The sequence below is a fragment of the Ruegeria sp. CJ6 genome, assembly GCF_056536665.1.
The window spans coordinates 957,663-1,015,333 of the sequence record NZ_JBQFQB010000001.1; the positions used below are offsets into that span (position 1 = coordinate 957,663).

Annotated in this window: 53 protein-coding genes and 2 tRNA genes (2 of these 55 cut by a window edge); 24 read left to right on the plus strand and 31 right to left on the minus strand. The window is 56.4% G+C overall.

Features of this window, described 5'->3' with window-relative positions; translation table 11 throughout:
* The 3 genes in view from nusB to ribB are tightly spaced (at most 2 nt apart) and all read right to left on the minus strand, a layout consistent with a single transcriptional unit that may run on beyond the window.
* Window positions 1–179: the 5' end (the start) of a transcription antitermination factor NusB gene (nusB, locus tag ACR0BT_RS04850; protein WP_170396315.1), read on the minus strand. The gene continues 304 nt to the left of window position 1, outside the view; the window shows 179 of its 483 coding nt (coding positions 1–179); it begins with the start codon at window positions 177–179; its stop codon lies beyond the left edge, outside the window.
* Window positions 176–727 (minus strand): 6,7-dimethyl-8-ribityllumazine synthase, encoded by a 552-nt coding sequence (locus ACR0BT_RS04855; RefSeq protein WP_170396313.1) that lies wholly within the window; start codon window positions 725–727, stop codon window positions 176–178. Before ACR0BT_RS04855 ends, nusB begins: the two co-directional genes overlap by 4 nt.
* A 2-nt stretch (window positions 728–729) precedes the next feature.
* Window positions 730–1,851, minus strand: coding sequence for a 3,4-dihydroxy-2-butanone-4-phosphate synthase (gene ribB / locus ACR0BT_RS04860; protein WP_480762618.1), 1,122 nt, complete (start codon window positions 1,849–1,851; stop codon window positions 730–732).
* Between the two features lie 319 nt (window positions 1,852–2,170).
* Between ribB and ACR0BT_RS04865 the strand changes: the two genes are divergently transcribed.
* The gene (locus ACR0BT_RS04865; RefSeq protein WP_480762619.1) at window positions 2,171–3,226 is read left to right on the plus strand and encodes a phosphatase PAP2 family protein; all 1,056 of its coding nucleotides are present in this window, start codon (window positions 2,171–2,173) and stop codon (window positions 3,224–3,226) included.
* A 3-nt stretch (window positions 3,227–3,229) separates the two neighbouring features.
* Here ACR0BT_RS04865 and ACR0BT_RS04870 read toward each other — a convergent pair whose 3' ends face one another.
* On the minus strand, window positions 3,230–3,817 hold the full coding sequence (locus tag ACR0BT_RS04870) for a riboflavin synthase (protein WP_170396310.1): 588 nt from the start codon (window positions 3,815–3,817) through the stop codon (window positions 3,230–3,232).
* 141 nt (window positions 3,818–3,958) lie between these two features.
* Between ACR0BT_RS04870 and ACR0BT_RS04875 the strand changes: the two genes are divergently transcribed.
* From ACR0BT_RS04875 to ACR0BT_RS04885, 3 genes are all read left to right on the plus strand, one after another.
* Window positions 3,959–5,257 (plus strand): capsule biosynthesis protein, encoded by a 1,299-nt coding sequence (locus ACR0BT_RS04875; RefSeq protein ID WP_480762620.1) that lies wholly within the window; start codon window positions 3,959–3,961, stop codon window positions 5,255–5,257.
* An 80-nt stretch (window positions 5,258–5,337) separates the two neighbouring features.
* Entirely contained in the window at window positions 5,338–6,471 is a 1,134-nt protein-coding gene (locus ACR0BT_RS04880; RefSeq protein ID WP_170396306.1) for a polysaccharide biosynthesis/export family protein, read from the plus strand.
* Window positions 6,472–6,474: 3 nt separating this feature from the next.
* On the plus strand, window positions 6,475–8,472 hold the full coding sequence (locus ACR0BT_RS04885) for a capsular polysaccharide biosynthesis protein (RefSeq protein ID WP_480762621.1): 1,998 nt from the start codon (window positions 6,475–6,477) through the stop codon (window positions 8,470–8,472).
* 3 nt (window positions 8,473–8,475) lie between these two features.
* Here ACR0BT_RS04885 and ribD read toward each other — a convergent pair whose 3' ends face one another.
* The 6 genes from ribD to ACR0BT_RS04915 all read right to left on the minus strand — a co-directional run bounded on the left by ribD (window position 8,476) and on the right by ACR0BT_RS04915 (window position 12,028).
* Complete coding sequence (gene ribD, locus ACR0BT_RS04890) at window positions 8,476–9,576, minus strand: bifunctional diaminohydroxyphosphoribosylaminopyrimidine deaminase/5-amino-6-(5-phosphoribosylamino)uracil reductase RibD (RefSeq protein WP_480759046.1); 1,101 nt, start codon at window positions 9,574–9,576, stop codon at window positions 8,476–8,478.
* Window positions 9,573–10,043, minus strand: a complete 471-nt coding sequence (gene nrdR, locus ACR0BT_RS04895; protein ID WP_039534475.1) for a transcriptional regulator NrdR — start codon at window positions 10,041–10,043, stop codon at window positions 9,573–9,575. Before nrdR ends, ribD begins: the two co-directional genes overlap by 4 nt.
* Before the next feature lie 119 nt (window positions 10,044–10,162).
* Entirely contained in the window at window positions 10,163–10,573 is a 411-nt protein-coding gene (locus tag ACR0BT_RS04900) for a secondary thiamine-phosphate synthase enzyme YjbQ (RefSeq protein ID WP_170403327.1), read from the minus strand.
* A gap of 6 nt (window positions 10,574–10,579) precedes the next feature.
* Window positions 10,580–10,981 (minus strand): hypothetical protein, encoded by a 402-nt coding sequence (locus tag ACR0BT_RS04905; RefSeq protein WP_255612048.1) that lies wholly within the window; start codon window positions 10,979–10,981, stop codon window positions 10,580–10,582.
* A gap of 77 nt (window positions 10,982–11,058) precedes the next feature.
* Window positions 11,059–11,613: a DUF4166 domain-containing protein gene (locus ACR0BT_RS04910; protein WP_480762622.1), complete on the minus strand. Its 555-nt coding sequence runs from the start codon at window positions 11,611–11,613 to the stop codon at window positions 11,059–11,061.
* Window positions 11,603–12,028 carry a thiol-disulfide oxidoreductase DCC family protein gene (locus tag ACR0BT_RS04915; protein ID WP_480762623.1) on the minus strand — a complete coding sequence of 142 codons (426 nt, stop codon included), beginning with the start codon at window positions 12,026–12,028 and terminating at the stop codon, window positions 11,603–11,605. Before ACR0BT_RS04915 ends, ACR0BT_RS04910 begins: the two co-directional genes overlap by 11 nt.
* 339 nt (window positions 12,029–12,367) lie before the next feature.
* Here ACR0BT_RS04915 and ACR0BT_RS04920 point away from each other — a divergent pair, with 339 nt between their 5' ends.
* Window positions 12,368–13,381 carry a helix-turn-helix domain-containing protein gene (locus ACR0BT_RS04920; protein ID WP_480762624.1) on the plus strand — a complete coding sequence of 338 codons (1,014 nt, stop codon included), beginning with the start codon at window positions 12,368–12,370 and terminating at the stop codon, window positions 13,379–13,381.
* A gap of 183 nt (window positions 13,382–13,564) precedes the next feature.
* Here the strand turns inward: ACR0BT_RS04920 and rpoD are convergent, their stop codons facing one another.
* From rpoD to ACR0BT_RS04965, 9 genes are all read right to left on the minus strand, one after another.
* Complete coding sequence (gene rpoD, locus ACR0BT_RS04925; protein ID WP_170396291.1) at window positions 13,565–15,553, minus strand: RNA polymerase sigma factor RpoD; 1,989 nt, start codon at window positions 15,551–15,553, stop codon at window positions 13,565–13,567.
* Window positions 15,554–15,667: 114 nt separating this feature from the next.
* Complete coding sequence (dnaG, locus tag ACR0BT_RS04930) at window positions 15,668–17,620, minus strand: DNA primase (RefSeq protein WP_480589934.1); 1,953 nt, start codon at window positions 17,618–17,620, stop codon at window positions 15,668–15,670.
* An 80-nt stretch (window positions 17,621–17,700) separates the two neighbouring features.
* Window positions 17,701–17,997: a hypothetical protein gene (locus ACR0BT_RS04935; RefSeq protein WP_170396287.1), complete on the minus strand. Its 297-nt coding sequence runs from the start codon at window positions 17,995–17,997 to the stop codon at window positions 17,701–17,703.
* A gap of 35 nt (window positions 17,998–18,032) precedes the next feature.
* Complete coding sequence (locus ACR0BT_RS04940) at window positions 18,033–18,578, minus strand: sarcosine oxidase subunit gamma (protein WP_480762625.1); 546 nt, start codon at window positions 18,576–18,578, stop codon at window positions 18,033–18,035.
* Window positions 18,571–21,504 carry a sarcosine oxidase subunit alpha family protein gene (locus tag ACR0BT_RS04945; RefSeq protein WP_480762626.1) on the minus strand — a complete coding sequence of 978 codons (2,934 nt, stop codon included), beginning with the start codon at window positions 21,502–21,504 and terminating at the stop codon, window positions 18,571–18,573. The genes ACR0BT_RS04940 and ACR0BT_RS04945 overlap by 8 nt, the downstream gene beginning before the upstream one ends.
* Window positions 21,501–21,764 (minus strand): sarcosine oxidase subunit delta, encoded by a 264-nt coding sequence (locus ACR0BT_RS04950; protein WP_170626614.1) that lies wholly within the window; start codon window positions 21,762–21,764, stop codon window positions 21,501–21,503. The genes ACR0BT_RS04945 and ACR0BT_RS04950 overlap by 4 nt, the downstream gene beginning before the upstream one ends.
* 55 nt (window positions 21,765–21,819) lie before the next feature.
* Window positions 21,820–23,073 carry a sarcosine oxidase subunit beta family protein gene (locus ACR0BT_RS04955; protein ID WP_170396279.1) on the minus strand — a complete coding sequence of 418 codons (1,254 nt, stop codon included), beginning with the start codon at window positions 23,071–23,073 and terminating at the stop codon, window positions 21,820–21,822.
* Window positions 23,074–23,269: 196 nt separating this feature from the next.
* Window positions 23,270–24,700 carry a Glu/Leu/Phe/Val family dehydrogenase gene (locus tag ACR0BT_RS04960; RefSeq protein ID WP_170396277.1) on the minus strand — a complete coding sequence of 477 codons (1,431 nt, stop codon included), beginning with the start codon at window positions 24,698–24,700 and terminating at the stop codon, window positions 23,270–23,272.
* Window positions 24,687–24,995 (minus strand): hypothetical protein, encoded by a 309-nt coding sequence (locus ACR0BT_RS04965; protein ID WP_170512807.1) that lies wholly within the window; start codon window positions 24,993–24,995, stop codon window positions 24,687–24,689. Before ACR0BT_RS04965 ends, ACR0BT_RS04960 begins: the two co-directional genes overlap by 14 nt.
* A gap of 129 nt (window positions 24,996–25,124) precedes the next feature.
* On the opposite strand from ACR0BT_RS04965, the gene ACR0BT_RS04970 reads away from it, so the two are divergent.
* Genes ACR0BT_RS04970 through ACR0BT_RS04980 form a run of 3 tightly spaced genes read left to right on the plus strand, consistent with a single transcriptional unit; the run spans window position 25,125 to window position 28,049 of the window.
* The gene (locus ACR0BT_RS04970) at window positions 25,125–26,852 is read left to right on the plus strand and encodes a pilus assembly protein TadG-related protein (RefSeq protein ID WP_255612046.1); all 1,728 of its coding nucleotides are present in this window, start codon (window positions 25,125–25,127) and stop codon (window positions 26,850–26,852) included.
* Window positions 26,849–27,466 carry a TadE/TadG family type IV pilus assembly protein gene (locus tag ACR0BT_RS04975; RefSeq protein WP_170396272.1) on the plus strand — a complete coding sequence of 206 codons (618 nt, stop codon included), beginning with the start codon at window positions 26,849–26,851 and terminating at the stop codon, window positions 27,464–27,466. Before ACR0BT_RS04970 ends, ACR0BT_RS04975 begins: the two co-directional genes overlap by 4 nt.
* On the plus strand, window positions 27,453–28,049 hold the full coding sequence (locus ACR0BT_RS04980; protein WP_170396270.1) for a hypothetical protein: 597 nt from the start codon (window positions 27,453–27,455) through the stop codon (window positions 28,047–28,049). Before ACR0BT_RS04975 ends, ACR0BT_RS04980 begins: the two co-directional genes overlap by 14 nt.
* Here the strand turns inward: ACR0BT_RS04980 and ACR0BT_RS04985 are convergent.
* Window positions 28,046–28,516, minus strand: coding sequence for a hypothetical protein (locus ACR0BT_RS04985; protein ID WP_170396268.1), 471 nt, complete (start codon window positions 28,514–28,516; stop codon window positions 28,046–28,048). The genes ACR0BT_RS04980 and ACR0BT_RS04985 overlap by 4 nt on opposite strands.
* Before the next feature lie 159 nt (window positions 28,517–28,675).
* Here ACR0BT_RS04985 and ACR0BT_RS04990 point away from each other — a divergent pair, with 159 nt between their 5' ends.
* On the plus strand, window positions 28,676–29,587 hold the full coding sequence (locus ACR0BT_RS04990; RefSeq protein ID WP_170396266.1) for a pirin family protein: 912 nt from the start codon (window positions 28,676–28,678) through the stop codon (window positions 29,585–29,587).
* A gap of 7 nt (window positions 29,588–29,594) precedes the next feature.
* On the opposite strand, the gene ACR0BT_RS04995 is transcribed toward ACR0BT_RS04990, so the two are convergent.
* The gene (locus tag ACR0BT_RS04995) at window positions 29,595–30,182 is read right to left on the minus strand and encodes a TetR/AcrR family transcriptional regulator (RefSeq protein ID WP_170565777.1); all 588 of its coding nucleotides are present in this window, start codon (window positions 30,180–30,182) and stop codon (window positions 29,595–29,597) included.
* Window positions 30,183–30,282: 100 nt separating this feature from the next.
* On the opposite strand from ACR0BT_RS04995, the gene ACR0BT_RS05000 reads away from it, so the two are divergent.
* From ACR0BT_RS05000 to ACR0BT_RS05030, 7 genes are all read left to right on the plus strand, one after another.
* Window positions 30,283–30,531, plus strand: coding sequence for a hypothetical protein (locus tag ACR0BT_RS05000; RefSeq protein ID WP_170396262.1), 249 nt, complete (start codon window positions 30,283–30,285; stop codon window positions 30,529–30,531).
* Between the two features lie 128 nt (window positions 30,532–30,659).
* On the plus strand, window positions 30,660–31,946 hold the full coding sequence (locus tag ACR0BT_RS05005; protein ID WP_170403375.1) for a homoserine dehydrogenase: 1,287 nt from the start codon (window positions 30,660–30,662) through the stop codon (window positions 31,944–31,946).
* 71 nt (window positions 31,947–32,017) lie between these two features.
* A complete protein-coding gene (gene glpX, locus ACR0BT_RS05010) occupies window positions 32,018–33,001 on the plus strand; it encodes a class II fructose-bisphosphatase (RefSeq protein ID WP_170422349.1) in 984 nt (327 codons plus the stop codon).
* Window positions 33,002–33,091: 90 nt separating this feature from the next.
* On the plus strand, window positions 33,092–34,834 hold the full coding sequence (gene recJ / locus ACR0BT_RS05015; RefSeq protein WP_223117848.1) for a single-stranded-DNA-specific exonuclease RecJ: 1,743 nt from the start codon (window positions 33,092–33,094) through the stop codon (window positions 34,832–34,834).
* Between the two features lie 109 nt (window positions 34,835–34,943).
* A tRNA-Glu gene (locus ACR0BT_RS05020) sits at window positions 34,944–35,018 on the plus strand.
* 22 nt (window positions 35,019–35,040) lie between these two features.
* A tRNA-Glu gene (locus ACR0BT_RS05025) sits at window positions 35,041–35,115 on the plus strand.
* A 214-nt stretch (window positions 35,116–35,329) separates the two neighbouring features.
* Window positions 35,330–36,121, plus strand: a complete 792-nt coding sequence (locus ACR0BT_RS05030) for an inositol monophosphatase family protein (protein ID WP_480561316.1) — start codon at window positions 35,330–35,332, stop codon at window positions 36,119–36,121.
* A 4-nt stretch (window positions 36,122–36,125) separates the two neighbouring features.
* Here ACR0BT_RS05030 and ACR0BT_RS05035 read toward each other — a convergent pair whose 3' ends face one another.
* The 5 genes from ACR0BT_RS05035 to ACR0BT_RS05055 are packed head-to-tail and all read right to left on the minus strand — an operon-like array spanning window position 36,126 to window position 41,529.
* Window positions 36,126–36,692, minus strand: a complete 567-nt coding sequence (locus ACR0BT_RS05035) for a histidine phosphatase family protein (RefSeq protein WP_170663743.1) — start codon at window positions 36,690–36,692, stop codon at window positions 36,126–36,128.
* Window positions 36,693–37,754: an ABC transporter ATP-binding protein gene (locus tag ACR0BT_RS05040; RefSeq protein WP_480762627.1), complete on the minus strand. Its 1,062-nt coding sequence runs from the start codon at window positions 37,752–37,754 to the stop codon at window positions 36,693–36,695.
* A gap of 11 nt (window positions 37,755–37,765) precedes the next feature.
* Entirely contained in the window at window positions 37,766–39,979 is a 2,214-nt protein-coding gene (locus ACR0BT_RS05045; protein WP_480561314.1) for an ABC transporter permease, read from the minus strand.
* Window positions 39,980–41,005: an ABC transporter substrate-binding protein gene (locus tag ACR0BT_RS05050; RefSeq protein ID WP_170422361.1), complete on the minus strand. Its 1,026-nt coding sequence runs from the start codon at window positions 41,003–41,005 to the stop codon at window positions 39,980–39,982.
* Window positions 41,006–41,064: 59 nt separating this feature from the next.
* Window positions 41,065–41,529, minus strand: coding sequence for an NUDIX hydrolase (locus ACR0BT_RS05055; protein ID WP_170396245.1), 465 nt, complete (start codon window positions 41,527–41,529; stop codon window positions 41,065–41,067).
* Window positions 41,530–41,753: 224 nt separating this feature from the next.
* Between ACR0BT_RS05055 and ACR0BT_RS05060 the strand changes: the two genes are divergently transcribed.
* The 6 genes from ACR0BT_RS05060 to ACR0BT_RS05085 are packed head-to-tail and all read left to right on the plus strand — an operon-like array spanning window position 41,754 to window position 46,978.
* A complete protein-coding gene (locus tag ACR0BT_RS05060) occupies window positions 41,754–42,608 on the plus strand; it encodes a DeoR/GlpR family DNA-binding transcription regulator (protein WP_170403399.1) in 855 nt (284 codons plus the stop codon).
* A gap of 13 nt (window positions 42,609–42,621) precedes the next feature.
* Window positions 42,622–43,596, plus strand: coding sequence for a phosphate/phosphite/phosphonate ABC transporter substrate-binding protein (phnD, locus tag ACR0BT_RS05065; protein WP_170396240.1), 975 nt, complete (start codon window positions 42,622–42,624; stop codon window positions 43,594–43,596).
* A 58-nt stretch (window positions 43,597–43,654) separates the two neighbouring features.
* On the plus strand, window positions 43,655–44,449 hold the full coding sequence (phnC, locus tag ACR0BT_RS05070) for a phosphonate ABC transporter ATP-binding protein (RefSeq protein WP_170396238.1): 795 nt from the start codon (window positions 43,655–43,657) through the stop codon (window positions 44,447–44,449).
* The gene (phnE, locus tag ACR0BT_RS05075; RefSeq protein WP_170403405.1) at window positions 44,446–45,261 is read left to right on the plus strand and encodes a phosphonate ABC transporter, permease protein PhnE; all 816 of its coding nucleotides are present in this window, start codon (window positions 44,446–44,448) and stop codon (window positions 45,259–45,261) included. Before phnC ends, phnE (ACR0BT_RS05075) begins: the two co-directional genes overlap by 4 nt.
* Complete coding sequence (phnE, locus tag ACR0BT_RS05080) at window positions 45,261–46,076, plus strand: phosphonate ABC transporter, permease protein PhnE (RefSeq protein WP_170396234.1); 816 nt, start codon at window positions 45,261–45,263, stop codon at window positions 46,074–46,076. Before phnE (ACR0BT_RS05075) ends, phnE (ACR0BT_RS05080) begins: the two co-directional genes overlap by 1 nt.
* Window positions 46,040–46,978: an HAD family hydrolase gene (locus ACR0BT_RS05085; protein WP_170817967.1), complete on the plus strand. Its 939-nt coding sequence runs from the start codon at window positions 46,040–46,042 to the stop codon at window positions 46,976–46,978. The genes phnE (ACR0BT_RS05080) and ACR0BT_RS05085 overlap by 37 nt, the downstream gene beginning before the upstream one ends.
* A gap of 71 nt (window positions 46,979–47,049) precedes the next feature.
* On the opposite strand, the gene ACR0BT_RS05090 is transcribed toward ACR0BT_RS05085, so the two are convergent.
* The 5 genes from ACR0BT_RS05090 to ACR0BT_RS05110 form a co-directional block, all read right to left on the minus strand.
* Window positions 47,050–51,468: a WD40 repeat domain-containing serine/threonine protein kinase gene (locus ACR0BT_RS05090; RefSeq protein ID WP_480762628.1), complete on the minus strand. Its 4,419-nt coding sequence runs from the start codon at window positions 51,466–51,468 to the stop codon at window positions 47,050–47,052.
* A 15-nt stretch (window positions 51,469–51,483) separates the two neighbouring features.
* The gene (locus ACR0BT_RS05095; protein ID WP_170396227.1) at window positions 51,484–51,948 is read right to left on the minus strand and encodes a hypothetical protein; all 465 of its coding nucleotides are present in this window, start codon (window positions 51,946–51,948) and stop codon (window positions 51,484–51,486) included.
* A 113-nt stretch (window positions 51,949–52,061) separates the two neighbouring features.
* Window positions 52,062–52,952, minus strand: coding sequence for an adenylate/guanylate cyclase domain-containing protein (locus ACR0BT_RS05100; protein ID WP_480762629.1), 891 nt, complete (start codon window positions 52,950–52,952; stop codon window positions 52,062–52,064).
* Window positions 52,953–52,990: 38 nt separating this feature from the next.
* Window positions 52,991–53,704: a response regulator gene (locus ACR0BT_RS05105; RefSeq protein ID WP_170511845.1), complete on the minus strand. Its 714-nt coding sequence runs from the start codon at window positions 53,702–53,704 to the stop codon at window positions 52,991–52,993.
* Window positions 53,697–55,928, minus strand: a complete 2,232-nt coding sequence (locus ACR0BT_RS05110; protein WP_480762630.1) for an ATP-binding protein — start codon at window positions 55,926–55,928, stop codon at window positions 53,697–53,699. The genes ACR0BT_RS05105 and ACR0BT_RS05110 overlap by 8 nt, the downstream gene beginning before the upstream one ends.
* 260 nt (window positions 55,929–56,188) lie before the next feature.
* Between ACR0BT_RS05110 and ACR0BT_RS05115 the strand changes: the two genes are divergently transcribed.
* Together ACR0BT_RS05115 and ACR0BT_RS05120 are read left to right on the plus strand one after the other, a co-directional pair.
* Window positions 56,189–57,028, plus strand: coding sequence for an alpha/beta fold hydrolase (locus tag ACR0BT_RS05115; protein ID WP_480762631.1), 840 nt, complete (start codon window positions 56,189–56,191; stop codon window positions 57,026–57,028).
* 64 nt (window positions 57,029–57,092) lie between these two features.
* A protein-coding gene (locus ACR0BT_RS05120) for a class I SAM-dependent methyltransferase (RefSeq protein WP_170597879.1) crosses the window boundary here: on the plus strand, window positions 57,093–57,671 show its 5' portion. It continues 252 nt past the right edge of the window; only the first 579 of its 831 coding nucleotides appear in the window; its start codon is at window positions 57,093–57,095; its stop codon lies beyond the right edge, outside the window.

Genomic DNA, 57,671 nt, shown 5'->3' on the forward strand with positions numbered 1-57,671 from the left:
AGCATCTCATCCCCCTCGTAGACCGCGCCAAACCGATGATCCAGAAACTCATTCACAACCTGTTCAGTCGTCTGGCCCGACTGCTCCATCTGGAACAGCGCCTGCACGGCATAAAGCCGGGCGGCGGATTTCATCAGGCGTTTCTGGTTGGCCGGTTTCGGCGCGTCTGTCTGGGTCATGCTGTCGTGGGTCCGTTGCTGTCGCCCGCCACAAGGATGGACTCGGACGGTGGCTTGAAGCCCACGCCCTTTTTGGAAGAGCCCCACTTACGGCTGAGCGCGATCAGATGCAAGGCCGCAGCCGCCGCTCCACCGCCTTTATTCATCTTTTCGGGGTTTGCACGTACCTCGGCCTGTTCGTCGTTTTCGACAGTCAGGATGCCATTGCCGATCAGCAGGCCCTGCAGGCCCATCAACTGGATTGCACGGCTAGAGTCGTTGCAGACGGTTTCATAATGCGTCGTCTCGCCCCGAATGACACAGCCCAACGCGACATAGCCGTCGTAGTTGCACTGACGGTCGGCCATGGCGATTGTGGTCGGGATTTCCAGCGCACCGGGCACTTCGACCACGTCGCAGGTTCCGCCTGCGGCCTCGATCTCAGCCTTGGCACCAGCGACCATGTTGTCGGCGATGGCACGGTAGAACGGAGCCACCACCAGCAGCAGTTTCACCGGCTTGTCGAAGCTGGGAGTCGGCAGAATGCCATGTTTGTCTTTTTCAGCCATTATCAGTCTTCCTTGAGGATCGAGCGGGTGCCGACGATTGACAGTCCAAACGCGTCGAGCCCCAGATACACGGTTTCAGGCGAGTCTGTCAGCAACACCAGTTCCTGAATACCCATCTTGGACAGGATCTGCGCACCCAGACCGGTTTGCTTGATCGTGCGCGGGCCTTCGTCGTCTGCGGCATACAGCGAATTTCGCGGCTGACGGAAAAGGCAAACGACGCCGCGCCCCTCTTCGGCGATCTTTTCCATCGCGCGGGGCAGCTCTCGTGAAGATTTCGGGCCAAGACCCAGAATATCGGGCGCTTCATGCAGGGCGTGGGTCCGGGTCAGGACCGGCTCGGGCGTTGTGATGTCGCCCTTGATCATGACAACGTGTTCGATACCGTGGGTCTGGTCGGTGAAAATCCGCATCTCCCATTCGCCACCGTATTCGGAATTCACTGTCTCGCGCGAAGTTTCAACCACCAGATTGTCGTTACGCGAGCGATAGGCGATCAGATTACTGATCGTGCCGATCTTCATGTCATGCTCTTTGGCGAAGGCGACCAGATCAGGCAGGCGCGCCATTGTGCCATCGGGCTTCATGATCTCGCAGATCACGCCCGAGGGGTTCAGCCCGGCCAGACGCGAGATATCAACGGCGGCCTCGGTGTGCCCCGCCCGCACCAGTACCCCGCCCCTTTTTGCGCGCAGCGGGAAGATATGGCCAGGTGTCGCGATATGCGCCATTGTGTTCTGCTCATTGATTGCCGTCGCCACAGTCAGCGCGCGATCAGCGGCCGATATTCCCGTCGAAACTCCCTCGCGGGCTTCTATCGACACGGTGAAGGCTGTCTCATGACGCGACGAGTTGTTCACCGCCATCATCGGCAGGCCCAGACTGTCGATCCGTTCCGCTGTCATCGGCAGGCAGATCAACCCGCGCCCATGGGTCGCCATGAAATTGATCGCCTCTGCGTCAGCGAACTCGGCCGCGATCACCAAATCACCCTCATTCTCGCGGTCCTCATGATCCACAAGAATGTACATCCGGCCTTTACGGGCCTCTTCGATGATCTCTTCAATCGGACTGATCGCCTCGCGCAATTGGGCCTCTACCGGTCCGGGGGTTTCAAAACTCATAGGGCAGCCTTTCGCACAACGGGTTTGAATGGCGGGATAGACCAGAGTGGACGCAAAGACCAGCCTGTAAGCACTGCGAGATAGATTGATATGCCCAGCGCTATAGGGCCAGCGATGAAATCTGGTGCCAACTCAGTTTACCAATCCTATGCGCCAGTTTTGACTTAGGCCTTTTCTGAGCATTGTTGCCAATAGTTGAACCTTTAGGCCGGTTGCGTGAACTTTGTCCACAAATTGCCCCAATTGGGCCCTTGGATCGCCTGATATCCTGGGCACCAGTCATTGTATAATGTCCTAGCTAGACGAGAATTTGAGCCCAGTGTCTAAGACCGCTGATCTGCCCGCTGCAAATTTCGTGCGTGTAAGCGCCCTTCGGCGAAACAGGCTGCTGCTATCACTCATTGCACTGCAGATGGTCTATGCCATTGCCGTTAGCATCTATGTAGGACGGTCATATTGGGATTTTTCGACCTCTTCCCTGATTGTCATCTCAGTTCGTCTGCTTGGTTTCATGTTCGCAAATTTCGTACTTTGGCGACTTGGCGTTGCCATGTTCGTCGTGCGACCCAAAAAGCCAATTCAATGGATGTTGCAAGATCTGCGATCCAAGATGGCAGATGTTGAAAAAGCGACCGATGCGGTTATCTGCTTTCTCAGCATCGTCGCACTTATCCTGACCTATACCTTCCTGAAGAACGAAATACATGCTGTGAACCCGACGCTCTGGGATGAGCAATTTGTGCAATGGGACCGGTTTCTGCACGGCGGCGTCGATCCGTGGACCTTGCTATGGCCCATTTTGGGATCCCCGATCGTAACCACAGCGGTGAATGGCGCCTATCACATCTGGTTTCCCATGATTTACATCGCGGTTTGCGTCGCCTGTCTGGACCGCAGTGACCCGAACCGCAGCACCGTTTTTCTGGTAGCGTTTGCACTGTGCTGGTTTGTAGGCGGCAATGTGATTGCAACCATCTTTGCCTCGGTTGGTCCCGTTTACTACGAACCCTTCAATCTTGGCTCTGACTTCGTTCCGCAGATGGAGCTGTTACGCAAATCACACGAAATCAGCCCGGTCTGGGCGCTGAATGTGCATGAAATGCTGTTGGATGGTTATCGGAATAATGGGCTAGCAGGCGGAATCTCGGCGATGCCCAGCATGCATGTTGCCTCTACCGTGCTTCTGGCGTTCTACGGCTTCACCTATTCGCGCTGGCTCGGCTGGGCGCTGTCGGTGTTTGCCTTCATCATCTTATTAGGCTCGGTTCACCTCGCCTGGCACTACGCCATCGACGGGTATGTCTCAATCCTGCTGGCTTCATGCTTCTGGTGGCTGTCCAAGAGGCTGACGGCCAAATTTGGACCTTCCACCTGAAGGTCAGGACATCTCGGCCAGTCGCGCGACGTATCGGGCCAGAGTATCGATCTCAAGGTTCACGCGATCACCAACCGAGACGTCACCCCATGTGGTGACCTCTTTGGTGTGGGGAATGAAGTTGATACCAAAGTCACACCCGTCCACATCATTAACCGTCAGCGATGTGCCGTTCAGCGCGACGGACCCTTTCGGAGCGATAAACCGGGCCAGATTGGCCGGCGCCCGCAATGTCACCCGCGTGCTGTCACCCTCGTCTATCACAGAGACCACCTCTGCCACGCCATCCACGTGGCCCGAGACGATGTGCCCTCCCAATTCATCCCCGACTTTCAAGGCACGTTCTAGATTGACGCGCTTGCCCACCTGCCAACTGTCCAGATTGGTTTTCGAAACCGTCTCAGCGCTGATCTGCACATCATACCAATCATCGCCCAACGCGATGACGGTTAGGCAGACGCCATCACTTGCGATGGAAGCGCCAATATCAATGCCCGCCGTTTCATAGCTTGTCTTGATCCGTGCCCGCAGGTCTCCCTGCTGGTCCAGTTCGGTAACGGTGCCAATATCGGTGACGATCCCTGTGAACATATCATTAACCCTCTGAACCTAGCTTCAACAGCCGAGGTAAAGGCACACAGCCCCACCGGCAAGCCCTGCCTTGCCGTGAAAACGACAAAGAGGCATAATTTTATACAAACGCACCACAAGGCCACTAGACGAGCAGATAGCATGGCACCCTTGACCGCTTGCCCCGACCGGCGTGTGTTCCTGTTTCTACAGGGACCGCATGGCCCGTTCTTTAACGCGCTTGGTCGGATGCTGCGTGCTGCGGGTGCCCAGGTCTGGCGGGTTGGCTTCAACGCGGGTGATCAGGCCTTCTGGGGCGAAAAATCCAGCTATATTCCGTATCGCGGTGCGCCCGACGACTGGCCAGAAACCTTCAGCGATTTGCTCGCCCACCATGGTGTGACCGATATCGTGCTCTATGGCGACACCCGGCCCGTGCATGCACGCGCAGTTGAGATTGCCAAAGCACGCGGGACCACTGTTCATGTGTTTGAAGAAGGCTACCTGCGCCCTTGGTGGGTGACCTATGAACGAAACGGGTCGAACGGAAACTCACGCCTGATGGAACTGGATGTGGCGCAGATGCAGACGGCGCTGGAACAGTCCGAAGGGCATGCGCCCCCACCGCCTTCCCATTGGGGGGATATGCGCCAGCACATCTTTTACGGTGCGCTCTATCACTGGTTTGTGCTGTTTCTGAACCGCAGATATCAGAAATTCCGACCACATCGAGAGCTGCCGGTTTCGAAAGAGTTTCGTTTGTACTTCAAACGTCTGAGTCTGATGCCCATTCACAGGCTACAGCGGGGTTGGGCCACAGCACAGGTCAGGTGGAGCGGTTTTCCATACCATCTTGTGTTGCTTCAATTGGGGCATGACAGCTCGGTCCAATACCACTCGGATTTTTCCTGTATGTCCGATTTTCTCGAACAAGTGATCGCCGGATTCGCCAAAGGCGCCCCTGCGCATCACCACCTTGTCATCAAGGAACACCCGCTTGAGAACCACCGTGAACCGCTGCGGCTGCGGGCGCGCCAGCTTGCAGCACAGCACGGCATCACAAACCGAATTCACTATGTGCCCGGTGGTAAGCTGGCCAGGTTGCTAGACGATGCAAAATCCGCCGTGACGGTGAATTCCACGGCAGGCCAGCAGGTTCTATGGCGTGGCATACCTTTGCGAATTTTTGGGCAGTCGGTTTATGACAAGCCCGAATTCGTATCTCGGCAATCGATTGAGGCATTCTTTGCCCAGCCAGATGCCCCGGGCGGCAAGGCCTATCGGGCCTATCGCCAATTTCTTCTGGAAACCTGCCAAGTCCCCGGGGGGTTCTATTCTCGCCAAGGGCGTCGTCAATTGCTGCGGCGGGCGGCTGACATGATGCTATCGGCTCAGGACCCCTATCAAGGGTTGCTCTCCGATAAAGAGGCCACAACGCCACAGTTGCGCGTTGTTGAATGATCGCGGGCAACCTGCTGCTGGATGTTTCGAAGCGATGCGGGTAACCTTCACAAAACAAAGACGATTGAGGTAAATCGGCAGTGCAGCGCTTTCCTACCCGATGGATCCGGGGGGTTTCCCTTGTGGCGACCCTTGGCCTGCTGGCAGCATGCCAGCTTCCCAAATCCGGGCCGAACAAAAACGAAATTCTAGCCGGGTCGGTCGAAAACGGGGGTAACGCCTTTGTGGTTGAGGTCGACGACCGTGTTGCGCGGGCCACATCGGTGATTCCGCAATACGGGTTTTCGAAATCCTTCCGCAGCGCGCAAAGCGTCGCATCCGATACCGTACGCCCCGGCGATATTCTGAGTCTCAGCATCTGGGAAAATGTCGAGGATGGGTTGCTAAGTTCCGCAGCCGGTGGCGCAACCGTTCTGGATCAGGTGCAGGTCGACAGCGAAGGTTACATATTTGTTCCTTATGCAGGGCGGCTGCGTGCAGCGGGCAATACGCCCGAACAGCTCCGCACGTTAATTTCCTCGAAGCTGGAGGAACAGACTCCGGATCCGCAGGTCCAAGTGTCGCGTACCCCGGGCGATGGGTCGACCGTTTCTCTGACCGGAACTATCGGCGCGCCGGGAATCTATCCGATTGAGCGACCAACTGGCTCGTTGTCGACCATGCTCGCGCAAGCAGGCGGGGTGGCAGTTGCATCCGATATCGCATTGGTCACTGTGATCAGGGGCAAGCAAAGAGGAACCATCTGGTACGACGATCTGTTCCGCAACCCGGAAACCGATATCGCCCTGCGCGGCGGCGATCGCATTCTGGTCGAACAGGACAGCCGCTCATACATCGCGCTGGGCTCGACCGGTGGACAGTCCCGCGTGGCCTTTGAAAGTCAGGACTTATCTGCCCTTGAGGCGCTGGCTCAGGTCGGAGGCCTACAGCCGCTATCTTCAGACCCGACCGGTATTTTTGTTCTGCGTGAGGAACGGCAGGATGTGGCGCGCAATGTCATGGGACGTCCCGAGCTACAGGGTGATCAGCGCATGATCTATTTGCTGAACCTGACCGCGCCCAATGGCCTGTTCATCGCCCGCGATTTCGTGATCCGAGACGATGACACGATATACGTCACCGAGGCCCCATATGCACAGTGGAGCAAATCTGTCTCGCTGATTGCTGGAGGTCTGACGCCATTTGCGAATGTGGCGACGCTTACGGGTAACTGATGAATGCTCTCTGAACCGGAGAACACGGCCGGGGGCGAACGCTCCCGGCTTTTTGTTTACAACGGTGGGTTCCTGACACAGTCGCGGCTGCGTCGTATAGTGTCTCTGGCCGGGTATGACATCCGGCTTGGACTGCCACAGCCAGACGATCTGGTCGGGGTTTGGGGCAACAGCCCGACAGCCCATCGGGGCATGGGTATCGCGCAGAAACGCGATGTGCCCGTCCTGAGGGTCGAAGACGCGTTCCTCAGGTCTCTACACCCTGGACGAAGCGGTGAGGCACCCATGGGTCTGTTGTTGGATCGATCGGGTCTGCATTTTGATCCGAGTGTGCCTTCGGATCTGGAAACTCTGTTAGCCACGCATCCGCTGGATAACACCGCCCTGCTGGATCGCGCGCGAGGCGCAATCGCGCGCATCCGAGAGCTGCATCTGAGCAAATACTCGGCCTTTGACCTTGATCTGACGCCTCCCGATCCTGGCTACGTTCTAGTGATCGACCAGTCGCAGGGAGATGCTGCCGTCACCGCAAGCAACGGCGACTATGCACGGTTCCGCGAGATGCTGGTAATCGCGCAAGAGGAAAACCCCGGCGCGCGCATCCTCATCAAAAGCCACCCCGAAACCACGGCAGGCCACCGCAAGGGATACTTTTCCGATCAGGATCTGAGTGACAGAATATCGATCCTCGACAGCCCGATAAGTCCATGGTCGCTGCTTGAAGGGGCCATCGGGGTTTACACGCTGTCCTCGCAGATGGGATTTGAGGCGATATTGGCCGGGCACAAACCTCGCGTGTTCGGGCAACCATTCTACGCTGGGTGGGGGCTGACGCAAGATGATGCACCCCTGCTCCGTCGCCAACGGAACCTTACGCGGGCGCAGCTTTTTGCAGCTGCGATGATCTTGTATCCGCGTTGGTACGATCCCTACCATGATCGCCTGTGCGAATTGGAATGCGTGCTCGATACGCTTGAGGCGCAAACCCGGGCCTGGCGGCAGGACCACAAAGGCTGGACCGCCTCCGGGATGCGGGTATGGAAACGCCGCCACCTGCAACGCATTTTCGGCCAGCACCATAAGGTGCGTTTCGTGGCCGAGCAGCCAGAGAACACCAAACAACCCCATATGGTCTGGGTCAGCCGAGCCGGTGAGACGCTGAATGCAACCCGGATTGAGGATGGCTTTTTACGATCCCGCGGGTTGGGCGCGGAGCTGGTTCCACCGCTGTCGCTGGTGACCGATGATATCGGCATCTACTACGATCCAACGCATCCCAGCCGCCTGGAAGAATGGATCACCACGCGCGAAACCTTGCGCCCTGATCAGAGGCTCCGCGCCGAGCGGCTGACAGCCCGGCTGCTGACCGAGGGCCTAAGCAAGTACAACATCGGCCACCCCGCCCCGGACCTACCGAAGGGGCGTCGCGTTCTAGTGCCAGGTCAGGTTGAAGATGACGCCTCGATCCGGCTGGGAACAAGCAATATCCGCACCAATCTCGATCTGCTACGCGCGGCGCGCGAGGCCAATCCCGACGCTGTGTTGATCTATAAACCGCACCCGGATGTCGAAGCTGGTCTGCGCGACGGCAAGATCGAAACCGATCTGGCCGATGTCATCGTAGAAGGCACCGATCCTGCCACCCTGCTTGGACAGGTGGATGAGGTCTGGACTATGACCTCTCTGCTGGGGTTCGAGGCTTTGCTGCGTGGCGTCCGGGTCACCACTCTCGGTGCGCCTTTCTATGCCGGTTGGGGGCTGACGAGTGATCTGGGGGCAGTGCCTGCGCGACGTGGCGCGCGGCCTTCGCTGATGGGATTGGTGCACGCAACGCTGATTGACTACCCCCGCTATCTCGATCCGGTGACGGGACAGACCTGCCCCGTCGAAATCGCGGTCGAACGGCTTGCGCAGGGTACGCCATCCCTTACCGGACCCGTAAATCGCATCTTGTCCAAATTTCAGGGCGCACTGGCGACGCATGCGCATTGGTGGCGCTGAAGGCTAGTGCGTCACGCGCGCCCAGCGATGTAGGATATCGCCGCCTACGACCCGTGTTTCGATCAGATCAAATCGGGGGGCAGTATCCAGAGTATCAAGCCTCAGTGCCCCGATCGCGGACAGACCTTCGGCCCCGATGGTCAGCCCCGCTGTAAAACCGACCAACTCATCGACCAGATCGCCCTTTAGCAAAGATGCAGCCAATGCTGATCCGCCTTCGCAAAAGACACGCGTCAATCCGGCCTGCCCAAGCTGCTGCAACAGATCAGCCGCATCCACGTGATGACCATCCAGCGCACAAGGGATCAGACGGGCATCCAACCCCTCCCATGCGCGCGCACGCTCGGGGTCTGGGTGGGGGCCGTGACAGAGCCAGACAGGGATATCGGACGCGGTTCGCGCAAGTTGCCCCATCAAGGGCAGATCTAGATGGCGCGAGACCACCACGCGCACCGGCTGATGCTGCACGCCCAGATCACGAACTGTCAGCGACGGGTCATCGGCGCGCGCTGTCCCTGCCCCAACCATCACCGCATCGTGGCGCGCACGCATCGCATGCACTGCGCGGCGAGCATTTGGACCTGTGATCCACTGACTGTGCCCGGTTTCCGTAGCAATCCGTCCATCAAAGCTGCTGGCCAGTTTCAAAGTCACAAACGGGCGGCCCTGCTCGGTTTTCAGGAAAAACCCTGCGTGGTCGCGTGCCGCCTGTTCCGCCAGAATACCGGTGGTGACCTCAATCCCGGCCTCGCGCAACATGGCAAACCCTTGCCCAGCGACCCGAGGATCGCTGTCTTCGATCGCCGAAACCACACGGGCAACACCGGCCTCAATCAATGCCTCGGCACAGGGCGGCGTCTTTCCGTAGTGTGAACAGGGTTCAAGCGAAACATAAGCGGTGGCACCTCGCGCGGCCTCACCCGCCTGCGTCAGAGCCATAGGTTCTGCATGCGGACGACCCCCGGGCTGCGTCCAGCCGCGACCAACGATGCGTCCATCGCGCACGACGACACACCCGACGGACGGGTTCGGCCAGCAGGTGCCTTGGCCGCGCCGCCCCAATGATAGGGCCAGCGCCATATATCGCTTATCTGTATCGCTCACTCATCCGTCGAAGGTTGCGGCGGGCGCAACTCGTGGACAAACTCCTCGAAATCATCGGCCGCCTGGAAATTCTTGTACACACTCGCAAAGCGAACATATGCGACCGTATCAATCCGGGCCAGCGCTTCCATTACAATTTCACCGATTTTATTCGAAGGGATATCGGTTTCCCCCATGCTTTCAAGACGGCGCACGATACCGGAGATCATCTGATCAATCCGATCGGGATCAATGGGCCGCTTCTGCATCGAAATACGGATCGAGCGTTCCAGCTTGTCGCGGTCGAAGTCTTCGCGCTTACCGTTGGTTTTGATGACGACCAGATCACGCAGTTGCACGCGTTCATAGGTGGTGAACCGTCCGCCGCAGGCCGGGCAGAACCGTCGTCTACGGATCGCGACGTGATCCTCTGCCGGGCGTGAATCTTTGACCTGAGTATCGATATTTCCGCAAAACGGGCAGCGCATCCGCCGTCTCCTCGTCCCTAGCTGGCCACTTTTTGTAAGCGCTGCGGCTTACTTATCCACAACTATAGGACAGCCTCTAGAGTTTGGGTAGTCGGAATTTTCCACCCCAATATAAAGCGTCACCCAAAATGCGCAGCGACCTTTCTTTCATGCGGCGCGTTGCGGTGTTCAAACAGATATATCCCCTGCCATGTGCCCAGCGCAGGTACCCCATCTGACACCGGTATCGACAGCGAAACAGGCATCATCGCGGCCTTGATATGGGCTGGCATGTCGTCCGGCCCCTCATAGGTGTGGCGCAGATAAGCCATCGACGGATGATCCGATTGCGGCACCAGCCGATCAAAGAATGCGCGCAGATCAGTCTGCACCTCGGGGTCGGCGTTTTCCTGAATAAGCAGCGAACAAGAAGTGTGGCGCACAAAGAGCGTCAGCAAACCGTCCGAAACCGGCCTCAGCCAACTGCGCACAGGGGCGGTAATCTCATAGAGCCCCACGCCCTGTGTCTGGATCGAGAATTCTGTCTGCATCGCAGGTCAATTGATAAACGGACGGACGCCGCACCGTGCATTTGCGCCCTGTACCGACATGCTGTCACCCGGCTGGAACCCGGCTGTGACCGAAAAGCTGCCTTTCTGCGGGACATTGGCGGGTTGTTTCAGTGTGAACTGTACCGCCGTCCGGCGTCCCGTTGTCACGCTGGGGCCATAGCCGCGCAGAACGTAGATTTGTTGCTGCCACCCAGCACCCAATTTCCGGCGGGCAAAATCAGCAGCGGCGCACCAATATCCATCAGTATCCTGACGTGTCCTTGGAATGACCTCGAAGTCTGTGCCGCTCATCGGTTCTGTTCGATAACCGTTCGGCGCTGCATCGACAACGCCCGCAGAGCTGGTCATAAGCAGTGCTGCAAATGCGCAAAGTATTGTCTGTTTCATCGTGACCATCTTCCTGTTTCCATGTGAAATATAGACTAGTGCGTCGCCATCGTCAGCAAAGCGAACTAACGATCATGTCAGCTTGACCCACGTGGTTCGTGAACAGGCTCTAACCATCCCTGATAGCGGATCAGGTGTCCCAATCCCGGTGCTGTCGCCGAAATGTCAAAGCGAAACCTCAATTGTGCGTCCTCAGCCTCGGTCGATCCGGAACGTGGCAAAAGAAACCCCGGACACGGAATGCCAAATAAAGCGAGGCGGCGGATCTCAATGGTCAGCCCCTTATCAGTTCGCACCGGCTGCAACCATATTGTCAGCCCGCCGATCTGTTCCCGCACCATGCCACACAGCGGATCAAAAGTGATCCGTGAACGCGTTTTGTGGCCTGTGAAATCCCGTTCCCATTGCCAATATGCGCCGGGCTTTCGGATCGTAAGGGTGACCGGCAAATCTTCGCCCGCAGGTGGAAATCGCCCGATGCGAAGTGCCAGAGCGACCAAAACGCCTCGGCCACGCTGAATGCTGCATCGACCAGAGTAGCGACCTTCCCCGCTGTGCAAATCCCTGACCAATCCAGGCACAGCTTCATCTATACCCAGCGCCTGCAGGAATGGATCACGATCAGAATCCATCTTGGGCAAACCGCGATCGGAGAGAAGGATCAGGAACTAGGCACTCATCCCGCCGCCCAAATAGCGCATATCTGTTACGGGCAATCATCCGGTACAGCGGGTTCTTCAGAAACCTCGGCAGGTATCGACACAAGGACAATACCCGCCACGGACCATTTAGTGCACGCACCGCAGCGGCAAATGCGTCGAGATTTTGGTGCACCTTTCCTTTGACGATCACCAAATTGGTTTCAAATTCGTCTGTCGGCAGGTTCAGGAGAGTATAAAGCTGCTGCCCAAGCGGTGACTGCGCGGTTGCAAATAGAAATTTCTGATCTCGATCATGGCGCAACATGAAGTGAAAAAACCCTGAACACAGCACGCATTCACCGTCGAAGACGATCAAATCTGTATCGATGGAAAGATCATCAGCCACGAGAGATCAAGAAATAACAAAAGGTTCCCCGTGATGCTGTCACGTCGAATGCGCCGCAGCAATGCGACATGACTGGCCAGAAGAATGAGAGGGGCGTGCCGGGGAACCCGTTGAAACGGCTTGGTGGACCGCTCGCTCAGGCTCTGACCTTTTCCCCAAAAGGCGCTGACCCGACAACACCGGTCATGTAGCTATTGGCCAAGGCTACGGACATGGCCATTTCTGCCATATCTTTGCGAGTTGCGGTCAATTCCTGGGTATCAGCACCGAGGCTGGCGCATTGCCACGGTTTGCCGCTAGGGTAACGGTATTACAGTAACGCGTTTTTTGGGCTGGGTGATGGACGTCGACATTTCACGCATTCAATTGCTGACACGGACCCTTGAGGATCACGCAAGCGCGACCGTGGTGGAACAAGTCCTGAGTGACTGCGCATTGACCCGCAGCGATATTGAACCGCCTGCCAAAAGGTGCAGCGCCCACAAAGAAGCGCTGTTTGTCCGACACGCCTGCGATGCACTTGGCGATATCACCTTTGGCGCACGGGCGGGTCTGGAATTCAGTTCTTCTTCCAGCATTACGGCCTATATCAGCAAGTACTCTCGTGATCTGAAGCAGGTGATCGAGAATACGGCGCGGTTTCATGGCATTATCGACCCGGCCCTGGCCTTCAATCTGCGCCTTTCAGGTAACGCTGCCTCGCTTGAGGCCGATTGGAAAGACCCGAGCTTTTCTCGCTATCATCGGCGGACCGAGTTCCTGCTGTTTGGCGCGATCGCCCGGATGCGGGCGTTGACTCAGTTGAATCTGAATCCGATTGAGATACGGTTTCAGCACACAGTTGGGCAACACCAAGCCACCTACCAGAAGATCGGAGGTTTCCCAGTTACCTTCGGGGCCGAACGCTTGGAAATCATCCTGTCGCTACCCTCGCTGGAAACACCGATCCCAACTTACGACCCTAGCCTGCGCGCGCATTTGGTTGAATTTGGTGAACGCCTGCTGGCCGAAAGACAGTCGCCAAGACAGAAAACCCGAGCACAGATCGAAGGGTTGATCACAGATGCGATGCCGGGGGGAATTGTACAGGTGGACGACGCCGCCACCCAGCTCGGCCTAAGCCCTCGAACACTGGCTCGCCGCCTGGCTGACGAAGGCACTTCATATCGCGAGATTGTTGAAGATTTACGATGTGACCTGGCGCAGACCTTTATCAAGAACGGTATGCATCTGTCCGAAATCTCGTATTCGCTCGGTTATTCCGATCAGGCTGCGTTTTCCACCGCCTTCAAACGTTGGACGGGCCAGGCCCCGACTGCTTTTCGCAAACGTGTCTCTCATCCGCTTTCATGAAGCTACAACGTGGCCGGGGGTCATCAGCCCAATCACCTCGCCCCGGCCTGTCCATGAGTGGACAGCGGCGATATAAAGATGGCATCGCCGGACTCCTTGCGAATTCCCGCCAATTTGATTTGAAGTTCAGTCATTGTGAGCGGGCGAAAGAAAAAAGCGCCTCGGGATGAGGCGCCTTTCGATTTACTGATCTAGGAAGGACCGCAATTTACGCGACCTACTCGGGTGTTTCAGCTTACGCAGCGCCTTCGCCTCGATCTGGCGGATACGTTCGCGCGTCACGCTGAACTGCTGACCGACCTCTTCCAGCGTGTGGTCGGTGTTCATGCCGATGCCAAAGCGCATCCGCAGAACCCGTTCCTCACGCGGGGTGAGAGAGGCCAGAACCCGTGTGGTGGTCTCCTTGAGGTTTTCCTGAATGGCGCTGTCCAGCGGCAGAACGGCATTCTTATCCTCGATGAAATCACCAAGCTGGCTGTCTTCCTCGTCGCCGATGGGCGTTTCGAGGCTGATCGGCTCTTTGGCGATTTTCATCACCTTGCGCACCTTCTCAAGCGGCATTTGCAGCTTTTCGGCCAATTCTTCCGGTGTTGGCTCGCGGCCGATTTCGTGCAGCATCTGACGACCTGTCCGGACCAGCTTGTTGATCGTTTCGATCATATGCACCGGGATACGGATCGTGCGCGCCTGATCCGCGATCGAACGCGTGATCGCCTGACGGATCCACCAGGTCGCATAGGTCGAGAACTTATAGCCCCGGCGGTATTCGAACTTGTCCACCGCCTTCATCAGGCCGATGTTACCTTCCTGAATAAGATCAAGGAATTGCAGGCCGCGGTTCGTGTACTTTTTGGCAATCGAGATCACCAGACGCAGGTTGGCCTCGACCATTTCCTTCTTGGCTTGCCGCGCCTCTTTCTCACCCTTCTGAACCTGCTGCACGATGCGGCGGAATTCAGGGATGTCCAGACCAACATATTGGCCAACCTGAGCCATGTCGTTGCGCAGTTCCTCAACCTTTTCGGTCGAGCGTTCGATGAACATCTGCCAGCCCCGGCCCGGCTTCTCAGCCATTTCAGCCAACCAGTTCGGATCCAGCTCGCGCCCACGATACGCATCGATGAACTCGCGACGGTTGATGCGAGCCTGGTCAGCCAGTTTCACCATCGAGCTGTCCAGTGACATAATCCGGCGATTGATGCCATAGAGCTGGTCGATTAGAGCTTCGATCCGGTTGTTGTGCAGGTGAAGACCATTCACCAGTTCAACAATCTCAGCGCGCAGCTTCTGATAGGTTTCTTCGTCCTTCGCGCTGAAAGTGCCATCCTCATTCAGCGTCGCAGAAATCCGGCTGTCCTGCATTTCGGACAGCATTGCGAAGTCGGTCGAGATGCGTTCCAGCGTGGTCAGCACCTGATCCTTCAGCGCTGCTTCCATCGCGGCCAGGGACATGTTGGCCTGATCGTCGTCATCATCGTCATCATCATTGGCAATCGGGTTGCCGTCAGCGTCAAGCTCCGGCCCCTCATCCTTGGCAGGCTTGGCCGCCTGCACCGATGAGGTATCGACAACCGGCTCTTCAACCTCGCCGTCTTCATCCATCTGGTTGCCGAAAGTGGTTTCCAGATCGATGACGTCCCGCAGCAGAATGTCTTCGGACAAAAGTTCATCATGCCAGATGGTGATCGCTTGGAAGGTCAGCGGGCTTTCGCACAGACCAGCGATCATGGTGTTCCGACCGGCTTCGATCCGCTTGGCGATGGCAATCTCGCCCTCGCGGCTCAGCAGTTCGACTGAACCCATCTCGCGCAGATACATGCGTACGGGGTCATCGGTGCGATCCAGCTTTTCGGTTGCAGCACCAGCCAGCGCAACCTCGCGCGGGCCTTCGGTGGTGACCAGTTCGGTCGAACCTTTGTTTTCTTCTTCTTCGGCTTCTTCATCTTCGATGATGTTGATGCCCATCTCGGACAGCATCGACATAACATCTTCGATCTGTTCCGAGCTGACCTGATCAGGCGGCAGAACCTGATTGAGCTGGTCGTAGGTGATGTAACCTTTCTCGCGAGCCTCGGCGATCATCTTCTTGACCTGGGCCTGGCTCATGTCCAGCGAGATTTCCTGTTCCTGCTCGTCGGATTTGCGGTCTTCGTTCGTATCCTTGGCGGCCATTCAATGCTCCTGCAGGGATGGGTGATTCGTTTGAACCGAATCATTAGCGCGTAGAAGTGATTCGGCCACCCGTTTACCCGTTTTTCTTTTCCAGTGCCTTACGAAAACACCACTTCATCGATGTTTCCGTTCGAATTTGATGCCAGACGTGATGGCCTCAAACGCGTCTTTCTCATCGCGGTTGATTCGCGCACCATTGTCGGCGATGTCGAAAACGGCCCTGTCTTCGTTCTGGCTGCGGCTTGTACGGTTGCGCTCTTCGGCGGCTTGCGCCAGCCGATATGTCAGCGCCTCATCGGCCAGATCAGACAATTCCTCTGCCGCTTCGGCAATCTCAGCATCCAACCCCCGGAGCGCTTTGATCTTTGCGAGTTCCTCGGCCAGCGTCATCTCGGCCTTTTCAACGTCGCCCGGTTTGTACACACAGGGGATCACTGCGACATGGCGAAGGGCCAGCAGGTTTTCAAGGGGTTCCGGTCCCAAAGCTGCGACAATATGATCTTTAATGTTGTCCGGATCATCAACTGCATGTCGCAACAAGACATCTCTCATGGCATTTAGTTCGGGATCCAAGCATGTCATTTCGTCGATCTGAATTTCGAACTGCACCACCAAAGCAGGCGTCAATATAGCAACTGCAAGAATGACACTTTCACGGAGCCGAATAGCAGCGCTGTTGTCGTTAGCAGCCAAGAAAGAAGTGCGTGCACCCTGTGTAGGTCCGGCAGTTTTGCGATCCCTATCCCGATTGGATTTCCAATTTTTTGCAGGGAACTTTTTCTGAGAGCGGTAAAAATGAAAAAGTAGATCCCGGATCTCCTGCCGATAGTGATTTCGTATCGACTTATCTCGGATTAACTTGATCTTCTCCCAAAGCGCTTTGTCCAATGCAGATCTGCGTTCTGGGCTATCAAAAACCTTGCCCTCAGTCTCGCGCTGCCACAGCAGCTTCACCATCGGAATGGCACCGTCCAGAACTGACCGAACTGCCCCTGCGCCTTCGGCGCGCAGCAAATCGTCAGGGTCCTTGCCTTCAGGCATTAGCGCAAAGCGCAGTGACTTACCCGCCTCCAGCAACGGCAATGCCAAGTCGACCGCCCGCATCGCCGCGCGCAGCCCTGCCGTATCGCCATCCAAAGCGATGATCGGCTCGTCAGAGATGCGCCAAAGTAGTTGCAACTGATGCTCGGTGATCGCCGTCCCCAATGGCGCAACCGACGCGCCAAACCCGGCCTCTGCCAAAGCGATCACGTCCATATAGCCCTCGGCCACAACCAAAGGCTGCCCCTTGCCTGCCGCCTGTCGTGCGGGGCCATGGTTGTAGAGGCTGCGGCCTTTGTCGAACAGATCGGTCTCGGGCGAGTTCAGGTATTTGGCGTTGTCATTGGGATCCATCGCCCGGCCACCAAACGCAATGCACCGCCCGCGCGGGTCGCGGATCGGGTACATGATGCGGTTGCGGAATGTGTCATAGGGCTTTTTGCCCTTATTCGAAGGTTTCGCCAGCCCGGCCCCAAGGATCAGGTCCTCGGAGACACTCTTACCGGTCAGATGATCCCACAACGCCTGCCAGCCGTCCGGCGCGAACCCGATCTCCCACCGATCCACCGCCTGCGCATCCAGTCCTCGGCGCCCCAGATAGTCGCGCGCCCCCGCGCCTGCGCCGGTCTTGAGTTGCAGGCGAAAAAACTGCACCGCCTGCTCCATCACCTCGGCCAGTTGCGAGCGGCGGTCCTGTTTCTCCTGCGCCCTGGGATCGCGTGCGGGCATCGGCATCCCGGCCTCGCGCGCCAGAATTTCCACGGCTTCTATGAAAGAGACATTCTCGGTCTCTTTCACAAAACTGATCGCGTCCCCTTTGGCGTGGCAGCCAAAGCAATAATAGAATCCCTTTTGGTCATCGACGTGGAACGAGGCGGTCTTTTCGTGATGAAAGGGGCAAGGCGCCCACATATCCCCCTTGCCCTGATTGGATTTGCGCTGGTCCCACATGACCTTACGCCCAACAACCTGAGACAGGCTGAGGCGCGTGCGCAGTTCATCCAGAAATCCGGGGGGCAAAGACATGAGTCAAACCTGCCAGAAATGAAAACGCGCGCCAAGGGGATGGCGCGCGGTTGTCCACAGAGAAATGATCTGACTGTGGATTATTGTTGTAAACACAACTCCAGCCACGCAGCTCCGAGATCCTTCTTACGCACGTCGCGCATCTTTTGCTCATATACCCAAGGCGTGATCAGCGGAACAGCGGCATTGTAGTTCTCGGGCCAGGTAGGACCACTGTCGGCCACCGCCTGCGCCACATCGCGTTCCTTGACCCGGTCAAGTCGTGCTTTCTGTATCGCTGCAACAACGTCGGCCTGATACTTGCAGCTCTGTTCCTTGGTTTCCTGTGCAACCACTGGCGTGGCCAGCACGGCCGCAACGATGGCGATACGCAACATGGGGATCTCCCGGGATTCGTTTCTTTCAGCGCAGCTTACCCGCGCGCGGCGGTGCCTTCCATCGCCCTTTTCAAATCGTGAACCAATGTCTCAGCCATTGAACGGAAGACCATGATCTGAAACGCGTTCTCTCCAACGCGCGTGATCGAAGCAGTCATGTGGAAGAGCAGGGTGCGGGCGGTATGGCCGCGCTTGAAATGCACCTTGCGCAGATCAACCGGCACTACGCGCGCCAGTACGTCTTCGACATCAGCACCCTCTAACCGGACCACAGCCCAGGCATCTGATTGGTCCACAATGGCAGCATTCTCGGTCAGGGTCGCATCAGGAGACGGCCCGATCAGCATCGCATGCGCCGGGCCGAACCAGATCGCCCGCGCGCCAGCCTTACCCGTTGCGCGGTTGGCCGATGGATAGGCCATCCCGTGCGCTGCTTTCAAAGCTTCGGATAGCGCCTTTTGCTTACCCTTGAAAGGTGAGATCGAATGGATCGCCCCTACATCCTCTTCGCTGAGCGTTACTGAGCCGATAGTCAAAGGCAGCAACCCGTCGCAGGGTGTTTTGGCGGTCAAATTATCCACGGACGCGCCCTCCTTCGGCGTCAAAGAAAACCGGGTTCACCACTTCACACAGGGTTGTCACGCCGCGCAGATGATCGACCATTTTCACGATTTCTCCATACCTCTCAGGCCCGTCCGCCAGGAAGCCCAAGCCCAACATCGTTTCCAGCGTCGGGGAATAACACACGGAGGTCAGATAGCCCTGATCATTGGTCCGCACCGGTTCTGCCTCTTCTTTGTAAAGATGCGCTCCTGCCAACAGCTCTTTGCTTTCACCAATCGGTTTCAACCCGACCAGGCGTTCGCGTCCGGGTTCTTCTAGGCCGGGTCGTTCGGACATTGTCTTACCGATACAGTCCTTCTTCTGAGAAACCATTCGACCCATGCCAATATCATACGCGGTCGTCCGCCCGTGTATCTCAGAGTGCGTTATAAAGCCCTTTTCGATCCGAAGAACGTTCAGCGCTTCCATCCCATAAAGACCTCCGCCCAGCGCTTCAGCCCGCTCGGTCAAAATATCGAACAGGGTCGCGCCATAGCGCGCAGGCACGGCGATTTCATATGCATGCTCGCCCGAGAACGAGATCCGGAACAAACGCCCTTGCACACCCAGCACCGAGATCGACCCACAAGCCATGAAGGGCCAGCTTTCTTCATCAAGAGGTGTGCCCAGCAAACCATTCAACAATTCACGCGATTTTGGCCCAGCAACGGCAAACTGTGCCCACTGTTCGGTGACCGAGATGAACGAGACATCCAGATCAGGGCGCAGTCCCTGATGAACGAACTCCAGATGCTTCATTACATCGCCAGCACCTGCTGTGGTGGTGGTCATCAGGTAATGCGTCTCTCCCAGCCGCGCGGTGGTGCCATCATCCATGACGAATCCATCCTCACGCAACATCAGGCCATATCGCGTTCGGCCAACTTTGAGGGTCGAGAACATGTTCGTATAAACGAAGTCCAGAAACGCCCCCGCATCCGGCCCCTGTATGTCAATCTTGCCAAGCGTCGAGACATCGCACACCCCGACGGCCTGACGCACCATATTGACCTCACGGTCACAGGATTGCCGCCACGTGGTTTCTCCACCCTTTGGGAAATAGCTGGGGCGATACCACAACCCGGCCTCAACCAACGGAGCTTTCCGCGCTACGGTCGCTTTGTGCGAAGTGATAAAGCGTTGCGGCTTGAAACCCTTGCCTTCAGCCCCAGCACCCAGCGCGGCAATGGCGATAGGAGAATACGGAGGGCGGAACGTCGTGGTTCCGGTTTCGGGTATCGCGCGCCCGGTGACGTCCGCTAGAATGGCCAACGCCGCCACGTTCGAATTCTTGCCCTGATCCGTCGCCATACCTTGCGTCGTATAGCGCTTCATGTGCTCGACTGACCGGAAGTTCTCAGTCGCGGCCTGTTTGACGTCTTTCACTGTAACATCGTTCTGGAAATCCAGCCACGCGCGCCCTTTGCCGGGAACGGCCCAAAGCTGCGTGATCTCGTATGGCGTGTCCTCGGCCTGCGGTGGCACAGTCTTCGTGGCCTTGTAGCCAAGATCGCCGAGCACGCCTTTGGCTGCCTCAATCCCTTCACGAAGGCAGGCTGTAATTGAGAAAGATCCGTTGCACGCACCCGCTGTCACCATGCCCGGCACGGCCCCCGGCGTTGGCACAAAGGCCTCGATCTCACGCTTCCAGATCGGGCGGCTATTCATGTGACACGTTAGATGAACCGAAGGATTCCAGCCCCCTGTCATGGCAAGGCAATCCGTGTGTATCCGTTCTTCTCCACTGGCGCGGCGCACTGTAATCGCCTCCAGCCCCTTACGGCCCGAACTGTTACAAACTTGCGCCCCGCGTAGAACCTCGTAGTCGTCAGACAAGGGCGCGTCATGGCGGCTATCGATCACAGCCGCCACATGGACACCAGCATCCAACAAATCACGCGCAGTGCGATGGATATCGTCAGTATTTCCGAAGATCGTCACATTGCGGCCCGGGCTGACACCCCATCGGTTTAGATACGCCCGCACCGCGCCAGCAGTCATGATCCCCGGGCGATCATTGTTGCGGAATGCGACCGGGCGCTCCAGCGCGCCTGCCGCCAGAACTGACCGCTTGGCCACGATCCGCCAATAGGTTTCCAACGGCGCCCCGTTGGGGCGGTGATCCGTATGGTGAAAAACGCGTTCCAACGCCGCAAAGGTACCTTGGTCATAGGCACCTGCGATAGTGGTCCGGGTCATGATGCGGACATTGTCCATCGCGGCCAACTCGGCCAGCACTTCGTCAACCCAATCGGGACCCGGTTTTCCGTCGACCTCATAGGTCTCGGCCAGCAGACGCCCACCCACGCGACTGTTTTCGTCGGCCAGAATGACGTCCGCGCCGGCACGACCAGCAACGAGTGCGGCCATCAGCCCCGCAGGCCCTGCCCCGATAATCAGCAGATCGCAAAAGGCATAAGCGCTTTCGTACTTGTCGGCATTGTCTTCGCCCGACAGTGCTCCCAATCCGGCGGCACGTCGAATGATCGGCTCGTATAGCTTTTCCCAGAAGCTTTTCGGCCACATGAAGGTTTTGTAGTAAAAACCCGCGCCCAAGAACGGGGAAGCCAGATCGTTGATCCCCATCAAATCGACACTCAGGCTGGGCCAGCGATTCTGGCTGCGCGCTTCAAGTCCCGGATAGATCTCTTGCATCGTGGCGCGAATATTTGGTTCTTGACCTGCGCCTGCCCCCACGGTCATCAGCGCATTCGGCTCTTCGCTGCCTGCGCTCAGCACACCCCTAGGCCGGTGGTACTTGAACGAACGCCCCATCAGGCGTACGCCATTCGCCAAAAGCGCTGAGGTCAGGGTGTCGCCCGCATAGCCGCTATAGCTGGCACCATCGAATACAAACGGAATCGACTGCGTACGATCGATAAGACCCTTTCCATCGATCCTCATGCCCGCTCCTCCGATGCCGGCTGCGCGTCGATCATCTCATGCGTGACCGTGTTTCGTGTGACCACGATCCATGCACCGCACCCGCCTTCGTGATACCAAAGCTCTCGTGTCGGCCCTGCCGGGTTTTCCCGTTGGTAGACAAAATCATTCCAAGCCGCCTCACCGGCATCCGGGGCCGGTCGGTCCAGATCCACTGCCGCCCCGCGATAGTAGAATTCGCGCCGATCCCGCTCGCCGCAATATGGACAGGTGATCCTCATAGCCGCGCGCCCTTCTTGATCTTTTCAATAATACCCAAATCCAACATCGCGCCCCTCAATGCAGATTGTGCTGAGAGCCCTTGCCCTCTTCATCGATAATCCCACGCCCGGTGCGGAAACGATCCAGTCGGAAGCCGGTGGCATTCTCGTGATACCGATCCGTCGCAATCAGATGCGCAAACACATTCCCCGAACCTGGAACCGCCTTGAAGCCACCATAGTTCCAGCCGCAATTGAGATAGAGCCCATCAATATCCGTTCGGTCTATGATCGGAGAGCCATCGGGCGACATATCCATGATCCCGCCCCAGGATCGCAGCACCCGCGCCTTGCCGATCATCGGCATCAGCGCCATCCCGGCCTCCATCACGCTTTCGACGGTAGGTAAATTACCTCGCGCCGCATAGGAGGCGTAAAAATCCAGATCACCGCCAAAGACCAGACCGCCCTTATCTGACTGGCTGATATAGAAATGCCCCATGCCAAAGGTCACCACATGATCGATGCAGGGCTTCAGACCTTCGGTCACGAAGGCCTGCAAGACATGGCTTTCAATCGGCAGCCTCATTCCAGCCATCGCCGCCACCTGACCTGAACGCCCGGCAGCAACCATCGCCACCTTCTTGGCCCGGATCGGCCCGCGCGAGGTCTGAACACCGCGAACCACGCCATTCTCGATATCAATACCGGTCACTTCGCAGTTCTGGATCAGATCCACGCCGCGCTGGTCCGCTCCGCGCGCATAGCCCCAGGCCACGGCATCGTGTCGCGCTGTACCTCCGCGCGGGTGGTAGAGACCGCCATACAGAGGGAACCTAAGGTCATCGAAATTCAGATAGGGCACCATCCGCCTCAATTCATCGCGATTGAGCAGGATAGCATCGTCACCCTGACTGATCATCATGTTGCCCCGGCGCGCAGCGGCATCACGCTGCCCGTCCGAATGGAACAGGTTGATGATCCCGCGTTGCGAATGCATGACATTGTAGTTCAGATCCTGCTCAAGACCTTCCCACAGCTTCAATGAGTGCGAGTAGAACTCGGAATTGCCCTGCAAAAAATAGTTCGCGCGCACAATGGTGGTGTTGCGCCCGACATTGCCCCCACCGATATAGCCCTTTTCCAGAACAGCGATATTGGTCAGACCATGTTCCTTGGCCAGATAATAGGCCGTGCTCAACCCATGACCTCCGCCGCCGATAATGACGATGTCATATTCGGATTTCGGTTCAGGCTCGCGCCAGTGCGGCGTCCAGCCTTTGTTGCCGGTCAGGCCCTCTTTCAGGACACGTAAGCCGGAGAAACGCATTCAGAACTCCCTACAGGTGTGTCGGCATCAAACCAACTTCACCCAGCAGTAACAACGCCGGAATCCGGTTCCACTCCTGTTTTCGACGAAAACTTGTCGCTGGGCGACCAATCCACACACTCTGACGACTTCGACCTAAATGAAAAATGGCCAACCCGATGGTTGGCCACTCAAGAATCTTCTGTTGTCTGTGCGCTCAGAGGCCCTTGGCGCGATAGCTTTTTGAGACGCGGTCGATCGCAACGATATAGGCCGCCGTGCGCAGATCGTCGACATCTGCGCGATCATGCCAGACTTCGCTCATCGACTGATAGGCAATGCGCATCGTGTCATCGAGACCAGAACGCACCAGCTCCAACTCGCCAGCGCCCTTTAGGTACTTGGCCTTGAAATCCGGAGACATCGACCAAGCGTCACCCAGATACCGATCCAACCGTTCCAGTTCGCTGACGATCAACTCATGCCGAGCTTCTTCCTGACGCCGCTGCATCCGGCCAAAACGGATGTGGCTGAGGTTTTTGACCCATTCAAAATAGGACACGGTCACACCACCCGCGTTTGCATACATGTCAGGAATGATCACCGTGCCTTTCTTGCGCATGATCTCATCAGCACCCGCCGTGACAGGCCCGTTGGCGGCCTCGATGATCAGTGGTGCCTTAATACGTTCGGCGTTGGATAGGTTTATTACCCCCTCCAGCGCCGCCGGAATCAGGATGTCACACTCGGCTTCAAGTACCGCGCCGCCCTCGGCGGAATGCGTGGCGTCGGGATAGTCCTTCACGCCGCCATGCTTGACGATCCACTGCCGCACGGCTTCTACGTCGATGCCATCGGGATTGTACAGAGCGCCATCCCATTCGATGATGCCGACCACACGCGACCCGTCTTCCTCGCTGAGGAACTTGGCTGCGTGATAGCCCACGTTACCCAATCCCTGCACGACGACGCGCTTTCCGTCCAGCGTGCCTGACAAGTTCGCCTTCTTGACGTCTTCCGGGTTTCGGAAGAATTCGCGCAACGCGTATTGGATGCCGCGCCCGGTTGCTTCGACCCTGCCCGCGATGCCCCCCGCGTTCAGCGGTTTACCTGTCACACAGGCTCGCGCGTTGATATCGGTCGTATTCATCCGCGCATATTGGTCAGCCATCCACGCCATTTCGCGCTCGCCTGTTCCCATATCGGGCGCAGGCACGTTCTGTGAGGGGTTGATCAGATCGCGCTTTGCCAGCTCATAGGCAAAACGACGCGTGATCTGTTCCATCTCATGTTCTTCATACTGGCGAGGATCAATGCAAAGGCCCCCTTTCGAGCCACCAAAGGGCGCTTCGACCAGTGCACACTTGTAAGTCATGAGCGCAGCGAGCGCTTCGACCTCATCCTGGTTCACCGCCAAGGCATAGCGAATGCCACCCTTTACCGGCTCCATATGTTCCGAATGAACCGAACGATATCCGGTAAAGGTGTGGATCTGCCCCCGCAGACGCACCCCGAACCGAACGGTGTAGGTGGCATTACAAACCCGTATCTTCTCTTCTAGCCCGGGCGGCAAATCCATCAGAGACGCCGCTCTGTTGAACATCAAATCAACACTCTCACGAAAGCTGGGTTCTTTAATGCCGGTCATAAAATCCTCCGTGCCGGTAGACGAGATACGTCATGACTTTTTGTCGCACTGCTTGCCAAATACCGCAATCAGTAACTGCACGTATTTTCATCAGTTTGTGAACTTTACTTTTCAGCTCCATTGGTGAGTCGGGCGTTAACGAAAGCCGCGCGATTGTCCAAAGGCGCGAAACAAAACCACCAATAACACCGGGAATAAAGCTGAATCTCGTTAAAAACGAGCAGCATAGTGTCCACTGCGCCCAAATCTCGCCACGATCCGTGAGTAAATTATTAAAGTTGCGAAGTGCTGGCATCAGTGTGTCTGATCGACCGAGGAACCAATTATGCGCAAGTTTGATTTGAAGGCCCAATTCAACCGTCTCTGCCGCGAAAACAGTTGTTCGCGGCACTTGCGGCACTTTGTTTCTTCGACAGAAGGCACGATGACGATCCTTGCCCTTTTCCTGATCGTGATAGTCTTCACCGTGGCCGGGTTCGCGGTCGACGTCATGCGGTATGATCGCGAAAGGGTAAGGCTACAATACGCACTGGACCGCGCGGTCCTTGCCGCAGCTGACCTGGACCAAGAGCTTTGCCCACGGGTCGTGGTGAATGATTACATTCGCAAAGAAGGTTTCGATACGAATATCATCAAAAATATCAAGGTCGAGCCCGAGACATGCACGACAAACGACGACGGAACCGTGACTCAGGTTGCAGAACTTGAAGGAAAACGGAAAGTCGAAGCCAGCGCCGACATGAGCATTGAGACACACTTCATGAAATGGAGTGGCGTCGATTACATTGATACAACCGCCACCAGCATCGCCGAAGAATCGATTGGTAACGTCGAAATTTCGTTGGTTCTGGACGTGTCGGGCTCGATGCGCGGGACAAAGCTGACCAACCTCAAAAGTGCCGCTGAGGACTTTATCGATGAGATGATCCTGAAATCTGAGGATGGTAGATTGTCGATCTCAATTGTGCCCTACTCGGAACAGGTGTCGGTGCCTGACTACCTTATGAATGCTTTGAACACGATCGGGGCTAACGAAAGGGCCAATTGCATCGATTTCCAGGCTTCGGACTACACAACGACCGATTTCAACTATTACGACATCGTGGACGACGAAGGAAACATCATCACAAAAGGGGACTATGTCCCGCAAACTCTTCATTTCAAGGATAATGGCTCCAGCGACAAAAGGTTCAGCGACACGTTGGTAACCAGCAATACGTGCCGTCTTGAAACCACCACAGATCGGCGAGAGATGACGGTAATCCAGAATGATCCTGACATTCTGAAAGGTCAGATCCAGAATCTTGTGGCAAGCGGCTGGACTTCGATCGATGTGGGCCTCAAGTGGGGTCTAACTTTGCTTGACGATAGTATCCAACCGCTGATCGCTCAGATTGCAGACAGTTCAGAAATTCCGGACTCGTTCGCAATTCGGCCAGCCCCTAACAAGACCACGGACACCCTCAAGGTTCTGGTGCTGATGACGGATGGTGAAAACACTTATCAGCACAAAGTGAATCCGCCTTATAATGACGGCCCCTCGGACATCTATTGGAATGAAGATGCCGAAACGTATTCGATCTACGATGAAGAGTATGACCGCTGGGCTTGGCCTAATGTCGCCACAACTGTACGGGACAGTTCGTACAGGCGCTGGACCCGCGACAAATACCAAGATCATGCCCATGGCAATGGGACTTATATGCGCTACCGCTGTACGGATTACTACAACGGCACCTGCTATTCGATGGATCGATCGCAAACACGCGAGGACTCCGAAGGGCTTTCAACAGATTCCGATCCGGTAGAACTGGAATGGCCCGATGTCTGGGCGCATACTGAAAAATACGCAATTCGGAATATGTTGCGTCACGCTTATGGCTGGGATCGCGGCGAAGAATTTGCAGCTGACTCCACGACCGAAATTGGTCCTTCGACCAAAAATCCAAATGTTGTAGATCTCTGCGAAGAAGCTGAAGAAGATAATGTCATCATCTTCTCGATCGCTTTTGAGGCACCCTACGGTGTTAAGCAGATGCTGAAAGACTGCGCGATCAAACCTGCCCGTTACTATGAAGCCACCGGCAATCAGATTGAACGCGTCTTCGATTCAATCAGCACCTCCATTCAAAACCTGAGGCTGACCCAATGACAAAGACACTGCGGAATCGGCTTCGGAGATTTCGAAAGAATGAGGATGGAAACTCGTCTATCGAGTTTATCTTCTGGTTTCCATTCTTCCTGTATGTCGCTTATTCAGGCATGGATCTGGGATTGCAGTCCTTCCACCATGCCGATCTTGAACGATCTCTGGATATGACAATTCGGGAAGTCCGGCTTAATCGCCTTCCTGAAGGGGAAGATGAATGGGATCACGCGCTGCTGAAGAAAATGATCTGTGACGAAGCGCTGATAACCAATTGCTCGGAAAACCTCGCGCTCGAGATGAAGTCCATTGATCCGCGGGTCGGCAATCAGTTGGATCCAACCCCCTATTGCGTCGACACTCCGGAGACAATTCGTAAGCCGGACGAAGTTGTTTTTGAACAAGGGACTTCAAATGAGCTTATGATTATCCGCGCCTGTCTTGAGGTTTCACCTGTTTTTGGGCTTTCGATGCTGAGCGGCATTGCGAAGCAGGACAACGACGGCCAATGGGAATTGCAGGCGACGACCGTATTTGTTCATGAACCATTTGGTGGTTCATCAGCTGATCCTGACGATTCATCTGACACAACTGTGGATGTGGCCGATGCCTCGAATTAACAAAGAAAATCGCAACCTTCCCAAGGCACTGCTGAACCGCTTTCTCAAACGAGAAGACGGCGCCTTATCGGTCGAGGCAATGCTGATATTGCCGCTGCTGTTCTGGTCAATGTTTGCGTCTTACACCTATTATGACAGCTATCGCCAAAGCGCGATCAACATCAAAGGAGCGTACGCAGTTGCGGATGTGCTCTCACGCGAAGCTGAAGATGTTAACGCCGCGTATATCAACACTATGTACGACCTTCTGGAAAACATGGTTGATACCAGAGCACCGGTCTCGATGCGTGTGACCTATCTGACCTATGATGGTGATAACGATCTCCACGATGTTCTATGGTCCTGCGTGCGGGGCACTGGATATCAGAAATGGACCGACGCAGAGATCGTGAAAATCAAACAACGGCTTCCGGTAATGCCTGATAACGGCTCAATGATACTGGTCGAAACCAACAATACATACAAAGCGCCATTCCAGATGGCATTCAAATTTGCTGACTTTGAAATGGATAATCTGGTCTTCACACACCCTCGTGTTTTCGACCAGATCGTCAATACCGACCCTGCTTGCTTGGGTGTCTAACTCTTTTCAGCAAGCATCGCCGACAGCATTTCCGACATGTATTTGGTCTCGGCGGCGGCTGTCATGCCGCCAATGCCAATCCTTCGTCCGACACGCCACCAAAGACCGGGCGCCCACTGGTTTGAGCTTCGTGCATGAGTGGTTACCAAGAAGCCATTTGATGGCTTAAATGCGAACACGCCCCGGTCTACGCCTTCGACATCCTCGATATTGCAGATCACCTGCCCTGAGCCTGTGCGCAATTGGGATTGGGTCAGTTCGATCCTGTCTTCGGTCGCGTACCACATGCGACGGGCTAACCAGAACGCGGCTGCCCCGGAAACCAGTAAGAAGACCTGCCAGCCTAACTCAGGCGGCGATGCCAACGCGACGTAAATGACCAACGCCCCGACCGTGACCAGCATCCCTACCCCAGTCCAGCGCCGCGGTGCCGAGGCCGCGACCGTAGCCAGCACTTCTTCTTGCATATTGTTCTCCTGATTGTCCGCCCGCTTTAACCGCTTTGATACGCAAAGGACAGCACCGCGTCACCTGTCTGAGCATCTTCGCACAGCTTCAGTGTTCCTGCGCAAATTGACTGCCTCAGGCCGACGCATAAGTTCCGGTCAAAGGATCAGGAGGCGTTTATGTCACTCAGACCAACTTTGGAATTCCGCAAGGCGGTCCCGACAATGGAAGGCGCGGGCGTCAAATTGCACCGGGCGTTTGGGTTTCAGGACCCGTCGGAACTGGACCCGTTTCTGCTGTTCGATGATTTCCGGAATGACAACCCATTGGACTATATGGCCGGTTTTCCGTGGCATCCGCATCGGGGCATCGAAACGATCACTTATGTCCTGTCCGGTACAGTCGAACACAGCGACTCGCTGGGCAATAGCGGCACGCTGGGTGCCGGAGATGTCCAGTGGATGACCGCCGGGTCAGGTATCCTGCATCAGGAAATGCCCAAGGGGTCGGCCAGCGGTCAGATGCATGGGTTCCAGCTGTGGGGCAATCTGCCATCAGATCAGAAAATGGCCGCCCCGCGCTATCAGGACGTTCAAAGCACTGATATTCCAGAAATCATCGATGATGATGGGACAAAGGTCCGTGTGATTGTCGGCACATTCTGGGGACGCACGGGCCCAGTGGACGGTATCGCTGCCGATCCGCAATACCTGGATATCAGCATACCGGCAGGGGTGAAAAAAACCATTCCGATCGACACATACCGCCGGGCCTTCGCCTATATCTTTGAAGGCAGTGCTGCATTTGCTGATGCGTCTCAGCCAACCGGTGTTCTTTTGGAAAAAGAAGTTGCCGGGCAAGAGGTCAACATCCGCGACATGTCAGGAGACAGGACGTTGGTTCGGTTCGGGACCGGAGACGAAATCACGGTTCAGGCCGGGCCCGAGGGTGTACGGTTTCTTTTGATTTCGGGCGCTCCGATCGATGAACCCGTGGCGTGGCATGGCCCGATCGTGATGAATACGCAGGCAGAATTACAGCAAGCGTTTCGGGAGTTGCGGAACGGAACGTTCATCCGCCCGGCCCACTAAGGGCTGGTCAGGCGGTAACCGCTTTGCGGACCATGTCCCAATACACCTGCTCGACCTCATCCAGCGACAGGCGGCCGCCGCTGCGATACCAAGTGATCACACCATTCAGCATGGCGATCACCGCCAAGGTAGCGATCTTGGTATCGGAGACCGAAAATTGACCCGATTGCTGCCCGTTACGCAGAATATGCTCTAACGAGTCCTCGTAACGGCGGCGCAAGGCCTCGATTTCGGCAAAATTTTCGGGGTTCAGATTGCGCAGCTCCATATAAGCGATGAACACCTCGTCGGGACGCTGCAGGTGAAAACGGATGTGGAACCCGACAAACTGACGCAACGCATCTTGTGGATCATCAAACCGGTCGAGATCGTCATAGGCGGCCATCAGATCCTGCATGTGATCGCGCATCAGCCGAAACAGCAGGCTCTGCTTGTCGGGCGTGTAATTATAGAGTGCCCCAGCCTGCACCCCCACCTCGCCTGCGATCTGCCGCATTGAAACCGCAGCATAGCCATGACGGGCAAACAGCCCCAGTGCGGCCTCACGAATGCGGGGGCCGGTTATATCGGAATGAGAACCTTGTGTACGCGCCATGCTTCGATCGTATCTGAACAGACGTTCAGATAGAACCCCGCTTGAACCATTCCGACAAAACGTGCATCACGGGATACACGCTGCGACCCGAAGGACTGCGATGAAGCTTTTGCTGCCCATTCTCTTTGTGCTGGCCACCGCCGGCTGCGCAAATATCCCAGAGTTGGAAGGCAGCGAAACCGCCGCATTGCGCAAGGCACCCTACCCCAAGCTTATTGCTTTGGATCCCGCCCTCGGCCCTCCGACCGATCCAATCAGCGAAGCGGAAGAGGTAGAAGAAGACCTGACAGCACGCAGCGAAGCGTTGGCGGAAAAGGCCGAAGCGCTGCAGAATGCCGAGATTAACTAGGATTTCGGTCACGTCACTAGCTCCAAAAGATTAGACGGATTGCACCCCTGCCTCGAACCCGCTAAGGCAGCCCGCAAAGGACACTTCGCCATCGCGGGCGGTATTGCGAGCAGAAAGGACCCAAGGGAATGACACAGGCGCTGAGGCTTGGAATTGCCGGATTGGGAACCGTTGGCGTGGGTGTGGTTAAAATTGTGCGTCGTCATGCCGATTTGTTGCACGCCCGCACCGGGCGTCGCATCGAGATCACCGCAGTTTCGGCCCGTGATGCCAGCAAGGACCGTGGCGTAAACCTCTCGGATTATGCATGGGAAACCGATCCCGTTGCATTGGCCAAACGCGAAGACATCGATGTTTTTGTCGAACTGATGGGCGGCGAGAACGGCCCCGCGAAAGCTTCGGTCGAGGCGGCGCTGAACAGTGGCAAGGATGTCGTCACCGCAAACAAGGCACTGCTGGCGATTCATGGGCAGGAACTGGCGGAATTGGCCGAAGCCGCAGGTCGTGTCATTCGCTTCGAAGCGGCTGTCGCGGGTGGTATCCCGGTAATCAAATCTCTGACCGAAGGACTGGCGGGTAACGAGATCACGCGTGTCATGGGCGTCATGAACGGTACCTGCAACTATATTCTGACCCGGATGCAATCGCAGGAGTTGGGCTATAACGCCCTGTTCGAGGAATGCGCGCAGCTTGGCTATCTTGAAGCCGATCCGAATCTGGATGTTGGCGGCATCGACGCGGCGCACAAACTGGCGCTGCTGTCTTCGATTGCCTTTGGCACCAAGCCGAATTTCGATGGGATCGAGATCGAGGGCATTCAGCATATTAGCCTCGATGACATCCATCAGGCCCACGACATGGGGTATCGCATCAAGCTGTTGGGTGTAGCACAGCGAACGGCGCGCGGACTGGAACAGCGGATGCAACCCTGTCTAGTGCCGAGCAATTCTCCGCTAGGTCAGTTGGAAGGCGGAACAAACATGGTTGTGCTGGATGGGGACGCAGTTGAACAAATCGTTCTGCGCGGCCCCGGTGCCGGTGAAGGTCCCACTGCCAGCGCGGTGATGGGCGACGTTTGCGATCTGGCGCGAGGCTTGCATATACCGACATTTGGCCGCCCTGCGACGACCCTGCAAGACGCAGCCTCCGCCGTTACTGGCTTACCTGCACCCTACTATCTGCGGCTCGGTCTTCTGGACAAGCCCGGCGCTCTGGCAAAGGTCGCGGCGATTCTGGGCGATGCTGGAGTCTCGATCGACCGGATGCGGCAGTATGGGCACACAGAAAGCACAGCGCCCGTGCTGATCGTGACCCACAAAACCACGCGGGCGACGCTGGACCATGCACTGGATGGCCTGCGCGCCACCGATGTGGTGGCCGGAGAACCCGTCGCCCTGCGTATCGAACAAGTCTGACCCCTTGCGGCCTATGCTGCGCGCAGGCTATGCCGGATAAAACGCCTTAGCTGACCAAAGGATATGCGAAGATGAACGCTGCCAAGATCGATTTCAACGACCGCCTGCTGTCTCTGGGCCTTGCACGGGTGGCAGAACAGGCCGCGCTGGCGTCCGCCTCTCTGGTTGGCCGGGGTGATGAGAAAGCTGCCGATCAGGCTGCCGTCAACGCTATGCGTGAACAACTGAACCTTCTGGACATTGAGGGTGTCGTTGTCATTGGTGAGGGCGAGCGTGATGAAGCACCGATGCTCTATATCGGCGAAGAGGTTGGCACTGGTAACGGCCCGGGCGTAGACATTGCGCTGGACCCGCTTGAAGGCACAACCCTGACCGCCAAGGACATGCCCAACGCGCTGACCGTCATTGCCATGGGCCCGCGCGGCTCAATGCTACACGCTCCGGACGTATACATGGACAAACTGGCCATTGGTCCGGGCTTTCCCGAAGGTGTCGTAAGCTTGGACATGAGCCCGCGCGAGCGAGTTGAAGCGCTGGCCAAGGCCAAAGGCTGCGAGCCTGCGGATATTACCGTATGCATATTGGAGCGTCCTCGCCACGAAGCGATGATTGCTGAAGTCCGCGATACCGGTGCGTCGATCCGCCTGATCACAGATGGCGACGTCGCAGGTGTGATGCATTGCGCCGAAAGCGAAGTGACCGGCATCGACATGTATATGGGTCAAGGTGGCGCGCCCGAGGGTGTGCTTGCCGCAGCCGCGCTGAAATGCATGGGCGGTCAGATCTTTGGCCGCCTGTTGTTCCGTAATGACGACGAACGTGGCCGGGCGGCCAAAGCGGGCATCACCGATCTGGACCGTGTTTATGCGCGCGACGAGATGGTAACGGCGGATGTAATCTTTGCCGCTACTGGGGTCACCGGAGGCTCACTGCTGCCGCGCATCAAGCGGGAACCGGGTTGGGTTGAAACAACGACGCTGCTCATGCGATCAAAAACGGGCTCGGTGCGGCGGATGTCCTACCGCACGCCGATGTGGCCACACAACGAAGCATAGCGGCTTGCGCCAGCGCCTTCAGCAAGAGTATTCATAAAAGACCAAGAGGCCGGATCCGCAGGGGTCCGGCCTTAGTGCATGAGGTGAGATGTGGCATTTCTGGGCGTAGAGCAATCTCTGACGGGGCGACGCTGGATCGGACCGGGGATTGAGGTCGAGCGGTCAGCAGAAATGATGGCGCAGCAGACAGATCTGCCTCGCGCCGTCTGTCAGGTTTTGGCACGGCGCGGTGTACCGGTGATGGAGGCCGCCGGTTTCCTGGAACCCAAGTTGAAGGAACTGCTGCCCGACCCGCGATCGATGAAAGATATGGACGTCGCTGCGGCCCGGTTTCTACAGGCTGTGCGCAAGCGCCAAAAGATCGCAGTGTTTGCTGACTATGATGTGGACGGGGGCAGTTCGGCTGCGTTGTTGTTGGTGTGGCTGCGCCAGATGGGGCTTGCCGCGACGCTTTATGTGCCCGACCGGATTGATGAAGGCTATGGGCCAAATGTGCCTGCAATGCAGGAACTTGCGGCTAGCCATGACCTGATCATCTGCGTGGATTGCGGAACGCTGAGCCACGAACCTATCGCGGCGGCGAAGGGTGCGGATGTGATCGTTTTGGATCACCATTTGGGTGCAGAAACCCTGCCGGATTGCGTCGCCGTGGTGAACCCGAACCGACAGGACGAAAGCGGCGATCTGGGCTATCTCTGCGCTGCTGCGGTGGTGTTCCTGATGCTGGTCGAGGCGGGTCGTCAGTTGCGTGAGGCCGGGGCCAAGGGGCCGGATCTGATGGCAATGCTCGATCTGGTGGCGCTGGCCACGGTGGCGGACGTTGCGCCGTTGATCGACGCCAACCGGGCGCTGGTTCGACAGGGCCTGAAAGTGATGACCCAAAGGCAAAGGCCTGGTTTGGTCGCGTTGTCAGACGTGGCGCGCATGGATACCGCGCCCAATAGCTATCATCTGGGGTTTCTTCTGGGGCCGCGCGTCAATGCAGGCGGCCGCATTGGTCAGGCTGATCTTGGCGCGCGGCTGCTGAGCACGGACTCGATCACTGAGGCCGAAGCCTTATCCGAGCGGCTGGATGCCCTGAATTCGGAACGGCGCGAGATCGAAAACGCGGTCCGCGCGGCGGCCTTGGCGCAAGCCGAGGACCGTGGGCTGGATGCGCCGCTGGTCTGGGCCGCAGGCGACGGTTGGCATCCCGGCGTGGTAGGTATAGTTGCTTCGCGGCTGAAAGAGTCGGCAAACCGGCCCGCTATCGTGATCGGGTTCGACGGGGATGAGGGCAAAGGTTCAGGCAGGTCGATCTCGGGCGTTGATCTGGGCGCGTCGATCCAGCGACTGGCTGCCGAAGGGCTGCTGGTTAAGGGTGGTGGCCACAAGATGGCGGCCGGTCTCACGGTGATGCGTGATCAGTTGGAGCCTGCAATGTCGCGCCTGTCCGAGCTTCTGGCCAAGCAGGGTGCAGGCCAAGGCGGTCCCGCCGACTTGAAACTGGACGGGGCGCTGATGCCCGGGGCCGCGACAGTCGATCTGATCGAACAGGTAGAGAAAGCGGGTCCTTTCGGGGCCGGTGCCCCTGCCCCGCGCTATGCGCTGCCTGATCTGCAAGTGCGCTTTGCTAAACGCGTGGGCGAAACACATTTGAAGCTGTCACTTTCGGATGGAATGTCTGGCGGACTGGATGCCATCGCCTTTGGCGCGTTCGACGGCCCGTTGGGGGATCGCCTGTCTAATCACGGCGGCGCGCGGTTCCATTTCGCGGGTCGGCTTGAGGTGAATACCTGGGGCGGACGACAGAGCGTGCAGCTGCGGCTGGAAGACGCGGCAGAAGCTGTCTGACTACCGTTTCAACGCCGCTCAGGAACGGCCAAAAAAGTTTCACAGCCTTGCGTTTTTCGTCTTGCGGGGGGGGAAGGTAAACCGTAAAAGGCCCTCCACAAGCCAGCGTGGCCCGTTCGTCTATCGGTTAGGACGCCAGGTTTTCAACCTGGAAAGAGGGGTTCGATTCCCCTACGGGCTACCACTTGTGCTTGTCTGGTCTAAATGGCCCGTTCGTCTATCGGTTAGGACGCCAGGTTTTCAACCTGGAAAGAGGGGTTCGATTCCCCTACGGGCTACCATTTTCTTCAATGCCAAAATCGTTCCCGGCGACGTATTCTTACAGCATCGTGTTTAGCACGAAACCTGCGCGCCCCGTTTTGAAGACGCGAAATGCGGTTGAAGGCACGCCTGTCAATGGCTGCCCCGGACCGAGTTCACCAGCATTTGGTATTTGCCATTCCATCACCAAGCCTGCACAGTTTTGGCCAACAACAGATATGATTTGGATTCCCAATGGATTACCTCAAAGAACGCAAAGACTTCGCGATCGCGATCTGCAAGGAAGCTGGCACAATCGCCTTCAGATATTTCTCCGACCGGGGCGGTTTGATCGTCGATCAAAAAGGCGCACAGGATTGGGTCAGCGAGGCAGACCGGAATGTCGAAACCTTCATCCGCCAGAGGATCGCCGAGGCTTGGCCCAACGATGGCATATTTGGCGAAGAGCATGGTGAAACACAAGGTTCAAGCGGATTTGACTGGGTGATCGATCCAATCGATGGCACCACGAATTTCGTCAATGGCATTCCGGCCTGGACCATCGTTCTGGCGGGCGTCGCTGAGGAAAATACCGAGATCGGTGTAATCCATGACCCAAATATCAATGAGACCTTCGTAGCCTCGCGCGGAGGCGGGGCAACACTGAATAATGCGCCAATGCGGGTCGCTTCGGGTGTCGCGCTGCATCAAGGAACGGTGGCAGTCGGTTATTCAAACCGGGTGGATAACCGTAACATTGTTCCAATCGTCGCGAACCTGATCGAGCGTGGGGCCATGTTTCACAGAAACGCCAGTGGCGCGCTGTCGTTGGCCTATGTCGCAGCGGGCCGGCTGCTTGGCTATGTCGAAGAACATATGAACGCCTGGGATTGTCTGGCTGGTCAATTGATGATCGCGGAAGCAGGCGGCGTGGTCGAAGATCAGGACGCAGGTGTAATGATCCGCAACGGCGGTCGGGTGATCGCTGGTACTCCGGATGTGTTTGATACTTTGTGTGAAATCTCGGAGAACGCGTGGCAGGCCTGACAATCTAGTCGATTGAGCGCCATCCGCTCAGCGGTTTAAGGTCCGTTAGATCGGCTTGCCAATAATGGCCTTGCCCGGGCTGATCATACCTCCGATCAATGGGGCGGCCCGACAAGGAGCACCACAGAAGGGTCCCGACGGCCCCATGGGTAACGATGGCGAGGTCACTGCCATCATGCGTTTCGATAATTGAAGTTACTGCTTGGTTTATACGCCGCTGGGCGGCAACGGCAGTTTCCCAGCCGCGAAAACTGGTGTTGGGGTCGGCAAAGAATGCGTCAGCGGCAGCTTCGAACCGGTCACGCGGCAGAAAACCGGTGGCGCTTCGATCATTCTCGCCAAGTGCGGCATCTTGTTTTATCCGCAGGCTTCGGGGCGCGGCCAGGATGTCGGCCGTCTCGCGGGCCTTTTGCTCGGTGCTGGCCCATAGGTGGGTAACTTCTGCAAAAATTCCGCTGGTTGCGAAGGCCGCAGCGCGGCGGCGGCCTTCCGCGCTAAGCCCCCAGTCCTGAATGGGGATGTTCGGGTCAATGATGACCTCGGGGTGCGTGATGATTAGAAGACAGGGCATCTATTCGGGCAAAAGCACCGGACCTTTCTCGGCGAAGGCCATCTGTACTTCTGTACCCGGCTCTAGCGGCGCATCGACATCGTCATGGACTGCAAAGACCTGGCCGAACGCACCGGTCAGAGTGTACTCCATTCGGACACCCACATAGGTGGCTTTGGAGACGGTCGCTGCAACCCCTTGCGCGGCCCCGATCACAAGTCGAGAAGGCCGGATGGCAACGGTCGCAGGCCCTTCGGTCAGGCCGCGGGAAGGCAATGTGTGACGATAGCCTTCGATCTCGATGGTGGCCATGTCGCCGTCGACAGAGTTGATCTGGCAGGCAAGCAGATTTGCCTCACCAATAAAATCCGCAACGAAGCGATCATTTGGGGCGTCATAAAGCTGGCGAGGCGTGCCAATCTGGGCAATCGCGGCATTCCGCATCACGACGATTTCGTCCGATACTGCCAGAGCCTCTTCCTGATCGTGTGTCACGTAGACGACGGTCAGGCCAAGGTCTTGCTGAATGGCCCGGATGTCCTCACGCACCTGGCGGCGTAATTTCGCGTCGAGGTTCGAAAGCGGTTCATCAAACAACAGCACCTGTGGTTCCAACACTAAAGCCCGCGCTACAGCGACGCGCTGCTGTTGGCCACCAGACAGTTCTGACGGGAGACGGCCGTCAAAACCTTTCAGGCCAACCAGCTCTAAACCGTCCAACGCGCGGCGGCGGGCCTCGTCTTTAGCAAAGCCCGAGAACGTGAGGCCATACATCACGTTCTCAAGCACGCTCATATGAGGAAACAGTGCGTAGGACTGGAACACCATGGATACGTCGCGATCCGTCGCGGGCAGTTTGGTCACATCGCGATCCCCGATGGTGATCTTTCCTGAGGTGGCCATTTCGAGCCCTGCGATCATCCTCAGCGTCGTCGTCTTGCCGCAGCCTGACGGGCCCAACAGCGTGACCAGTTTTCCTGCATCGACATTCAGGTCAATATTGTCGACGGCAACGACATCCTTGCCAAACATCTTTGTGACGGACTCGAACCGAACCGGCGCGGCTTTGGACTGCAGGCTCATGTCAAACTCTCCTAAACATTGGTCCGCGACTGCGTCATTCGTCGCCCGATCTTGGTCCGGCCCACGATCAACTGCATAAGGGCAACCACTGACAGCATCACAAAGATCAGAGTGGTGGAATAGGCGATGGCGAGACCATAGTCGTTATTCTCGACCCGCCCGATGATATAGCTGGTCGCCATGTCATATTCCGCGCTGACCAGAAAGATCACGGCCGAAATCGCCGTCATGGCCCGCACGAAACTGTAGACAAGGGCGGCAAGAATTGCCGGGCGTAGCAGAGGCAGGATGATCCGGCGGAAAGTCTGCCAGGAATTTGCCCCGAGGGTCAGAGATGACTCGTCAAGACTGCGATCCAGTTGCGACATGCTGGCGATGCCGGCTCGGACACCGACCGGCATATTGCGGAAGATGAAGCTGACAACAAGGATGACACCCGTGCCCGTAATCTCGATCGGTGGCACGTTGAAGGCGAGAATGTAGCTGACACCGATCACCGTGCCAGGGATGGCAAAGGACAGCATGGTGCCGAACTCAAAGGCATCTTTACCCGCGAAACTCTGTCGGGTCAGAAGGTAGGCCGTCACGAGCCCCACGGCAGCCGTCAGTGGAGCAGCAATTGCGGCGATGGTGATAGTCGTCCAGAAACTGTCCCATGCGGCTCCTGTCCAGCGAATACCCTCTGCTTCAAACCGAACCGAGAAGGCAGTGACGTAGTGCTTGAACGTCAGGGAATTATTGACTCCCCACAGTTCAACCACGCTGCCGTAGACGATCATGGCGTAGACGACGATGGTAAACACCGCCCAGCCAAGGGCGACGGTTAGCACCGGGATGGAAAGGCCGGTTGGCATCAATGGATGTACGCCAGCGTCACCTTTGCCCGTGACTGTGGTGTAGCTTTTCTTACCCAGCCAGGCTCGCTGCGCGTAGAAGGCTGAAAGCGTGAAGAACAGAAGCACCATGGCCAGAACCGCAGCGCGGCCTTGATCATATTGCGCACCAACAATTGCAAAGAAAATCTCGGTCGACAGCACATCGAAATTGCCACCTAGCACAAGTGGGTTGCCGAAATCGGCCATGCTTTCGATGAAGCCCAGAAGGAAAGCATTGGCAAGGCCAGGGCGCATTAACGGTAGGGACACGGTTTTGAACGTCTGCCATCTATTCGCGCGCAATGTCTGGGCCGCTTCTTCCATCGAGGGAGACACCCCTTCAACGACGCCAATCAGCACAAGGAAGGCGATGGGTGTAAATGCCAACGTCTGCGCAATCAGAACACCCGGCATGCCATACAGCCAGCGAGTGGGTTGGGTGCCGAACAATTCGGCAAAGAACTGCGTTACTGAACCCGACAATCCAAACAGCAGGATCAGCGCTAGGCCGATCACGAACGGTGGCGTGATAATCGGCAGAACCGTCAGTGCGCGCAACGCGCGCTTGTACCGAAAGCCCGAGCGGGTCACGACAAGCGCAAAGCACAAGCCGAGCGCAGTGGTGATGAAGCCGACGAGGATGGCCAGAAACAGTGAGTTCCATGCCGCCCCGCATCGTGCGCCCCAGAAACATCCCAGCCCCCAAAGCCGGTCGTCAAAGAATTTCGAGAAGAACACTGCGATGGAGTATGCGCCCTCTTCCGTCACAAAGGCAGCAAACAGCATCTTGGCGATAGGAAAGAATACAAACGCGGTGACGATGGTGATCACACCACCGATGGCGCTGACCACGAAGACGTCTCCGTTAATCGCCCCACGTGCGGCGACACCCTGGGTCAGAAGGAACAGAAAACTCGACGCGCAGATCATCGCGCCATAGCCCATGCCGAACTGCCGATCACCGAGCTCTCCGAACAAGGCTTCCAGCCAATCGAAATTGTAGCCTCGGATTCCGATGCTGAACCCTTGTGCGATCAGCCAGCCGAACCCAAGCGCCCCCGACAGGATCAGAATGCGCGCATAAAGCGGATCTGATTTGGCTCGCCTCAATACCAAAAACGGCAGCAGAAGAGCGATAAGAAGCGGCGCAAGCCACAGCTTTTCACCCTGCCCAATTAGAAAGGCAGCAGGCGCATAATCTTCGTCGAAAGGGTAGCCGTCCAGCAGCCACTCGAACGACCACAGGCCACCGTCAACCATGTACCACGGCAGCAGGCAGAATCCGACCCACCCGGCGATGACCCAGAAGATCAGAACCGGATGGGTCGTTTTTGTCGTGTCGTCAGTCATTTACTGCGGCAGTACCGAAACCTCTTCGTCCCATTTCTGCAGCAAGCGCTTGCGCTCATCCGACGAGCCGTATTTCTTGAAGTCATAGTCGATCAGCTTGATCTGGCTCATGTCAGGCGCGCTTTCCGAAGTTTCAGCACCTTTGTTTGACGGGACTTGGAAGGCATTTACCTGAAGGGCGAGGTTCTGCGCCTCGGGCGACAATGCCCAGTCATAGAACTTTTTAGCCTCATCTTCGTTGCGCGCGCCTTCGATGATCGACATCGAACCGATCTCGTAACCAGTACCTTCACATGGCGCGACGACTTTGATCGGGAAACCCGATACCGCCTGCTTTACTGCGTCATGCATGAAAACGATACCAATTGTATTCTCGCCTCGACCAGCAGCCTTGATCGGTGCCGAGCCCGACTTGGTGTATTGGTTGATGTTCGAATGCAGCCCCTTCATGAACTCAAATCCTTCGTCCTCGCCGAAGATTTGCACCATCGAGGCCAGGGTCGTGTAGGCCGTACCTGATGAGTTCGGGTTCGCCATCTGAACGTGCCCCTTGTACTCGGGCTTCAGAAGGTCCTTCCAGCAAGCAGGTTCGGGAAGGTTGTTCGCGGCGACAAGATCGGCATTGTAGCCGTAACCAAGCGCACCTGAATAGATGCCGATGGTCTTGTTACCCGCGCTTTCCGCCTGAGAAATCGCCCAATCATGAAGCTGGTCACGCATCGGCGACATGTATTCCATCGTCAGGCCCTCTTCTGCGGCCTGCAGATGCGGATCCCCCGTTCCGCCCCACCAAACGTCACCCTTTGGGTTGGAGCTTTCTGCACGGATCTGAGCAAATGTCTCACCCGAGGATTTACGGGTCATATTAACGTCGATGCCGGTCGCGTCCTCAAAACTGCGCGCCATAAGCTGGCACCAATCCTCTTGCGCAGAACAATAAAGTGTCAACTTGTCAGCCTGTGCCGCTGACATCGATGCGGCAAGGGCAATAAGCGATCCCAACGTTGTGGATGTAAATTTCTTCATTGATTTCTCTCCCTTTAAGTTCACTGCGTCCGGATTTCCCGGCTCTTATATGCCCTTCCTCATGCGGCCTTTCGCAATTTTTCGATAACAGCCAACGTCTCTTGATTATCTGACAGGCTCTTTAACAAACGCGCCAGTTCTTTCTCTTCGACAAGCTTTGCGGCCTTGGCAGGTGAGAACCAGTGGCGCTTGCGTTCGTCGCGTTCCTTCCAACGGCGTTTGAGCCGTTCCACAATCAACGGATAAAGCGTTACGCGGCAAGGCACGCTGCTTTTACCCTCGTATCGCTTGTCATAGTGAAAGCACCCGATCGATTTCTTGGAGATAAAGCCAACCGCTCCGGCCTCTTCCAAAGCTTCGATTTCAGCGGCATGCCAAGGCTTCTTACCATCCATCATCCAACCTTTGGGGATGACCCACCGCCCCCGGTCACGCGAAGTGACCATGAGAACCCGCAGCTTGTCGGACTTGTCCCATCGCACTGGAAGCGCACCGATCTGATCTGTGAATTCGGTCTTGCTCATGCGCGCGCTCTTGGCTCTGGCACTACGCAAAGGGCAATGGCAACACATACGTGCTGTTGAACAAGGTGGCTACATCCAGAACGCCGGTGCACTTCGATTGCTACGCCTCGAAATAGAAACAGTTCTTTGAAGTCTCACAATGAATCGTGGGCTTTGCAACAGAAATTGTTGCAAAACGACTGAAACGCCACAAAAGTGAGATTGAAACCGAGTCGGATTGCCAGATGCCCAAAGCGGAAACGCGCGATAAGAAAACCAACAAGGGCCAGAGTCGGTTCAAGAAATCCGACCGCCGCCGTGAGATATTGTTGGAGTTGAAGCTTCGCCCGCACGTCCGGATCAGCGAATTGGCGCAGCGTTTCAATGTTTCGGCGGAAACGGTGCGCAGGGATTTTGATGCCCTAGCTGATGATGGGCTGATCTCGCGGGCGCATGGCGGTGCCTCTGCCCCGATACAAGGACGTTATCCAAGTCTGGATGAGCGCACCCACGCCCGCCTTGATGAGCGTGAAAAGATCGGCAAATGCGCAGCCGACCTGATTCAGGAAGGCGAGACGGTGATGATCGATTCCGGCTCAACCACGATCGAGATGGCCCGTATGTTGGCGTATCGGGGCATTCACTGCACGGCAATTACGAATTCGATACCGGTGGCCATGACCCTTGGTCACGCACCCGTTGAAGTCATTCTATGCCCAGGCGAATATCTGACCGCCGAGTCCGCCACGATCGGGACAGATACACTGGATTTCCTGTCTCGTTTCAACGTCGATCGCTGCATGATTGGCGCGTCTGGCCTGTCAGAAGAAGGGCCGTCAGAGACCGTGCGCGGTTTCGCAACCGTCAAACGGATGATGCTGGCACGCGCCGCGACGCGACATCTTCTGATCGGGTCTGAGAAATTCGACCGCAAAGGTTTGACCCGTGTGGGCGACCTTGACGGGCTGAATTCAATCGTAACTGATACCAAACCAACAGGGGATTTGCTTGGCGCGATCAACGACGCCGGGGTGAAGATTCTTGTCGCTGAGCAGTCCTTACAAAGAACGACAAACCGTGGACAGAAAAGCCACGCATGACTGGGAGGAAGAAATGAAATTTGATATCAAACTACTGATCGGAGCTTCCGCAATCGCGCTCTTGTCACTGTCGGGCACGGCTTCGGCGCAAGACTGCCCGCGCGGTGATCTGGATGCGCGGTTCTGCGATGCCGATGGCGATCTGATCGCGGATATCCCCGCTGATCCTGCCGATCAGATTGATCCTGATACCCTGATTTTTGCCTACACCCCGGTTGAAGACCCTGCCGTATACAAAACTGCTTGGTCGGACTTTCTTGATCATCTGAAAGCGGAAACTGGCAAAGACGTTGTTTTCTTTCCAGTTCAGAACAACGCGGCCCAGATTGAGGCCATGCGTTCGGGGCGTCTGCATATTGCGGGCTTCAATACCGGTTCAAACCCGTTGGCCGTGAACTGCGCCGGATTCAGGCCCTTCACGATCATGGCGTCGAAAGACGGAAACTTCGGATACGAGATGGAGATCATCACCTATCCCGGTTCAGGCATCGAAAAGGTTGAGGATATCAAGGGCAAGCAATTGGCCTTTACTTCTCCTACTTCGAACTCGGGCTTCAAAGCGCCCTCGGCGATCCTGAAAAGCGATTTTGATCTGCTACCCGAACGCGATTTTGAGCCGGTTTATTCGGGCAAGCACGACAACTCGATCCTGGGTGTCGCCAATAAGGACTATCTGGCTGCCTCGATCGCTAATTCGGTCAAATCGCGGATGATCTCGCGCGATGTGATCAACGAAGACGACGTCATCACGATCTACAAGTCGCAGACCTTCCCGACGACAGGCTTTGGAACCGTGTACAACCTGACGCCGGAACTGCAGGAGAAAATCCGCAATGCCTTCTTCAGCTTCGACTGGGAGGGAACGACGCTTGAGGCTGAGTTCTCGAAGTCGAATGAAGGTCAGTTCCTTGAGATGACATATCAGGAGTTCTGGGACGTCATCCGCAAGATTGACGCGGCTAACGGCGTTTCCTACGCCTGCCAGTAATCGATACTACATCCAACGGGCCCTGCGGGGCCCGTTACCACCCGAACCGGGGGCATAAATGCTGCGGCTTCAAAAGCTTACAAAAACTTATAAAACCGGCGATCAGGCCCTGAAGGCGATCGATCTAGATGTGCCAAAGGGCCAGGTTCTGGCGCTGATCGGGCCTTCTGGTGCTGGCAAATCCACCATGATCCGCTGCATTAACCGTTTGGTTGAACCCACAAGTGGCGAGGTTCTGCTGGACGACGTGGACCTGGTCAAACTCGGCTCGGGCGCGCTGCGGAAAGCACGTCGTGAAATGGGGATGATCTTTCAGGAATACGCACTGGTTGAACGCCTGACCGTCATGGAAAATGTACTGTCGGGACGGCTGGGATATGTTGGGTTTTGGCGGAGCTTCCTGCGACGTTACCCCCAGTCTGACGTGGATGATGCATTCCGCCTGCTGGATCGCGTGGGTCTGTTGCATATGGCCGACAAACGCGCGGACGAACTGTCAGGTGGTCAGCGTCAGCGGGTTGGAATATGCCGGGCGCTAATCCAAAATCCCAAGCTTCTGCTGGTCGATGAACCGACCGCCTCACTGGACCCAAAAACCAGCCGTCAGATCATGCGCTTGATTACCGAGCTGTGTCAGGAACGCGGATTAGCCGCGATAATCAACATTCATGACGTGGCCCTTGCGCAAATGTTCGTACCGCGCGTCGTTGGCCTACGCTTTGGTGAAATCGTATTTGACGGCCTCCCCTCTGGGCTTACGCCTGACAAGTTGACCGAAATCTATGGCGAAGAAGACTGGGAAGCGACCATAGAGAAAGTTGAAGACGACGAAGAGATCGAGGCCGCGGAATGAGCCATCCCGAACTTGATGACCTGCTGGGCAAAGGCTGGCGGAAACCGGCCTTCGTCAAAAACGCCTTACTGCGCTGGACCTTGATCGTTGGATTCGTCGCCTATCTGATTGCGGCATTTATGACCATCGAGGTGGATTGGGGCCGGGTTTATGAAGGCTTGGATCGCGGTTGGGCTTTTGTCCTTGCTTTCACAAGCCCGGATTTCATATCGCGCTGGAGCGATATCTGGAGCGGTCTTCTCGAGAGCATCGTGATGACGGTTGCAGCGTCGGTGGTGGGCATCCTGATATCGATCCCGATCGGACTGGGCGCTGCACGCAATATTGCGCCTCTCCCGGTCTATGTGATCTGCCGAGGCATTGTTGCGATCAGCCGCGCCCTGCAAGAGATCATCGTCGCCATTCTTCTGGTTGCCATCTTTGGGTTCGGACCTTTGGCCGGCTTCCTGACACTGTCCTTCGCCACTATCGGTTTCCTGTCCAAGCTCTTGGCTGAAGACATCGAGGCCATGGACAAAGTGCAGGCCGAGGCGATCAAAGCCTCGGGCGCGCGATGGATGCAATGGATCAACTACGGCGTGCAGCCACAGGTCATGCCGCGACTGGTCGGGCTGTCGATGTACAGGATCGATATCAACTTTCGCGAAAGTGCAATTCTTGGGCTTGTGGGGGCCGGCGGCATTGGGGCCACGCTGAATACGGCGTTTGACCGTTATGAGTATGACACTGCGGCAGCCATTCTGATCCTGATCATCGGGATCGTCATGGCGCTCGAATACCTCTCGGGTATCATCCGCGCGAGGGTCCAGTAATGCCAGTGCTTGAACATGAAGGTACGCAAATCTGGCGCAGACGCACGACCGGTCAAAGCCTTGTGCGTTGGTTTTGCTGGCTGTTGGGTGTGGCGGTCTTTGTCTACTGCTGGCAGATCATCTCGGCCTCGACGACATGGTTCTTTGTGTGGGACGCACCCCGGATCGCGAACGATATCTGGACCCGCGCGACACCACCAAAGTGGGACTACATCACGCAGTTAGGCCGCCCGATCTGGGACACGCTGAACATCGCCACACTTGGTACGATCATTGCGCTGTTCCTTGCCGTACCGGTCGCCTTTCTGGCCGCCCGCAACACCACGCCGTCGGCCGTGTTCATCCGCCCCATCGCGTTACTGATCATCGTCTCAACCCGCTCGATCAACTCGCTAATCTGGGCGCTTTTGTTAATCGCAATCATTGGACCCGGAGTATTCGCAGGTGTTATCGCCATAGCCATTCGTTCGATCGGCTTCTGCGCCAAGCTTCTCTATGAAGCCATCGAGGAAATTGATCACACCCAAGTCGAAGCCATCACCGCCACCGGCGCATCCCGCTGGCAGGTCATGGCCTATGGAATCGTCCCGCAAATATTGCCCGCCTTTGCCGGGATCGCCGTATTCCGCTGGGACATCAATATTCGCGAGTCTACGGTTCTTGGCCTTGTGGGCGCAGGCGGCATTGGGCTGCAATTGTCGGCGTCGCTGAACGTTCTGGCATGGCCGCAGGTCAGCCTTATCCTGATCGTCATTCTGATTGCCGTCATGATCAGCGAATGGGTGTCTGCCAAAGTACGAGGGGCAATTATTTGAGCCGCTTCACGACCCAAGAGGCTTTCGAGGCCTACGAGGCCGTTCGGCATCGACTTCCAGCTGCTGAACCGGCTGTTCAATCCTATCAGCATGCGAACACTTTGATGGATATTGCTAAAGGCTTCGATGTATTCCTTCTGGATGCGTTCGGTGTCCTCAATATCGGCGAGACTGCGATTCCCGGTACAGCCGCGCGGATTGATCAGCTCAAAGCCATGGGTAAACGTGTTCTGGTCGTCTCGAATGCAGCCGGTCACCCTCATGCGGCGCTCGTCGAGAAATACGCCCGGCTGGGATATGATTTTGCGTCAGAGGATATCATCACAAGCCGCGCAACACTGCTGGCTGAGCTAGGCGGTCAACGCGCGCTGCATTGGGGTTTGATGGCAACACCCAGCACCGGCCTTCGCGATCTGGAAGATTTGAACCTGACTTATCTCGATGACGATCCCGAGCCCTATGACTCGGTTGAGGGTTTTCTGATGATCGGCTCAGCCGTCTGGTCCGAGGCACGTCAGGCCCATTTGGAAGCAGCCCTGCTAAAACGCCCGCGTCCGGTATTGGTCGGAAATCCGGACATAGTCGCACCACGCGAGCACGGATTTTCAGACGAACCCGGTCTGTTCGCGCACCGTCTTGCCGATCGAACCGGCGTTGTACCCGAATTCTTCGGCAAACCATTTGAGAATATTTTTGACTTGGCTTTTAAGCGACTTGGCCGGGTCGATAAAACTCGCGTGCTTATGGTTGGTGACAGCTTGCATACCGACATATTGGGGGCCCATGCTGCCGGAATCGCCTCGGCCCTGATTTCGGGGTACGGTTTTTTCGCAGGGCATGACGTCGATGACGCAATCACACAGGCGCAGATCATGCCGGATTTCGTTGTGAACCGACCATAATCTGATCACGCCTGCTTAGTTCCGCTTCAAATCCAAGCGCCCGCCCGTGCTTTTCAATACTCGCCATGTGATCAATTCGCAAAGGCATCACAGGTCGTTGTTGGCTCATCGCTTCCCAAATACTGAACCCTGCGCCCTTCATCGAAGGTTGGACTGCCCAACGCACATGCGATCTCTAAGCTCAACCTGTCCCAAACCCGAACATCACCGGCTTCGCTGGTTGTCGCAAAAGAATGTCCGTCAGGTGCAAGCGCGATACGCCAGGTCGGGCCTGCATGGATCTTTTCGGCAGGCATGAGCCGACGGTGCGTCGCGGTATCCCACCAATGCAGTTCCCCAGATCGGTCGATTGCCACCAAGGTTGCCTCATCCGCCAAAAAGGCAACATCTGTCGCCCCACCCTTATGGCCACCATAAGCGGCAAGCTCTTCGCCGGTTTCAACATCCCACACCTTGACCACCTCATCGCTGGAAGCAGTTGCAGCCTGTGTGCCATCACGACTGAAAGCAACACTCCAAAGCGTGTTGTCATCAGCTTCAATCACTCTGATCAACTGACCGTCGCCAATCGACCAAATATAGACCTTTCCATCCACCGAGGCCGCTGCCAGCATGCTGCCATCTTCAGAGACGGCGACACGATTTGCCTGAATGTCAGCTGGCGCAAAGCTCTTGACCAAATCAGCGTCTGAGATATCGATTTGCAGCACTCCATCTCCTGTCGCCACAAAGACCTCGGGACCTGACCCCGGCATGATCGACCAGACGGGAGCCTGCCCCAGATCGAGTTGATTTTTCAGCCGCATTTCAGCCGTGTCCCAGATTTTCAAGCCGCCTTCGCGATCACCAGTCACCATGGTTTTGCCATCCAGCGAGAAAGAGATCGCCCACACCTGGCTTTCATGCCCCTTCAGCTGCATGGGTTTCATGGAAGCCCCCATCTTCCAGACCCAGATGTTCCCCTCACTGTCACCGATGGCTATAGACTTTGCATCCGGTGTATAGGCGATGCCCAGCGCCTTTGCCCCGTTCTGCAAAACAAGCGTGTCTTTGCCGCCGGGGTCGGTCCCAATCCGCCAGAGACGTACCTGCTGATCCCGGCCCAAAGTCGCCAGCAACGGGGCATTTTGGGCGACTTCAAGGTCCACAACCCTCTGACTGTGCGCTTGCACCACGTCGCCAACACTTTCCATGTTTGAATTTTCCAATCGCAGCGTTCCGTCTGCCCCTGCCCCTACCAGCAGATTGTCCGGCGCGGTAAATGCTGCTGCTACGATATCGGTACTATCTGAAAAACGATCAACAATTGGAGAACCATCCGGAAAACCAATCGTCGTGACCTTCCCGTTCGTATGGGATACCGCGAATGTTCTCCCGTCGCGGCTGAAGGACAGGTGATCGGGGTCAGGCCCCAGCGGACCGCCCGGTATCGGCGGAAATGCAGGCGTAGCCTTTGCGTCGACCCAGCCGAATATGCCACCATCGACATTTCCGGCTACAAGTCCTTCTGAAACGGGCGAAAACGCGACCTTTTTGAAGCCCAGCGGCATTTTCGCCAATGGCTCCCCAATTTGCATTCCATTGGAAACGTTCCAGAGGCGAACGGTCCCGTCACCGGTCGCCGACGCGATACGCTTGCCGGTGGAATCAAAGGCCACGCCAAATGCGACGTCATTGCCAGAGAACAGTGTCGTGATCGGGCCGTATCTGGCCGAACCAACATTCCAAAGGCGGACATCCCCATCCGTTGCCGCTGAAACCAGCAACTCTCCATCGGGAGAGAATGCAACATCCCTTATCCCGCCGGAATGCCCCACCAGTTCAGCAATAACCGCTCCGCCGGATTCAGCCCTATGAACCACGATGCGCCCATCACGCAATCCAACTGCAACACGCGTACCAGATGCATCAATAGCCATCGTCTGCGCGTCACCAACCGTAAACGGGCTGCCCAGTGGGACAAGCCCATCCTCACCCAGATTTTGCCGAGCCATCAGCATCGCCGCCCTCGCTTCTGATGTCGAACCAGCAGTTTCGGCTCGGACAATCGCTTCGGCGCTGAGTGACAGGGCTAGCAAGGGATCTGTATCCGATAACCCGTTCGCCGCAGCGCCTAGCGCCCTTGCGAACCTTTCATTGGCTTCAGCTGTTGCGGCAACGGCCATCTGTCTGTTGCTTTCGGCAAGGTTGGACGCGCGGATAGCCAAGAAAGACGAAACCGTTGCGCCAATGGCCAGCAAGGCAAGGGCAGCAACGGCAACTTGATTGATACGTCGACGCCGACGCCGGCGCATTTTGGATGCAGCCTGCGCTTGGTCACGCGCATCTCGTGCAGCGCCCAGAAATTCCCGCTCTAACGCACCGAGGATATTCTGGTTCTTCACCGACCATTCTTCAGCCGACAACAACCTTGTGCCGCGATAAAGTAAATCGGGCTCGCGATTTTCAACATCCCACTCTGCAGCGTCATGCTGAATACGCTGACGCATGCGCAGATCATCGCGGCTTTCTTCGATCCATGAATTAAGTCGCGGCCATGTACGCAGCAGCGCCTCATGCGCAATCTGAACATTTTTGTCATCCAGCGTCAGCAACCGCGCATCTGTCAAAGCTTCAACGACCCGCCGCGTTGTGTCCGGGTCCGAGTCGCGCTCGATCTCATCGATCGGCAACAACCGCCGTGTGTCCGGTGTCCCCTCGCCGGGCGTAACCAGACGCAAGAATAGCCGCCGGGTTGCTTCTTGCTGAACTTTGTCAAAAACGTCTGTAAAAAGTGTCTCTGCTGTCTGGCTGATTGCCCCTGTGACACCACCGGACTGACGGTAGCCGTCCAGAGACATGACCGCACCTTTACGTCGGCTCCATGTTTCATACAGAGAATGCGCCACCAGCGGGAGCGAACCCGCTTCGCGCCCGGCCTCATCAACGATCGCATCAATAAGGGACCTGTCCATGTGCAAACCAGCTGCATGTGCCGGTTCGCTGATTGCGCGGCGCAGCTCGGGCCGTGTCATCGGCCCGACCAAAAACTGGTTTTCCGAGATTCGATCCGCAAGCCACGGTATCTCTGCACAGGATGCATAAAAGTCCGCACGGATTGTCAGCACGATACGAACGCGGCTATCTGCAGGGTCCGTCATGGCTGACAAAGCTTCGATGAACTTGCTTCTGCGTTCATGTTTGACCAGCGTGAACAATTCTTCGAACTGATCAATGCAGATCAACAACTCTCCTTCATTCGCGGTGGCCAATCGGCGCGCCGCACTCGGATAGGCGATGAAGTCGTTGAGCGAGACCTGAGCCGTAAGGTGAGAATTGTCGCCGATGAGTTGAAAGTACAAATCGGTCATTGGATCGCGCCCGGGGGTAAAAACACAAACGCGCCAGTTTTCGCTACCGGATATCGCGTTGGCAGCGATCGCTGGCAGCAGCCCTGCTCGCAGAACGGATGATTTACCACTGCCGGATGAGCCACCCAGAACCAATATCCGGCTCTGTTGAAGCCGGGTCACAAGTTCCTCAACAAGATCCTCGCGTCCAAAGAAATAGTCGGAATCCTCTGGCTGGAACGCGGCGAGCCCCTTGTAGGGGCATTCCACCCTACTTTCCGAAATCTGCGTCACCGCTTCGGATGCGGCCTCTCGCCGGTCACGATCCAACGCATCATTCATTGCACTGCGCCAGGACACCATATCCAGAAAACGCGCCTGCGGGTCCATTGCCATCCCGTGCTCAATGCAATCGCGCCACATTTCCGGCAGGCTGGAAAGATACTCGGTAACGCGATGGAATGGCGGCGGCGCCTTTCCCGTCAGGACATGCCACATCAGCGCGCTGGCCGAATAAATGTCGGTCATCGGCGTCACGGGTTGCCCGTGCTCAGCTTGTTCTGGCGCTTGGTAGAGCGGTGTCCCAGCCATCATGGTCGCGCCGGTCACACCGATCGCTAAATCCTTTGCAATTCCGAGATCCGCCAGAAAAACCCTCTCGTCTAGGCCGACCAAAGCATCAGAAACCGTCGTGCTGTTATCGTCTTTGGACCGCTTCACTCGTTGCAGAAGGACATTTGCGGGTTTGACGTCCCGATGCACGACATTCGCGTCGTGAACCGCAGACAAGCCATCTGCCATTGCATCAATCAGTATTTCCACACCTTCGCGTTTGGCCAAAGCAGCGGGGCTTAGACGCTTTAGTCGGTCGGCCAATGTGCCGCGATCCGCGTAGTCCATGACAAAATAGGGCCGCCCGTCCTCCAAACGCCCCACGTCATGCACGGAGACAACGCGCGGAGATCGAATGCGCCGCAACAGACGGGCTTCTTCGAGAAAATGGGTGATGACTTTGTCATTGGTCGCAAGGTTGGCGTGCAGAATCTTGAGGGTTACCGGAACCTCCAACTCGTCATCCCGCGCAAGGACAACCGCCGCGAACCCACCGCTCGCGATTTCACGGTCAACAGCGTAACGGCCGATGAACGCGGGAAAAGTCATGATATTCTTGGCGCTTCAGAGGTGCTCTTGCACATCCACGCAATGATACTTGGTCGCATCCAATATGTTGTGGTCCCTATCGGCAGCAGTAACGCACAGTGTCGTCCCTCCCTCGCGCGCCGATGTCGAGGCCGCCTCCTTCGTCACATAGCTTGGGTAATCATCGTGCCGATGCCACCTGCCTTGAACGGCATTGAATTCGCTTTGGGCATTTCTGCCGACTTGCTCAACGGAATAGCTTTCGCCCCACCATGTATGGAAATGGTTCTTCGATACGTCCGGAGTGAAATTCGCATCGTAGTTTACAAGCAGTTCGTCACCCTCTTTGGCGACCGATACAATCTGCACCTCACACCCATCCACAGGGCAGGCATTGGGCATCGCTGACTGGGCAGTTGCATCAGCACCGAACAAGAGTGTAGCTGCACCCAGGATCAGAGCGCCCTGACGAAGCTGGTTTCCTGAAGTATTCAATGACATCATTCCCTCCCAATCTTGGTTGAAATACGCAATTGGTGCCGATTCTAGCACAATCGCGAGTTTCTTTCTGAGACTTTCACCACAGAAGCCAGAATTCAGGCGTGCCACGTCGTTTATCGGCGGACGACCTCAAACTCTAATGGGCGCGCATCAGAGTGCAAAATTGATAGTGCAGGCGATATCAGCCCGCTATCGGCCAGCATTATGTTCTCGCGCTTAAGCTGGATTTCACGCGCATTCTCGAATTGTACGTAAGTTCCCGACGAACTGCGATCCGCCAGCATCAGCTTCCCGCCTTTCATGCTGAGTACCGCATGCAGTCGCGAAACCCACGGCTCAGGCAGGATGACATCGCATTGACTGGATCTGCCGATCGTTAGCTCCCCGCCTTCCCGACACCGCCAGGTATGATCGTCGTGATAAAGAATGAGCGCAAAGCTTTCATTCTGCTGCATGCCCTCAGATCCGCTGGCCGTCTGCGTCGGCAGATGCATCACGGTGCTTAACCCGTCCGTTGAGGCCAGGACTGAATAAGCTTTGACCGGTTCACTCACACCTTTCAGGCGAAGCGATCCGATTGGGGTGAGCATCTGGAGACTTTCGGGGCTTAGATCCTTGGCGACGCTTTCGCTGACACAAGCTTCACCCGGATTGGCCGCGGCCGCCAAACGTGCGGTCAGATTTACTGTTTCGCCAAATATCCCATTATCGCCAATAACAACGGGACCTTGATGAACACCCGCGTGGACCGACAGTAATGTTCCGGGCGGTTTCTGAATCATCTCTACAACCGCGTTTACGGCGGCCTCGGGTTCCTTGAAATAGGACAAGACATCATCGCCTTTTTGCCCCACAGGAACTCCGCCAAACCCAAGTAGAACCTCACGCAATCGATCGATTTCAAACTGAATCAAATGCTGCGCCTGATCGTCCCCCATTTCTTCGTAGAACGGAGTGCTGTCAGAAATGTCAGCAATTATGGTCGTGACGAGCTTGGTTTCCACGGTGCTACTCGCAATTTGCTTGTCCGGAACGGCAAACCCTATTTGGGATCATAAACATAACCTATACCCCGCACGGTTCTGATGATTTCCGGCTTTTCCGGGTTGGTTTCAAGCTTCCGGCGCAGTCTGGATATTCTGATATCAATGCTGCGATCGAACGGGTCCCAGGACCGGTCATGCGCTTGTTCTAGCAACTGATCACGGTTCAAAACACGCCCTTTGTTTTCAGCAAACACCTTGAGCAGACTATACTCCATCGCCGTTAGCGGGACCTCGGATCCATCCGGCGCAAGAAGTTTGGCTGCCTCTTTATCCAGCGTGTAGTCGCCAAAAAGGGCCAAATTGCCTTCGGGGGCATCTGCAGGCAGACTTTCGTTGATGGCCCCTCGGCGCAATAGGGCCTTGATCCGCGCTTCCAGTTCCCGAAGATCAACCGGCTTTCCAAGATAGTCATCTGCCCCCATCTCAAGCCCGATGATCCGGTCCACTACATCGCCTGCTGCAGTCAACATGATCACGGGCGTCGTGTTTTCAGGACGAAGCGATCTGAGGATCGAAAGACCGTCTTCCTTTGGCATATTGATATCCATGATCATGACATCAACAGCACGAGAGGAGATGACAGACCGGAGCTCTTCTCCGCCAGCGGCTGCAGAAACCTCGTACCCGCGTTTGCTCAGATATTCCTGAAGCATCTCGCGCACGTCGATCTCGTCATCGCAAACCAGGATATGGGTTTTCTGGTCATTCATCCGTTTGATCCTTCTGATCGGCGAGCAGCTTTCCGACAAGTATTCTCAGTTCCGAAGGCGAGACGGGTTTTTCCAGATAGGGCAGACCGGATTCCTTCAGCAGTCCCAATGAGCTTTCACCCATGGTGTCCCCGGTGATGTATGCTGTCCGGGTCAGCATTTTCGGAAAACGCGCCACCAGCGCCTCATAAATCTTGCGTCCGTCAACACCGGGCATGTTCATATCACTTAGGAATACATCGTAGTTGGCGGACTGCAGTTGCCTGAGCGCCTCTTCCCCTGACGTAACGAAATCAACGTGAAAGCCGTCCTTCCGCAGTATCTCGGCATTGATCTCACCCACTTCGACCTCATCATCTACGACCAATGCACGGTGCTTGGCAAAATTCGCGGCGGGTTCGGGTTTTTCTTCAGCCACATCATTTTGCATCCTTGCGACGGGCAGAGTTATCCGGAAGCAGGTGCCGGACATAGCGGCCTGATCAAGCCTGATCTGACCGCCATGGGACAGAATGATCCGGTGACAGAAGGCAAGCCCGATCCCGGTGCCGTCACCCACCTCCTTTGTGGTAAAGAACGGCTCGAAGATACGTGCGCGTATGGCTTTGGGGATACCGGGGCCATTGTCCTGAACCGTGATCTCAACCATTCCGGTGTCAGGCTTGACCTCGGCAGACAGCATGATCTGGTCGCCGATGCCGGATGCGGTCATGGCCTGCTCGGCATTGATGATAAGATTCAAGACGACTTGCGTAAGCTGGTCCGCATCCCCGGCAACTGCGGGCAGGTCTTCTGGCACACTTTGCTCAATGCGAATTTCGCCTGATGAGCTACCGTACCCGGCGACATCCGCAGCTGTTTCGATCATGCTGGGAACATCAACCTGCTCGATCTTGCTGGGCTGCTGACGCGCCATCGCCAGAAAGGTCTTAACAATCTTCGCGCAGCGTTCTGCGGCATTGCCGATTTTTTCAATCCTGACACCGAGATCGGGGTCAGAAATTTCTTCCTTCAACATCAACGAATGACCCACAACAACCGACAATGGATTGTTAAGCTCATGCGCCACACCGGCGAGTAGTTCGCCTAGCGCAGACATCTTTTCGTTCTGGAACAGCAGCTCTCGTTGCTTTTCAAGCTCGGCCTCAATGGCCAATTCATCGGTCAGATCGCGGGTATTGGAAACGATTACTTCTTCACCATTGAACTCGATCAGCCGTGAAGAATCCGCCCCCCAGAACTTTCGCCCGCTTGCATCGACGAACTCCATACGCCGATCCTTAAGCGCCCCCGCTTGCCGGAGGTCTTTCAGATACCGTTCGCGCTCATTCGGATCCGCATAGTAGGATTTCGAACTTTCTGCATCACCAAACAGCGCCTTTATCTCGGGCGTAGCAAACAGCACCTCGCCGGTGTCGGCATGCGTCATGTTGATGGCTGCTGGATAAGCCTCCATGACCTGACGGATCAGGGCATCAGCCTCTTTCTGGACGGTTAGATCGATCACGCTGGTCACGATGACTTCTTCGCCTTTGTAATCGATCAATTGAGACGAAATCGACGCAGGGAAGGTTTTGCCAGCCGCATTAATCAAGTCGAGCTTGTAGTCATCGACACGACCATCGGCCAAAAGCTGGGTTACAAAATCCGCGCGCTCTTCCGGCTTTTGATAATGCTGTTTTGCGGATTTGGAAGGTCCGAACATCTGCAGCGCAGCAGGCGTGCGATACAGTATCTGACCATCACCAATCCGCGCCATAGTTACGATTGCCGAACTGGCATCCAGCACCTTTCGGATCAATAGATCGCCGTCGCGCTCTTCGACCTCGGCTTGTTTGCGTTCGGTGATATCCTCACGCGTGACGACAAATCCGCCGAACTTGGTGGGATGAACAGAAACCAGATAGGTGCGCCCATCCGTTTCCGTCAGCTCAAAGTCTTGGATGAACTCGACCCCATTAGCCAAACGGTCCGAAACCCACTGCTGTTCATTGCCAATCGCATCAGCGTAAATTCCCCGGCGCGCCGTCTCACGCATCAGGATTTCCCAGTCCAGTCCGGGTTGCAGCAGGTCGGCAACCCCCTTGTTCATCTCGGCATATCGTTGATTGAACAGGACAAGGCGGCGATCATCATCATAGAGGGCAAACCCTTCTTTGAGAGATTCGATCGCATCACGAAGAAGGTCCCTCGCCTTCTCGATTTCTTCAAATTCGTTCGCCATGCCCATCGTCATCCTGAATTTTTAGGATACCATTGTTTCAATGCCATTTCAAAATTAGCATCGTGTGTTTCAATTGTTTCAATAGGTGCCAACTCAGCCAAGTACCGGCCGATAAACCTGTTTGTTTTTGAGCCGGATAGCAAGTTGTGTGACCTGCTTCACAGAGCAACAACTGAAACACTTGGCACCGCTTCCAGACATCACAATGAAACATAGAAAGGTCAGTTATTGCCCATCTTAAGTGCGATTGGGTAAGAAAGATGACTATTTCTTTTAGAACTACTGAAATGATTAACGCACCTATTTTTGCGTTGCATTCTTCGGCGTCCAATAGTGGGCAATGGAACCAACTGGCGGCGGATCTGGAAGGTCGCTTTAGTGTTCACGCTGTTGATCTTCCCGGGTACGGTCGTAGCCCGTTGACTGGAGATAACTCTCAAAACGGTGCGGCGTTTTCTGCCATACCGGTAATCCGCGAAATCGAAGCGCTGGGACGCCCCGTTCATCTTGTTGGTCATTCCAACGGCGGAGGTATTGCCATCAAGATCGCGTTGATGCGTCCTGATCTTGTCAAAAGCCTGACGGTATATGAGCCTGCAGCCTTTCATTTTCTGAAGGCTGGCAATGAGGTCAGCAAGAAACTGTTCGGGCAAATCCAGCTTCTCGCGGGTGTGGTGAGCGCCGCAGCAGCGGATGGCGATGCCGCTGCTGGTATGCATCACTTTTTGGATTTCTGGAACGAGAAGGGGTTTTGGAACTCGCTGCCCGCGCAGGCCCGAGACCGGTTCATTGGGATGATCCCATCAGTCATGTCGGATTTTGCAATAGGTTTTGCTGAAACCTGGCAACTGAAGGACCTGTCCAAGCTTGAGATACCGACGTTGGTAATGACTGGTTTGGAGTCACCTGAGATTGCGCAGCACGTCTCGGTCGAGATCGCGAAGGCTTTGCCCAATGCGCGAATCGCGTTGCTGCCCGAGCTGGGCCATATGGCGCCGGTCTTCCAGCCCGAATGGATCAACGCAAGGATTTTCGAACACGTGGCCAATGTGGAGCGGCCCGTTGAAACTGTCAGCTGGCCAGAACGTCAAGCTGCCTGACCGGGGCCGCATTTAGCAATGCGGCCTTCATCAAACCACTGCCAAATCAAAAAGGAGCAATATCATGGGCATTCAAACATCGATCAACGCCACCACAGACTTTGCGGCAATCAAAGCAAAGCAAAACGTCGCCTGGGGCTCCGGCGACTACAGCAAAGTGGGTGTCACCCTTCAAATTACGGGTGAAGAACTGGCTGAAAGCATGGATCTGATGCCTGGTTCCAAGGTACTGGATGTCGCCGCCGGGAATGGTAATGCCACCTTGGCCTTCGCCCGGCGCTTTTGTGATGTTACATCGACCGACTATGTAGAAGCCCTGCTGGACGCCAGTAGCCAGCGCGCCAAAGCGGAAGGTCTGTTCGTGACCTACAAGGTTGCCGACGCCGAAAACCTGCCTTTCGATGATCAATCCTGTGACGCGGTGGTTTCGACGTTCGGCGTGATGTTCACACCGAACCAACAACAATCAGCAGCAGAGCTGCAACGGGTCGTCAAACGCGGCGGCAAGATTGGTCTGGCCAACTGGACGCCGGACAGCTTCATCGGCCTTCTGTTCAAAACGATCGGTAAACATGTGCCTCCGCCTGCTGGCGTAAGCTCTCCGGCTTTGTGGGGCAGCCGGGACTGGATTGAAGAATCCTTC

Coding starts and splice junctions, on each gene's coding strand:
- ACR0BT_RS04855 (WP_170396313.1), bottom strand. CDS start 727: ATGGCTGAAAAAGACAAACATGGCATTCTGCCGACTCCCAGCTTCGAC.
- ribB (WP_480762618.1), bottom strand. CDS start 1,851: ATGAGTTTTGAAACCCCCGGACCGGTAGAGGCCCAATTGCGCGAGGCG.
- ACR0BT_RS04870 (WP_170396310.1), bottom strand. CDS start 3,817: ATGTTCACAGGGATCGTCACCGATATTGGCACCGTTACCGAACTGGAC.
- ACR0BT_RS04875 (WP_480762620.1), top strand. CDS start 3,959: ATGGCACCCTTGACCGCTTGCCCCGACCGGCGTGTGTTCCTGTTTCTA.
- ACR0BT_RS04885 (WP_480762621.1), top strand. CDS start 6,475: ATGCTCTCTGAACCGGAGAACACGGCCGGGGGCGAACGCTCCCGGCTT.
- nrdR (WP_039534475.1), bottom strand. CDS start 10,043: ATGCGCTGCCCGTTTTGCGGAAATATCGATACTCAGGTCAAAGATTCA.
- ACR0BT_RS04900 (WP_170403327.1), bottom strand. CDS start 10,573: ATGCAGACAGAATTCTCGATCCAGACACAGGGCGTGGGGCTCTATGAG.
- ACR0BT_RS04905 (WP_255612048.1), bottom strand. CDS start 10,981: ATGAAACAGACAATACTTTGCGCATTTGCAGCACTGCTTATGACCAGC.
- ACR0BT_RS04910 (WP_480762622.1), bottom strand. CDS start 11,613: ATGGATTCTGATCGTGATCCATTCCTGCAGGCGCTGGGTATAGATGAA.
- ACR0BT_RS04920 (WP_480762624.1), top strand. CDS start 12,368: ATGGACGTCGACATTTCACGCATTCAATTGCTGACACGGACCCTTGAG.
- rpoD (WP_170396291.1), bottom strand. CDS start 15,553: ATGGCCGCCAAGGATACGAACGAAGACCGCAAATCCGACGAGCAGGAA.
- dnaG (WP_480589934.1), bottom strand. CDS start 17,620: ATGTCTTTGCCCCCCGGATTTCTGGATGAACTGCGCACGCGCCTCAGC.
- ACR0BT_RS04935 (WP_170396287.1), bottom strand. CDS start 17,997: ATGTTGCGTATCGCCATCGTTGCGGCCGTGCTGGCCACGCCAGTGGTT.
- ACR0BT_RS04945 (WP_480762626.1), bottom strand. CDS start 21,504: ATGAGGATCGATGGAAAGGGTCTTATCGATCGTACGCAGTCGATTCCG.
- ACR0BT_RS04950 (WP_170626614.1), bottom strand. CDS start 21,764: ATGAGGATCACCTGTCCATATTGCGGCGAGCGGGATCGGCGCGAATTC.
- ACR0BT_RS04955 (WP_170396279.1), bottom strand. CDS start 23,073: ATGCGTTTCTCCGGCTTACGTGTCCTGAAAGAGGGCCTGACCGGCAAC.
- ACR0BT_RS04960 (WP_170396277.1), bottom strand. CDS start 24,700: ATGACCGGCATTAAAGAACCCAGCTTTCGTGAGAGTGTTGATTTGATG.
- ACR0BT_RS04965 (WP_170512807.1), bottom strand. CDS start 24,995: ATGCCAGCACTTCGCAACTTTAATAATTTACTCACGGATCGTGGCGAG.
- ACR0BT_RS04970 (WP_255612046.1), top strand. CDS start 25,125: ATGACGATCCTTGCCCTTTTCCTGATCGTGATAGTCTTCACCGTGGCC.
- ACR0BT_RS04975 (WP_170396272.1), top strand. CDS start 26,849: ATGACAAAGACACTGCGGAATCGGCTTCGGAGATTTCGAAAGAATGAG.
- ACR0BT_RS04980 (WP_170396270.1), top strand. CDS start 27,453: ATGCCTCGAATTAACAAAGAAAATCGCAACCTTCCCAAGGCACTGCTG.
- ACR0BT_RS04985 (WP_170396268.1), bottom strand. CDS start 28,516: ATGCAAGAAGAAGTGCTGGCTACGGTCGCGGCCTCGGCACCGCGGCGC.
- ACR0BT_RS04990 (WP_170396266.1), top strand. CDS start 28,676: ATGTCACTCAGACCAACTTTGGAATTCCGCAAGGCGGTCCCGACAATG.
- ACR0BT_RS04995 (WP_170565777.1), bottom strand. CDS start 30,182: ATGGCGCGTACACAAGGTTCTCATTCCGATATAACCGGCCCCCGCATT.
- ACR0BT_RS05000 (WP_170396262.1), top strand. CDS start 30,283: ATGAAGCTTTTGCTGCCCATTCTCTTTGTGCTGGCCACCGCCGGCTGC.
- ACR0BT_RS05005 (WP_170403375.1), top strand. CDS start 30,660: ATGACACAGGCGCTGAGGCTTGGAATTGCCGGATTGGGAACCGTTGGC.
- glpX (WP_170422349.1), top strand. CDS start 32,018: ATGAACGCTGCCAAGATCGATTTCAACGACCGCCTGCTGTCTCTGGGC.
- ACR0BT_RS05030 (WP_480561316.1), top strand. CDS start 35,330: ATGGATTACCTCAAAGAACGCAAAGACTTCGCGATCGCGATCTGCAAG.
- ACR0BT_RS05035 (WP_170663743.1), bottom strand. CDS start 36,692: ATGCCCTGTCTTCTAATCATCACGCACCCCGAGGTCATCATTGACCCG.
- ACR0BT_RS05040 (WP_480762627.1), bottom strand. CDS start 37,754: ATGAGCCTGCAGTCCAAAGCCGCGCCGGTTCGGTTCGAGTCCGTCACA.
- ACR0BT_RS05045 (WP_480561314.1), bottom strand. CDS start 39,979: ATGACTGACGACACGACAAAAACGACCCATCCGGTTCTGATCTTCTGG.
- ACR0BT_RS05050 (WP_170422361.1), bottom strand. CDS start 41,005: ATGAAGAAATTTACATCCACAACGTTGGGATCGCTTATTGCCCTTGCC.
- ACR0BT_RS05055 (WP_170396245.1), bottom strand. CDS start 41,529: ATGAGCAAGACCGAATTCACAGATCAGATCGGTGCGCTTCCAGTGCGA.
- ACR0BT_RS05060 (WP_170403399.1), top strand. CDS start 41,754: ATGCCCAAAGCGGAAACGCGCGATAAGAAAACCAACAAGGGCCAGAGT.
- phnD (WP_170396240.1), top strand. CDS start 42,622: ATGAAATTTGATATCAAACTACTGATCGGAGCTTCCGCAATCGCGCTC.
- phnC (WP_170396238.1), top strand. CDS start 43,655: ATGCTGCGGCTTCAAAAGCTTACAAAAACTTATAAAACCGGCGATCAG.
- phnE (WP_170403405.1), top strand. CDS start 44,446: ATGAGCCATCCCGAACTTGATGACCTGCTGGGCAAAGGCTGGCGGAAA.
- phnE (WP_170396234.1), top strand. CDS start 45,261: ATGCCAGTGCTTGAACATGAAGGTACGCAAATCTGGCGCAGACGCACG.
- ACR0BT_RS05085 (WP_170817967.1), top strand. CDS start 46,040: ATGGGTGTCTGCCAAAGTACGAGGGGCAATTATTTGAGCCGCTTCACG.
- ACR0BT_RS05090 (WP_480762628.1), bottom strand. CDS start 51,468: ATGACTTTTCCCGCGTTCATCGGCCGTTACGCTGTTGACCGTGAAATC.
- ACR0BT_RS05095 (WP_170396227.1), bottom strand. CDS start 51,948: ATGTCATTGAATACTTCAGGAAACCAGCTTCGTCAGGGCGCTCTGATC.
- ACR0BT_RS05105 (WP_170511845.1), bottom strand. CDS start 53,704: ATGAATGACCAGAAAACCCATATCCTGGTTTGCGATGACGAGATCGAC.
- ACR0BT_RS05110 (WP_480762630.1), bottom strand. CDS start 55,928: ATGGCGAACGAATTTGAAGAAATCGAGAAGGCGAGGGACCTTCTTCGT.
- ACR0BT_RS05115 (WP_480762631.1), top strand. CDS start 56,189: ATGACTATTTCTTTTAGAACTACTGAAATGATTAACGCACCTATTTTT.